Raw genomic sequence first — 54,068 nt, 5'->3', positions numbered from 1 at the left:
CTGGTGGTCGATCCGGTCGCCGATGCGGGCCAGCATCTCCTCGATCCGGCCGAAATCGACGAGGCCGCGCATCGCCTCGTCCCGGGTGATCCGCAGCATGAGGTGGTCGGGGTCGTATTTGCGCAGCGTGTCGTAAAGGATGTCGGTCGAAAACGTCGCCTGCCGTCCCGATTTGCGCTTGCCGCCCGGCATGTTGCGATCGATCAGGCCTGCGATGATGGCCGAGCCCTTGAAGGTCCGTTTCATCACCGCGTTGTCGGAAAGCCAGGTTTCCATCGCCTCGACGAGGTTGTCGCGGGAAAACAGCGGCGCGGCCTCGGCCACGCGATCCAGCCCCCAGATCAGCGTCGCGTAATCGGTGGCGACGAAGCCCATGGGGTTCAGGCCCTGCGCCTCCATCCGTTGGGTCAGCAAAAGGCCGAGGGTCTGCTGCGCGTTGCGGCCTGCGAACCCGTAGGCCACGAGGTGTTCGCGCCCGTCATGGGGGAAGCTTTCGACCAGCAGCCGGTCGCGTTCGGGCAGGCGCGAAACCTGCCGTTGCAGGTGCAGCCAGTCGCGGGTGTGAGGGGGCAGGTCGGGCCAATCCTCCTGCCGGAACATGGTCAGGATGCGGTCGGACAGCTGCGTTGAGGTGGCGAATTTCGTGCCCATGAAGGTGGCGATCTTGGGTTTTTGCGTGGGGGTGCGTGTCACCTCGACCACCATCTCGCGCATGCCCTCGTAGCGCACAATCTCTCCCCCGATCAGGAAGGTGTCGCCCTTGCGCAGAAGCGAGGCGAAGTATTCCTCGACCTCGCCCAGGGGTTTGCCGCCACGGGTCTTGTGCAATCGGACCTGCATCTTGTCGGCATCCACGATGGTGCCGATGTTCATGCGGATGCGCTGTGTCGCGCGGGGGTCGCGCAGTTGCCATTGCCCGTCGGGGCGTTGGAGAAGGCGCTGCCACTGGTCATAGGCCCGAAGGGCATAGCCGCCCGTGGCCACGAAATCGAGGCAGCGGTCGAACAGGTCGCGGGACAGCTCGGCATAGGCGCCCGTGGTGATGACCTCGGCATAGAGGTCGTCGGCGTGGAAGGGGCCTGCGGCGGCGCGGATCAGGATATGTTGACACAACACGTCCAGCGGGCCGGGGCCGCGCGCCTCGCCGTCAAGGTCATGGTCTCGCACGGCGTCGAGGGCGGCCACGCATTCGATCACCTCGAACCGGTTGGCGGGCACGATCAGCGCCTTGGAGGGCGCATTGTAGCGGTGGTTGGCCCGCCCGATCCGCTGCACCAATCGCTTGACGTTCTTCGGTGCGCCGACCTGGATCACGAGGTCCACATCGCCCCAGTCGATGCCCAGATCCAGCGTGCCGGTGCAGACGATGGCCTTCAGCTGGCCGTCTGTCATGGCCTGTTCTACGCGCTCGCGCTGTTCGCGGGCCAGTGCGCCGTGGTGGATGCCGATGGGCAGCTGATCCTCGTTGGCGAGCCACAGGTGGTGAAAGAAGATCTCGGCCTGCGCGCGTGTGTTGTGAAAGATCAGCGTGGTGCGGTGTTTCCTGACCTCCTCCAACACGGCGGGGATGGCATAGCGCCCGCCGCCGCCGGACCAGGGCGGCGGTTCGGTGGTTTGCAGCATCGAGATATCGGGGTTCGGGCCGGGGGCGGCCATCAGGATCTCGCACGGGTCGGGGTGGCGGGCGAGCAGGCGCGCGATGGCCTTCGGGTCTTCGACCGTCGCCGACAGGCCGACGCGGCGCAGGCCGGGCGCGAGGGTGGAGAGGCGCGACAGGGCCAGCATCAACTGGTCCCCGCGCTTGCTTTCGGCCAGGGCGTGGATCTCGTCGACGATGACGCGCTTGAGCCCGGCAAAGGTACGGTGGGCATCCTCGTAAGACGTCATCAGGGCGAGGCTCTCCGGTGTCGTCAGCAGGATATGCGGCGGGTCGGCGCGCTGGCGTTTCTTGCGGCTGGAGGGCGTATCGCCGGTGCGGTCCTCGACCCGGATGGGCAGGCCCATCTCGGTGATCGGGCCGGTCAGGTTGCGGCGGATATCGGCAGCCAGCGCCTTGAGCGGCGAGATGTAGAGCGTGTGAAGGCCGTGATGGTCCCCGTCCGCCAATTCGGCGAGAGTCGGCAGGAACCCCGCCATGGTCTTGCCGCCGCCCGTGGGCGCGATCAGAAGCGTGCAGGGCTGATCTGCGGCCGAAAGCATCGCCTGCTGGTGCGGGTGGATGGACCATCCGCGGGCGTCGAACCAACCGGTGATTGCGGGGGGCAGGGCGGTCATGGCCCCCTAGATAGGCTGGGTGGGCGCGCGCGGCGAGGGGGCAAATCCTTCTCGAAGGATTTGCGGGGCCGAAAACCCTTCGTGAAGGGTTTTCAGGTTTCGCCCAGCTTGGGCAGGGTCGTGCGCAGGGTCTCGATCCGGTCGCGCAGATGCTGCGGGAACCGGTCGCTTTGTTCGGACCAGGTGGTGAACCGGTCGAGCAGCGGCAGGAACGTGGCCACCTCCTCCTCCGTCCAGCCGGACAGGAAATCGCCAAGCGCCGCGAATTTGTAGAGCCGGACGGCGCGGACAACCTCGTGGCCCAGGTCGGTCGGCTCCAGGATCGTGCGCCGCCCGTCCACCTGGCTGACGGCGCGGCGGATCAGGCCAAGGCGGATCAGGTCCGCGGTCAGGCGCGAGGCGCGGGACGGGTCGATGCCCAGCCGGTCGGCGACCGTCGCGACCATGGTTTCCCCGTCGGGTGAGTCGTCAAACTCATTGACCGGCGCCCAAACGGCCATGAGCGCGTCGAGCTGTGCCAGGTCCAAGTCAAGGCCAAGCTCGTTCAGCGCGCGGGTGCCAAGCTCGCGCTTGACGACGCGCCGACGCCATTTCTGAAGGATGGCGTCGACGGCGAAGGCGGCGTCGAGCGTCGGCTCGGCGATGCCGGCCTCGGTCAGTTCGTCACGGATGGTCTCTTCTCGCTTGGGCATTTTTCCCCGGCTCTGCCTTGACGCAAATGCATGCGGAATGCATATAAATGTGAAGCGCACATAAGTGTACCAGACACAGATTTACACCCTTTTACCGCCCCTGTGCCAGCGCATGCAGGGGCATTTCGGAGTTTTATCGCGATGACGTCGGTTCCCGATCTCGCCCCCGATGACAGCGCCGAGGACGTCCCCGTCAGGTTGATCCTCATCGCGGTGGCGGTGACGCTGCTTTTTGCCTCGCTCGGGCAGACCATCGTGTCGCCTGCCTTGCCGATCATCACGGCGGATCTTGGCGGGTTGGAGCACCTCTCCTGGGCGATCACGGTTTACCTGCTGGCTTCGACGGTCGGGGCGCCGATCTCGGGCAAGCTGGGCGACCTTTACGGGCGGCGCATCGTGATGCAGGGCGCCATCGCCGTTTTCGTGGTCGGCGCCGTGATCTGCGGCGTGGCTTGGAATTTCGGGGTGCTGATCGCGGGCCGTGCCATTCAGGGCCTGGGCGGCGGCAGCCTGATCGTTCTGTCCATGGCGGTCGTGGCCGACGTGCTGCCGGCACGAGAACGCGGCAAGGCGCAAGGCGTGCTCGGCGCGGCCTTCGGCGTGTCGACGGCGATCGGGCCCCTCTTGGGCGGTGCCCTGGTCGAGGCGCTGAGCTGGCACTGGATCTTCTTCGTCAACCTGCCGGTCGGGCTGGCGGCCTTGCTGGTCCTGTCCCGCGCCTTGCCCGGTCCGGCCGATAGCGGCAAGCGCCACGTGGACTATGCCGGTGGCGTGCTGCTGGCGGTGCTTCTGTCTTCGGCGGTGATGCTGTCCAACCTGGGCGGTGTTCTGGGCTGGAGCGACCCTGCCACACTCGCCCTGCTGGTGCTTTGCATCGGGGGGCTGGCCGGGTTCATCTGGGTCGAACAACGCGCGGCTGAGCCGATCCTTCCGCTGCAACTCTTCCGCAACAACACGTTCCTGGTGGTCAACGGCGTGGGGTTCATGGTGGGCACGGCGATGTTCGGAACGATCACCTTCCTGCCGCTCTTCCTGCAAGTGGCCAAGGGCGTCAGCCCGACGGTGTCGGGCCTGTTCATCCTGCCGATGATGCTGGGCCTGATCCTCGCCTCGAACGCCGCGGGCGTCGTGATGTCCCGCACCGGGCGTTACAAGCTGATGCCGACGCTCTCCACCGCGCTTCTTGCGCTGGCGATGGTCTATCTCGCCACCGTGACGGGGCAGAGTCCGCTTTGGGCCATTGCAACGGCGCTTCTGTTCGTGGGGCTTGGCCTTGGGCCGGTCTTTTCGGTCGGGGTGGCGGCGATCCAGAACGCGGTGCCTGTCAAGATGCTGGGCGTGGGCACGGCCAGCGCCAACATGTTCCGACTGATTGGCGGCTCCATCGGGACGGCGCTCTTCGGGGCCTTGTTCGCGGCGGGTCTGGCGCGCAACCTGTCCGGCGTGCTGCCTGAGGGGGCCGGGGCGGGCCTCAGTTCCATGTCGCCTGCATTGGTCGCGTCGCTGCCCGAGGCGACCCGCGCGACGGTGATCGCAGGCGTCAGCCAGGCCTTGCACCCGGTATTCATCATCGCGGCCGTCATGGCGGCCGTGGCCTGCCTTCTGTCCACGCGGTTGGAGGAATTGCCCCTGTCGGGCAAGGCGGCGGGTCGCTGAGGGTCACCGAGTTGGAAAACGGCTGAAAGGCAAATCCTTCACGAAGGATTTGCCTGGCTGAAAACCCTTCGTGGAAGGGTTTTCCAACCGTCTGGCCCTTAGTGCACGATGTCTTCCTCGTCGACATAGAGGTTCTGCCACGCCCGATCGATCAGGTCGGGGCGCATCTGGTAGGGGATGCCCTCGAACTCGCAGATCGCGATGATCTGATCGAGCAGGAAATTCGCGTGGTAGTTGGCGAAGACGTTCTGGATCGTCGGGTATTTGACCTTGAGCAGGTGCAGAAGCGATTTCTCGTCCAGCGGCACCTTCTTCTTCTTCGCGACCATGGCGAGGATCTTCAGGAACTGGTCCTGTGTCGGACCGTCGATCTTCACCTTGAAGAAGATCCGGCGCAGCGCGGCCTGGTCGAAGATCTTGTTCGGGTGGAAGTTGGTCGAGAACACGACAAGCGTGTCGAAGGGCACCTCGAACTTCTCGCCCGATTGCAGGGCAAGGATGTCGTAGCCCATCTCCATCGGGACGATCCAGCGGTTGATAAGGGCCTGCGGCGGCTCTTCCTGGCGGCCAAGGTCGTCGACGATGAAGACGCCGCCGGTCGACTTGAGCTGCAGCGAGGCCTGGTAGGTCCGGCTGACCGCGTTGTAGTTGAGGTCGAGCATCGACAGGTTCAACTCGCCCCCCGTCATCACGGTCGGACGCGTGCACAGCAGGTAGCGCGTGTCGTAGCGCGCCGAGGCCTTGCGCAGCGGGCTGCCGGCGGTGTCGTGCTTTTCCTCGACCAGCGTGTGCACGATCGGGTCATAGAGCGTGATGACCTGCCCGGCATAGGTCACGGCCTGCGGGATGTAGATATTGTCGCCCATCGCAGCGCGGATGCCCTCGGCGATGGAGGATTTCCCGTTGCCCGGCGGGCCGTACATCAGGACCGAGCGGCCCGAGCCGACGGCGGGGCCAAGCTGGTCGATCAGCCCGTCGGGCAGGATCAGGTGGCCCATGGAGCCGAGCAGCCGATCGCGCGTCAGTTGCACGTTCTTGACCGACTGGCGCTTGGTCTGCGTCTTGTAAACCTCAAGCGGGACCGGCATCGCGCCGTAATATTCCGACTGCGACAGCGCATCGAGCGCGCGGGCCTTGCCCGTATCGGTCAGCTGAAAGCCCATCTCGTTCGACGATGTGGCGTGCAGCGTGCCGGTGGCCTGCATCAGCCCCATTTCGCGGGCCATGTCGATCAGTTGCTGGGTCAGCGGAAGCGGCAGGCAGATGGCCTGACCGATCTCGGTCGCCGTTTCGACATTCTTGCGGAACACCGTCTTGAGCAGGATGTCCCGCATCATCACGACGGTCAGGCCGGTGTCTTTCAGGCTGCGCAAGGGCGGCGGTGCGAACCCGTCAACGGCCCCGGTCTGCATGTTCATGTGGACAGCTCCCACCTTGGTCCAGGTCTTGCTTGGATCAGGGTGCCGTCCGAATTGGGCGAGAGAATGGCGGCCTTGTGATCAGAGACCGGCACGCAGCCCGAGCGCGAGGTAGATCACCAGCGCCCCGGCCAGCGCGACGCCCATCGGGAACAGCTTGCCCCGGTCCCATGAGGCCCAGTCGGACGTGGCGCGGCGCACGGCCGGCACCCGGCCCGCGCCCCGGTGCGTGGCCCAGGACCCGATCAGCACGAGGCTGAAGAGCATCAGGAAAAACAGGTAGTCCCCCGGCGCGACGAAGGGGGCCATGGCGGCGGCGAACTTGCTGTCGCCCGCCCCGGCAAGCCCGAGCGATGTGATGACGAAGCCTGCCAGCAGAACGATGCCAAGTTGCGCAAGGCGCATCAGGTAGGCGTCCATCGGCAGAACGACCAGCCCCGCGACGAGGAACACGCCGGTCAGCGCCAGAACGGCGACGTTCGGAATGCGCATCTCGCGCAGGTCCGAGATGGCGACCCAGATGCAGATCGGCAGGGCAAGCGGCAGGAACCAAAGGGCCTGCTCGAAGGTCAGGGCAAGTCCGGTCATGGGTCAGATGGCCTCCGCGTCGAGGGCGCGCAGGGCGCGCACGGCTGCATCGAAATGCTGGGGATGGGTGTCGATCGCCTCGGCCAGAAGGGCGCGGCCGGTTTCGGTCTGACCCTGGCGGATGGCGGCCAAGGCAGCGGTGTGCAGCAGCTGTGCGCGCTCGATCTGGGTCATGCGCACCAGCGGCAGGTTGTAGTTGCCTTGCGCCGCCCGCGCCATGACGAGGTTGTTCTTGGCGGTGAAGAGGTCGGGATCGTAAGAGATCGCCTCCATGAACAGTTCCTCGGCGCCGGCGAAATCGCCGCGCGTCATCATCGAGTAGCCCCAGTTGTTCAACACGCTTGCCGGGCGCGTCGTCAGGCCGGCGGCGGTTTCATAGAAAGAGTCCGCGCGCTCCCATTCCTGGTTGCTGTCGGCCACCATCGCCTCGAGTCGGTAGCGCTCGTAGGTTTCCATGGTGGGCGGGATGAGGTCGAGTTGCTCTTCGGCCTCGTCCCAGTCGCCATTGCGGATCAGTGCATCGGCATAGTCGATGCGATCCTGGTCAAGTGCGGCATCGTCTTCGAGCACGGCGCGCCAATGCACCAGCGACTCCGCCGCGCGGTTCGCGCGGACGAGGCTGGAGGCCAGCCCCCGGCGAAAGTCGATGCGGTCGGGGGCGTTTTCCAGCGCGCCGCGGAAATAGGTCACGGCCTCTTCCGGGGCGGCGGCGGTCAGCATGATGTCGGACAGGTTCGTATCGTCGATGACGTTCATCGGATCGAGCGCACGGTCGACATCGGCGTTGGTGGTGCTGTCACAGGCCGCGAGGCCGAGAACGGCGCAAAGGACCGGAATGAACCGGAGATCGGGAACCATGGTCTGCCTCATACTGCTCGTCCGCATCGTTCCTGTCGCCTTGTTTTCCGGGTCTCAGGGGGTTTCGAGAAGTTCGTAAACCCCGGGCCCGCGACGGATCAGGTCGAAACGGTATTCTTCGTTTTCCACACCATATACCGAATTTTCCATTCGCGCGAGGGCAAGTCTCAAGTTGTCTCTGATCGCGTCCGAACGGCCACTATCCAGCGCGTAGGCTTGCTGGAAAATGCGGCTGGCCTCGCCGTATTCGCCCTGTTCCATCAGCACGACGCCAAGATTGTTGAGCGCAGGGACGAATTCGGGATCTTCTTCGATGGCCTGGCGCAGAAGGTCCTCGGCCTGCCCGATGCGGCCGAGCCGCAGATTGGCCGATCCCACCGCCGAAAGCACGTCCACGTTCAGTCCAAGCTCGCCCGCGGCGCGGTAATACGCGCGCAGGGCCAGGTCGTATTCGCCTGATGCCATCAGCCGGTGTCCCACGATCAACCCATCGACCGACTCTTCGGTGGCATCTATGCCCGGCGCTTCGGGGTCTGCCCCGGCCAGCGGTCCCGATGGCGTGCAGGCGGCGGCAAGCGACAGCGCGACGACAGGCGCGATGAGACGATATAAGGGCGGCATCGGGTGACTCTCCCGGTACGGACTGCTCTGGCGGGGCCGGTTGGTCCGGCCCTCGCGCGCGGGGTATTCGCGAGCAGTCTAGCGCGAGACGGCCAAGCTGTCTGCCCTCAGTTGCCCAGCATCTGCGCGATGCCATAAACCGACGGGCCGATCAGGATGATCAGAAGCGGCGGCACGCAGAACATCATCGTCGCCAGCGTCAGCTTTGTGGGCAGCTTGTTGGCCTTTTCCTCGGCGCGCATGACGCGTTTGTCGCGCATTTCGCTGGCATAGACGCGCAGGGCCTCGGCGACCGACGTCCCGAAGGTGGCCGACTGGATCAGCGTGGTCACGAAGCTGTTGATATCCTGGATGTCGACGCGGTCGGACATGTCGCGCAGCACGCGCGTCTTGTCCTTGCCGGCCTTCATCTCGTAGGCGACCATCAGGAATTCCTCGGCCAGCGCGGGGTAGGAGCTTTCGATTTCCTTGGCCACGCGGTTGATCGCTTGGTCGAGCGATTGACCGGCCTCGACGCAGACAAGCATGAGGTCGAGCGCGTCCGGGAAACCGGAAACGATCTGGTCCTGCCGTGTCTGGAGGCGGCGCTGGACCCAGTATTTCGGCGCGTAGTAGCCGATACAGCCGGGCAGCAGGACAGTCAGGATCGAGCTTTGGGCAGAGCCGCCGCCGCCGCCGATCAGCAGGTAGAGCGACCCCAGGATCAGCCCCCCGATGCCCCCGATCAACTGCGCCAGGTGGAACATCTGCACCGCGCTCTTCGAGCGGTAGCCCGCGCGGATCATGGTGAGTTGCGAATTCGAAAGCTCTTCCTGGTCCTGCGGTTGCAGGAATTGCGAGAAGCGTTCGAGGCGCTCATCCTTGCCCCCGCCCGCGCGCAGCCGGGCCGCCGGTGCATCGCCGCCGGCGTCATTGCCGCTGTCGTTCAGGCGCGAAAACGGGTCCTTGCCCTTTTTCAGAACCGCCGGCAGCACGAGAAGGATCAACGCCACGCCAAGCAAGCCGGCCGCGAAAAGGGGGCCAAGCTCACCGAACTGCCCCACGAGCCAGTCGTTCACGTCGTCGAAGAGTTTCTGGATCTGGTTCATTCTTGTTTTGTCCTGCTCGCGTTCCGGTTGGGCGCGCCCCGCGCGCCCAGGATCAGACCTTGATGTTCACCATCATCTTCATGAAGACCATGTTGACCGCCAGCATGACCGCGACGACGGCGCAGGCGGGGATGAAGGCGGGGGTGTCGATCACGTCGGCGTAATAGTCGGGCTTCATCACGTTGATGCCGATCAGCGCGAGGATCGGGAAGAACGACAGGAAGGTGCCCGAGAATTTCGCCTCGGAGGTGATCGCCTTGACCTTGCGGAACAGCTTGAAGCGCGCGCGCATCACGTCGGCGAGGCCCTGAAGGATCTCGGCGAGATTGCCGCCCGATTTTTGCTGGATGCCAACGGCCACGGCAAGGAAGCGAAGGTCCTGGATGTCCAGCCGTTCGGCCATGGCGCGGATCGATTCCGAGATGTCGCGGCCATAGGCGGCCTCGTCCGCGATGACGCCGAGTTCCGAGGCCAGCGGGTCCGACATCTCGCGCGACACGGTGGCGACGGCCGACACGAAGGGGTGGCCCACGCGCAGCGAGCGCACCATCAGTTCAACTGCGTCGGGAAGTTGCTCTTCCAGCGCGGCGATGCGTTTCTTGGCCTTGGAATTCACCCAGTAATAAACGGCGCCGACCCCCATGATGACCGACACGAGGATGCGGATCGAAAAGCCCGCGGTGGTCAGGATGGTCAGGCCGAGAAACGCGGCGACGGTGATCCCGGCCATCACCATCATCAGCTGTTCGGGCGAGAAGGCGATCGAGGCCTTGTTCGCCTTGTCCGCGATCAGCGAGTAGAAGGGGATGCGCACCTTTCCCTTGTGCTGGTTCATCTCCTTGCGAAGCTGTGCCAACACGTCCTCCCGCGAGGAGCCCTGCTCCAGCAGGGACAGGCGGCGATTGACGCGGGCGTTCAGGCTGATCGTCTTGCCGAAAACGGCGAGATAGACACCTTCGACCAGCAGGATGACCGCGACGAAGATGCCGATATAGATAAGCGGTTCGATGGAAAGCTGCATGTCAGATCACTCCGCCGCGACGGGTTCGTAGATGGATGTCGGCAGGTCGTACCCCCACTGGCGGAAGCGGTCGGCATAGTGCGAGCGCACACCGCAAGCGGTGAAATGACCGATGATGGTGCCGTCAGGTTTCAGGCCGGTGCGCTGGTAGCGGAACACCTCCTGCATGGAGATGACCTCGCCCTCCATGCCCGTCACCTCGGTGATCGAAACCATCCGGCGCGAGCCGTCCTGCAGGCGGCTGGCCTGAACGATCAGGTTCACGGCCGAAGAGATCTGGGCGCGCACCGCCTTGATCGGCATCTCGATGCCCGACATGGCGACCATGTTTTCAAGGCGCGAACAGGCGTCGCGGGCACTGTTGGCGTGGATCGTGGTCATCGAGCCGTCATGGCCGGTGTTCATGGCCTGCAGCATGTCGATCACTTCCTCGCCGCGGGTCTCGCCGACGATGATGCGGTCGGGGCGCATCCGCAGGGCGTTGCGAAGACAGTCACGCTGGGTAACGGCGCCCTTGCCCTCGACGTTGGGTGGGCGGCTTTCCATCCGGCCGACATGAACCTGCTGAAGCTGAAGTTCCGCCGTGTCCTCGATCGTCAGGATGCGTTCCTTGTTGTCGATGAAGGATGACAGCGCGTTGAGCGTGGTCGTCTTACCTGAACCCGTGCCGCCCGAGACGATGACGTTGAGGCGCGTGGCGACCGCAGCCTGGAGATAGGCGGCCATCTCTTCCGAGAAGGCGCCGAAATTCACCAGGTCATCGACGCCCAGCTTTTCCTTCTTGAATTTCCGGATCGAGACGAGGCTGCCATCCACGGCAACCGGCGGCACCATCGCGTTGAAGCGCGAGCCGTCCTTGAGGCGGGCGTCGACATAGGGGTTCGACTCGTCGACGCGGCGGCCCACGGCCGACACGATCTTGTCGATGATGCGCAACAGGTGGCGTTCGTCCTTGAAGCGCACATCGGAGAGTTGCAGCTTGCCCGCGCGTTCCACGAACACGCGGTTCGGGCCATTCACCAGGATATCGTTGACGGTGTCGTCCTTCAGCAGCGGCTCAAGCGGGCCGAGGCCTGTTACCTCGTCGAACAGTTCGACATTGAGGGTCTGGCGATCCTCGCGGTTCAACACGACGCCCATCTCGGCCAGCTGTTCGCTGGTGATGGCGGTGATCTCGGCGCGCAGCTCGCTTTCCTTGGCGGTTTCCAGCGCCGACAGGTTCAGGTTGTCGAGCAGCCGGTGATGCATCTCGGTCTTGATCTCATCGAGACGCTGGCGGCGCTTGGCATCCTTTTCGTCGTTGCTCGGTGTCGCGGCGACGGGGATCTCCGAAACCGGCACCTGTTTGCGCGCGACCTTGGGCTTGTCCGTGGCGTCGCCGGAGGTGGCGGCCTCGGGCTGGGGCTGGGACGCGGCGGGCACCTCTGAAAGCTTGGGCGTTCCTGGCTTGCGGTATTTCGAGAACATCGCGGAGCTTACCTTTTCTTGGTGACGGCGGTGTCGCCAACCATCGCCGTGAACAAGCCCTGGGCGAGCTTGGCGATTTCCTTGCGCAGCGGGTTCTTCTTGGCAATTTCGGCAAGCGGCTGGCCATTGTCGCCTGCGGCCATGACCTGCTTGCCGCCCTCGGGCAGGAAGGTGCTGATTTCGACGCCGAGGCTTTCGGCCATCTTCTTGGCGCGGGTCTTGCCCGACAGATCGGTCAAGCCGGGTGCGCGGTTCAGCACATACTGCACCTTCTCAAGCGGCAGATCCTCGGAGCGCAGCGCCTTGATGAAACGCATCGCGTCCTGGGCCGAGCGCAGGTCAAGCTCTAGGGTGGCGAAGAAGATATCGGCGCGGTTCAGGATCGTTTCGGTCCAGACCACGAGGCTGCGCGGCATATCCACGATGACGATGTCGAAACACTCCTGCGCATAGTTCAGCAGGGCGTCCATGTCTTCCGGCCCGACGATATCCAGCGGCAGGATTTCGGGCGGGGCGGTGAAGACGGAGATCTTGTCGCCATAGCCGACCAGGGCCTGCCGGAACGCATCGACATCCATGCTTTGCGCGTCTTGCAGCATCTCCACCACCACGTCGCGACGGGGCAGGTCGAGGTAGGTCGCGATCGATCCGAATTGCAGATCGAAATCCATCAGGCAGACCGAGGGCGACGCTTTCTTGTCGGCTTGGGCCAGTTCCCACGCAAGGTTGGTCGCAAGCGTGCTGGCTCCCGTGCCACCTGCCAGGTTCTGCACGGCGAACAAGGCGCCGCGCCCGCCCAGTTGCGGCTTTGCATTATCGGGCGATGCCACGTCTTTTGCGGGCCTTGCCGGGAGCTGTGCGGCTGACACCGCGGGTGCGTCGGCAGGCTCCTTCAGGCGCTCGATCGCGTCATGCAGGGCACCTTCGGCCAGCGGGTAGGGCAGGAAATCGGACGCACCGAGCTTGAGCAGCTGGTGCAGGGCCGCCGGCGAGACCCCGTTTGCCACGAGGATCACACGGACATCGGCCTGGATTGCGGTTTTGATGATTTCGCCAAGGCTGCCGATATCCGCTTCGTCTTCGGCGTCGATGGCAAGCGCGATGAACCGCAGATCTTCTGCTTCGGGTTGCATGAGAAACGCGCGCGCCTCGTCGAAGCCGAGATCGCCCCAGCCTTCGCCGAGTTCCGTCTCCATGTCTTCAATCAGCAGGTCGAAACTCTGCACATTGCGTGACACGGTACAGGCGACGATGGGCGCCGGTTCGGATCGTAGTGCCAGTCCGCTACTCATTCCTCAATTCCCAGTCTGGTCCGGATTTCCGGATCGTCGTTTTGCCCTGGCACGTGTCTGCTCGGTCGCGCTCAGGGGAAGGGTCGCGCCCCCGGGATGCCGGACGGACTCGGACCTCTTCATGGACAAAGCTGCCCTGCAAAAGGGGCGACAATGGGACGGAATTTGGGGATTCTGTTTGCGATCCGGGAAAAACCGGCCGGCTCAACCGCCTGGCTGGCGGGACGCGGGGCCGCCGGAACCGGCCCCGCGCCAGGTGCGATCAGTCGCTGCTGACGCCCTGATAGGCGCGGTAGATGATGCGCGCATATTCTCCATCCAAGACCAACGGATGAGATTGCACGAAGCCGGTGACCTCGGTGACGGTGCGCCGGTTGCGACGCTCTCGCTCTTCGGTGGCAACGATGGGAGATGTCTCACCAAGCGAGACCAGCGCTTCGAGGCGCGAGCGTTCAACGCCTTGGCTGACAAGGAAATCCACCGCTGCGCGGGCGCGGCGCAAACCGAGCCGCTGGTTGTAGGCGCGGCTGCCCACCAGGTCGGTATGGCCGTAGACCGAGAAACGAACCTCCGGGAAATGGCGGATGAAGCGGGCCTGCTGGCGCAACACGGCGCGTGCCTCTTCGTCCAGCGTGGCGGAGTTGAAGGCGAAGTTGATCGTTGTCGGCACCTCGGCGGCGAAACGCTCGGCAAGGATCTCACCGTATTGCAGTTCGCCGGTGTGGAAGCCTATATTGTTGCGCGTCGCCTCGCCGAAATTGCCATCGAGGTCGATCTCGTAGCCCGCTTCGCGGTTGACGTTCAGCGCGCCCTCACCGCAGGCGGTGAGCGACAAGGCGATGGCGGCCGTGGCCACGCCTGAGAGAAGACGGGTGCCGGTGCGGCGACGGTCGGGACGGGGTGCTGCGCTGGTCATTGTTTCCCTCAATCCATTACATAGCCGTAGGAACCGGTGAAATCCTGCCCCGCTACATCGCCCGCGGCGGTTCCACGCCCTTCGACCCGGCCTTGGAAGAACAGCTCGTTCGTCGTGGGGATCTGGACCATGTCGGTTGGCAGCGCCAAGGCTTCGCCGCGCACGGGGGTGACAAGATGGGCGCTGATGATGATGACGAGCTCGGACTGTTCGCGCTGGTAGCTTGAGGACCGGAACAAGGTGCCGAGGATTGGCAGATCGCTAAGCCAAGGAACTTCTCCCAACGAGCTGCGAAAATCATCCTGCAGAAGCCCCGCGATAGCAAATGCCTCTCCGTCACGCATTTCAACGGTGGTGGTCGCTCGTCGTGTATTCAGAGAGGGAATATCGCCTTGGGTTGTGAAGGTGCCAATGGATGAGATTTCGGCGTTCAACACAAGATTGATGATGTCGCCGTCAACAACCGTTGGAATGAATTCGAGGTTTATGCCGAAAGGCTTAAATTCAACTGACGTGCCACCGTTTTCGTTCGAAATCGGGATTGCGTATTCGCCACCGGCGAGGAAAGTGGCGGTGCTACCGGACAGCGCAGAAAGGTTTGGTTCGGCCAGAGTCCGCACGAGACCGTTTGACTCAAGCGCTTCGAGAAGGATGGACAGCTGCAGCGATCCTGCGCCAAAGCTGACGCCAATGCCGCCCTGACGACCGGCCATTTGCAGTCCCTCTCCGGTAGGGAGGTCGCTGCCTATTCCGAAGCTGTCTGCGCCTGCTTGGAGACCAGTTCCAATTGTCAATCCTGCATCGCCTTCGGTTCCGTTGAGCCCCAGCGACGTGGACAATTCCCGGCTGACACTGCGCTGCATTTCAGCGAAACGGACCTGCAGCATGACCTGCTGGGTGCCGCCGACGAGCATCAGGTTCGACACGCTGCCCGGCGCATAGCGCTCGGCCAGTTGCATGGCGCGTTCTACAGCCTGGGCCGAGCCAACGGTGCCCGACAGCACGATGCCGTCATTGGCGGTGCGCACCTCAATCGGTTCGCCGGGCAGGATCTCGCGCAGGCGTTCGCGCAGTTCGGCCACGTCGGGCACGACCTGGATCTCGACATTGGCGATCAGGCTTCCCTCCGCCGAGAGCAGTGTCATGGTCGTGCGACCGGGCGAGCGGCCCAGAACGTAGATGGAGCGTTCGGACAAGGTCGCGATATCGGCGATGGCGGGGTTGGCGACTGACAGTTCGGCAAAAAGCGTTTCGCTTTCCACCACGACAGCCCTGTTCAGCGGCACGCGCAGGGTGGCCGAGGTGGCGCCTTCCAGCACGCGCAGCCCTTGGGCGTCGGCGGTGCCGGGATGCGAAAATGCCGTGAATAGGCCCATGAGGGCCGCGCTCAGAATGGTCGTCACACGCATGGTGAACCTGCCTTTATGCCTCTGCTGGGCGTTGTCCGGTTGGCCGCCCATTTCGTTCACACTGCATCAAATTGGCTTTTCGCGCAAGAATCACGATGTTGCGGGGCACTGTTTATGTGGTCGAAAGGGCACGCTGTGGATAAAAATCGACGGTGCCGATGTGAAAAAGCGCCCCGGCGTGTCGCTGTTCACGACAGTCAGGGCGCTATGAGACGTCAGATGGTGCGCCGGGATTGACGCGGAAGGGGGCTCAGTTGGTGCAGGGCACCTGGGTCACCATGACCTCGCCGCCGCGGCGGGCACGCACGGTGCAGATCTCGGGGGCCGCGCTGGGGGCGGCTTCGACCGCGCCGAGGAGCTGGCTGGTCGAGACTTCGACCTCCTCGCTTTCAGTCTCGTCGCCGACACCCACCAGTGCAAGCGTCAACGAGCCCGACGCCTGAGCCTGTGTCAGGGCGGCGATATCGCCGGGATGCGCCATGACGGTAATGGTGCGGGCAACGGTCGGGTTGTTGCGATCCTCATCGGCGATCTGGTCGATCGCGATGATCTGGACATTCGACCGGATGAGGCGCGTCAGCCGTTCGCCTTCGCGGCCATTGCCGGTCCAGTAGACATCGACACGGTCGCCGGGACGCAGGAAACCGGACACACCCGTTGTCACGTCCACGCGCAGGGCCAGCGCCCGCATGCCCTCTTCAAGGCGCGACGCGACGCCCGCATCCGCACCGGGCGCGGTCACCTTGCTGCGCAGCAGCGGTTCATCCGTTTCCATTACGCGCAAAACCGTGCGCAGTTCATCGGTGTCGGGGGGGAAGATGTCTTCAAGCGAGGTGAAGGCCCCGAACGGCACGTGATCGGCGGGCCAGCGCACGGCTTCCACATCGTTCGGGCGCAGACGCTCGCCGTAGCGCACCTGGCGGGTCACCACGAAAACCTGCGTGGTGGGCACGATGGCTTCGCGCTGTTCGGCCAGCGCCGTTTGATATTGGTCGAATCGGTCCTTGGCGACCGATACCGCGAATGCGGCGAGGCCGACACCGACCAGAAGGACGAGAATGAAGATCAGGCGCATCGTCGCGTTCCCCTTTGACTGCTCTCAATAATCTTGTCGTTTCTTGGTGTTGGGAGTGGGGGCATATCGGACCACGCACTCCTTTGGTTAACGGACTGTGTTCGATGAATCGGGCGAAAAGATGGTCGCGTCTTGGATGTCCGGTGGCGCTTCAGGGCCTGTCGGAGCCACGCTTGATATCAGAAGGCCGACGGTGGGGCCGATGGCGAGCAACCCTCGCCGCAGGTATGAACGGCGAGGGCTTCGGGCCGAATGGTTCAGCTGCCGTCACCGGCACCCTCACCGGCGCCGTCTCCGAGGGTGGTAGTCAAAGCGCCGTTCGTGAAGCTGTCCTGGAGATCCATGTTGGTCATCCCGTCCGAGATGTTCGAGGAGAGGTCCTCGATCCCGCCCGAGACCACGGCCATGACGGCCAGGCCGAGACCCACGATGGCGGCGGTCAGGACGACCCAGTCGACCGTGACGGCGCCGGACTCGTCGGAAAGAAAGGTTTTGAACTGCGAAAAGGCCATTGTCAGCACTCCTGCTCATCAGATGTCGATGTGATTGGTGAGCGGCCCGCCGGCGCGACAGATGTCGCGATCAGGCGGCCGGGTGCTTTCTGCACCGGCGCTTTGAACGCAGGGGCAGACTGGCGGGAAAGCCGGGGCAGGAATGTGACGGGCGCAGGTCGCGGGACGCGCCTTTCAATAGACTTTGAATAAAAGAGCCTTTTCGCTTGGCAGTAGAACGAAAAGGGCCGCCCGGATGGGCGGCCCTTGATTGCGAATGAGCAGACTGCTCATTAACCGTCGTTGTCAGCAGCAGGTGCCGAGAAATCAAGCCCCGAGCCATCGCCCGAGAATTCCTGGTCGATCACCTGGCCGGTCAGCTGGGTGTCGATGTCCCCGGCGAGGTCTTCGACGCCGCCCGAGACGACGGCCATGACGGCGAGGCCGAGGCCCACGATGGCAGCGGTCAGCACGACCCAGTCAACGGTCACGGCGCCGGATTCGGATTTTGCGAAGTTCTTGATCAGTGCGGTCATTGGTCTTCTCCAGGGTTTGGTAGCGCGAGGCGCCGGGTATGGGGTGGATTGGGACGAATTTTCGGTGCCCTCACCGTTTCGGTAGGTTGAATGTCGCCTCGGATCGGGGCGGGAATTGGGCGGTCATTAGATTTTTATTCGAATTCTACAGGGTCGTTTTAGGGCGTCTGGTCTCGGAACTCGAAAAGCAAAGGGCCGCCCGGTTGGGCGGCCCTTCAATATCGGCTGGTGCCAGGATCAGTCGGCGGCTTGCAGCGCGCCGGTGTCGTCAAAAGTGGTGTCGATGCCCATGCCGGTCAGCTGGCCGTCGATGTCACCGGCGAGGTCTTCGACGCCGCCCGAGACGACGGCCATGACGGCGAGGCCGAGGCCGACGATGGCTGCGGTCAGCACGACCCAGTCAACGGTCACGGCGCCGGATTCGGATTTTGCGAAGTTCTTGATCAGTGCGGTCATTGGTCTTGCTCCTGTATGTAGTGCGCGAGGCTCTTGCTTAGTTGTGGATCGGGACGAGTTCTTGGTGCCCTCACCGTTTCGATGGGGTGAATGTCGTCTCGGATCGCGGCGGGAATTGGGCGGTCATTCGATTTTTATTCGAATTCTCCGGGGTTGTTTTGCGGCCCTGCCACCGGCATGATTCCTCGAAAAGCAGGCGGGGCGCCGCGCCAAGGGTGCGGAATGCCCGGAAAACAAGGGCGTTCGGCCCGTCAGGCATAAGAGAGCAGTCTCATGGGGCATCTCGTTTCGCGGATCGGCAGGGCCGTTCTGGTGCATATCGTGGTGGCATCGGTCGCTTTGCCCGTTGCGGCACAGGAGGGCACCGGCGGCGGGATACGTTTGATTCCGGCCCCCGGCCCTGGCCACACGGGGCCGCGCATCACGGTGCAAATCAGACCCGGCGACAATTTCACGACTCCGGCACCGGGGGCGGCGGTGGAGCCGACAGCGGCCGCAGCCCCGTCCGCACCGCGCGCAGAGGCGCCAGGGGAAGCGTCCGCGGACTGGTTCTGGTCGGCGATCAGTCCCAGCCTGCCCGCCGATCCGGGGCGGTTCTGGGCGGCCCGGGAGCATCTGGCGCAAGCGGGCGAAGCAGCCGATCTGGGCGCGCCGCGGCTGGACGATATGCTTCGATTGGCGGAGGCGCATGGACGCGACTTGCTGATGGCGTCCATCGGGACCGAGATCTCACCGGCCCTTGCGCTGGCCGTGATCGCGGTCGAAAGCGCCGGGCGCGCCGAGGTGACAAGCCACGCGGGCGCTCAAGGCCTGATGCAATTGATGCCGGATACGGCGGCGCGCTTCGGGGTGGAGGATGCGTTCGACCCGCTTCAGAACATCACCGGGGGGATCGCCTATCTCGATTGGCTGATGGGGGAGTTCGACCGCGACCCGCTGCTGGTGCTGGCGGCCTATAATGCAGGTGAGGGCGCGGTGCGGCGCGCAGGCGGCGTGCCCGACTACCCCGAGACGCGCACCTACGTGCCGCGCGTTCTGGCCGCGTGGGACCTCGCGCGCAACCTGTGCCGGACGCCACCCCTTCTGGTGTCGGATGGGTGTGTCTTCCAGCCGATGGCGGTTCAATAACGCCGGATCAGACGCCGGGTTCGGGCGGCAAGGTGCGCGTAACCCCTGATTCCGAGATCGCCACGAAGGTGAAATCGCCCTCGGTGACCATCAGGTGCTCGCCCGTGCGCTGACGGCGGACCCACGCCTCGATATGCATGGTGATTGAGGTGCGCCCGGTTCTCACGATGCTGCTGTAGACCGAGAAGAGATCACCCACGAGGACGGGCGCGTGAAACCGCAATGCCTCGATCGCGACGGTGGCGCAGCGGCCCTGGGCCCGCTGCGCAGCCGTGGTTCCGGCGGCGATGTCCATCTGGCTGACGACCCAGCCCCCGAACACATCGCCGCCCGAGTTGGTGTCGGCGGGCATCGGCACGGTCTGAAGCGTCAGCGTGCCCGATGGCCCCGCCGGGGTGCTCGGGGCGACCTCAGACAATCGTCGCCTCGGTCGCGGCAATCATCTCGTCACGGGTGACGCCGGGGGCCAGTTCGACGATCTGCAATCCCTTGTGGGCCACGTCCAGCACGCCGAGATTGGTGATGATGCGGTCCACCACGCCCTTGCCCGTCAGCGGCAAGGTGCACTCCTTGAGGACCTTGGACTCGCCGTGCTTGTTCTGGTGGTCCATCACGACGATCACGCGGCCGACACCTGCCACGAGGTCCATCGCGCCACCCATGCCCTTGACCAGCTTTCCGGGGATCATCCAGTTGGCGAGGTCGCCCTTCTCGGACACTTCCATCGCGCCGAGGATCGCGGCGGCGATCTTGCCACCCCTGATCATGCCGAAGGATGTGGCGCTGTCGAAATAGGCGGTGCGGGGCAGTTCGGTGATCGTCTGCTTGCCGGCATTGATCAGGTCGGGGTCTTCCTCGCCCTCGAAGGGGAAGGGGCCCATGCCCAGCATGCCGTTCTCGGATTGCAGCGTGATGTCCTTGTCGCCGACATAGTTGGCCACCAGCGTCGGGATGCCGATCCCGAGGTTCACATACATGCCGTCTTCGAGTTCCTCGGCCGCGCGGGCGGCCATCTGGTTCCGGTCCCAGCCTTTTGTTTCAGCAGACATCAGGCTTCCTCCCGCTTGCGCGTCGTGCGCTGTTCGATCCGTTTCTCGTGCTCGCCCTGCACCAGGCGGTGCACGTAGATGCCCGGCAGATGGATGTGGTCGGGGTCGAGGCTGCCCACCGGCACGATTTCCTCGACTTCCATGACGCAGACCTTGCCGCACATGGCGGCCGGCGGATTGAAGTTGCGGGCGGTCTTGCGGAAGATGCAGTTGCCGGTCTCGTCGGCCTTCCACGCCTTCACGATGGAGAGGTCGGCGAAGATGCCCTTCTCCATGATGTAGGTTTCGCCGTCGAACTCCTTGTGCTCCTTGCCCTCGGCGATGACGGTGCCCACGCCGGTCTTGGTGTAGAAGCCGGGGATGCCGCAGCCGCCGGCGCGCATGCGTTCGGCCAGCGTGCCCTGCGGGTTGAATTCCAGCTCCAGCTCGCCCGACAGGTACTGGCGCATGAACTCGGCGTTTTCACCCACGTAGGACGACATCATCTTCTTGACCTGCTTGGTCGCCAAGAGCTTGCCGAGGCCGAAATCATCGACGCCCGCGTTGTTGGACGCCACGGTCAGATCCTTGACGCCGGATTTGACCAGAGCGTCGATCAGAAGCTCGGGAATGCCGCAGAGGCCAAAGCCCCCCGACGCGATCAGCATGCCGTCGTGCAGAAGCCCGTCCAGGGCCTCTTCGGCGGAGCCGTAAACCTTCTTCATGGGTGTCTTTCCCCCTCTCGAAAACCGCGCGCAACGTGGCGCGGGTCGGCGGTGAAGTCAACGCGCGATGCCGCGTTGCGGCGCAGGTTCAGCCCAGGGCATCCTCCATCTCGGCGATGATCTGGGAACAATAGGCATCGAACCGCGGTCCTGGCTGCTGAAAGCCGATGCGATGGGCCAGCGGGTCCTCGGCGGTGATGGCGCTGCCCGACAGCGCCTCGATCACGGCATGTCCGCAGAAAGGGACATGCGCCTCGGAATAGCCGCCCTCGTGGACAAGGACGAGGCGCCCGTCGCAGAGGTCGCTGGCCGCCGTCATGACCATCTCGGTCATCTCGCGGAAGGTGTTGGACCCGGCCAGCATGCGGGAAAGCGGGTCGACGCCAGAGGCGTCGAAACCGCAGGCGACGATGATCGCGTCGGGTTGAAAAGCCTGCAATTGCGGGATGACCAGCCGTTCCATCGCTTCGATGTAACACCTGTGGCCGCCCCCCGGCGGCAGCGGAATGTTGAGGTTGTAGCCCTCGCCCGCCCCCGTGCCGCGATCCTCGAAGGCGCCGCTGTCGGCGGGGTAATTGCGTTCCTGGTGGAGCGAAATGGTCAGCACGTCGTCGCGGTCGTAAAAGATTGCCTCGGTGCCGTTGCCATGGTGCACGTCCCAGTCGATCACCGCGACGCGGTCGACCATGCGCGCGTCGAAGGCCGCCTCCACCGCGATGGCGATATTGGCGAGCAGGCAGAAGCCGTTCGGGAAATCCGGCAGGCAGTGGTGCCCGGGCGGTCGCGAGAGGGCATAAGCGTTGTTCAGGTCGCCCTGAAGCACCGCGAAGAGGGCGGATTTGGCAAGGCCCGCCGAGAGCGACGCGGTATCGAACCCGTCGGGGCCGAACGGGGTGCGCAAGCCCAACTCGCCACCGCCCGATGCCGCCGCCTCGCGGAAGGCGTCCACATATTCGGGCGGATGCACGCGGAGCAGGTCAGCCTCCGTCACCGGATCGGCCGAGCGGGCATCGAGCTCTGCCAGCAGGCCGGTCACGTCGAGCAGGTTCTTCAAGCGCCGCTTGGTCTCGGGGTTCTCCGGCAGCCCCCCGGCCGCGGCAGGCTGGACCAGGCCGCCAACCGGAAGCAGGAAGGCGTAGTTGCCGCCCGAGTGCCAGAAACAGCGTTCGTCCCAGAAAAATCCCGTGCGCATATGGCCCTCCTGCGGTGTTTCGCGGACTATGCCGCCGGGTCGGGGGCGCTGCAATGGGCGATCCGGGCCTGTGGATGGATCGGGAGAAACCGCAGGATATGGCAAGAGATCTGCCGGATTTGAGCCATCTGGCGGTGGAGGGGCGCGAGATTTCGCTGCGCGTCACGCCAAAGGCCGCGCGCGACCGGATCGAGATGGGCGAGGGCGGCACGGTCCGCGTCCATGTCACGGCGATTCCCGACAAGGGCGCGGCGAACGCCGCCGTCCTGAAGCTGCTGGCCAAGGCCATGGGCGTGCCCAAGTCGCGGCTGGAGATCGTGCGCGGCGCGACCTCGCGCGACAAGGTGGTGCGGGTCGGGTGACGGGTTGCGGGACGGTGCGAAAGCTGCTGCTCTGCCACGATGAGTGATCCGACAGACCAAGACCTCGCCGCGCGCTACCGCCCTCGTCTGGAAGCGGAAAGGGCGACCCTGCTGGCTTCGTCCGACGAAACGCGCGACGCCCGAAAACCGGTGGAACTGGATCAGCAATCCGTCGGGCGGCTCAGCCGGATGGACGCCTTGCAAGGGCAGGCCATGGCCAAGGGGCTGGAAGCGCGCCGCGCCGGTCGCCTTCGCGCCATCGACGCGGCGCTGGGGCGGATCGATGAGGGCGAGTTTGGCTGGTGCGAGGATTGCGGCGAGTTCATCGGTACGCGGCGGCTGGATGTCGATCCTTGCATGACGCGCTGCGTGTCCTGTGCCTCATGAGCGGTCACTCGTCGCTTTCCATCCTTAACCGGTAGACGCCTTCGGGCAGGTCGAGGGCCGCGGCCAGTTCCTGCAATTGCGCCATGGAAAACGTGACCTTCTGCACCCGGTCGGTCCGCGGGTCGAGTTGTTCGACTGTCACGCATTCCTCGAAGGCGGTGATGGTGACGTCCTCTTGCAAAGGCGTTTCGCCTTCATCGACGAGGGTGACGACCGTGGCGTCGAAATCGTGCTCGATGGTGAACATGGGGCCAGCCTAGGGGCGGGCGCGGCGTTCGTCCAGCGCCTCGCGGCGGAGATGACGCCGGTAGAGCCAGGGCGCCGCGATCCGGTTATAGGCCAGCTCGGCCAAAGGCCGGATCACGGGAAGGTTCACCGCGCGGGCCATCCAGCCCATGCCGGGAAGGGTGCCCCAGATCCGGGCGAAGGCCGGAACGCCCGAGATGATGCGCCCGTCGGGCAGGCGGGCATGCACGCGGCGCTTGGCCTGGTCCGGGGTCAGGTGCCATGCGGCAAGGTCGGTCTGGTTCAGGTCGTCGAACACCAAGGGGGCCTGCGCGGCTTCGGCCTTGGCGCGGTAATGCGCGATCTCGGCGCGGCAGATCGGGCAGCGATCATTGTAGAGAATGCGAACCGGTTCCATGCCATGCGAGGTAGGTGATCGTTCGTGCTTGGACAGGTCCGGCTGACCACAAGCGCGTGAGCATGCTGGACGGCGTGGTGTCGTCGCCCAATCTTGTCGCCCATGACGATGGGACTTCGAGCCATGCACCGGGCGGCAGCGGCCCTGCTGATCGTGGGGATTGCGGCCTGCGTGCCTGTCGCGCCGCCGATGCATGCGCCAGAGCCCGCTGTTGCCCCGGCGCCCATCCTCTCGCCGCAGGACGTGGTTGCGGTCACCCGCCGGGTAGAGCCCGTGGCCGAGGCCGTCTGCCGCGCCGAGACGCCGGATCAGCCCTGCGATTTCCGCATTCTGCTGGATGGTGATCCTCGCAACGGGGCCAACGCTTTCCAGACCTCGGATCGGGCCGGGTTGCCCGTGATCCTGATCACGGTGGGCCTGTTGGCCGATATGCGAAACGCCGATGAGCTTGCCTTCGTGATCGGTCATGAGGCGGGGCATCATATCGCGCGGCACCGGGATCGCCGCGCCCAATCGGCGGCCGAGGGGGCGCGCATTCTCGGAGGGCTTGCAGCGGCGCGCGGTGCGGACCGGCAAACGGTGATCGAGGCGGCGGAACTGGGTGCGTTCGTCGGTGCGCGGCGCTACTCCCAAACGGCAGAGCTTGAGGCGGACGCCATCGGCACCCTCATCGCCTACGAGGCCGGGTTCGACCCGGTCCAGGGGGCCCGGGTCTTTACCCGCCTGCCCGACCCCGGCGATCAGCTTCTGGCGACCCATCCCCCCAATGCCAACCGGATCGAGATCGTGCGCCGCACCCTGGCGCAATTGCGTGCGGGATAGGCGCCGGACCGGGCCTTGATCTGCGTCAAGGCGATTTGACGACAGTTTTCTAGGGTGCCCCGGACCGGCGGGAAGCGCGTGCGGTCTCCTATTGCCGACAGAACGGGAGGGTTCGCCCCATGCCTGGCAAGAAGACGTTTCAGGAACACGATGCATTGATGTCGAGCATGGCATCGACCCTCGGGGCCGATCTCGACGAGGCGGAACTGCGCGGGGATCTTCCCCCGGACGAGCGTTTGGACATGCTGTTCGCCTGTACCGGATGCACCGATCCGGAGGGCTGCAAGGACTGGTTGCAGAGAACCGGCAGCGCCGAGAATGCACCGACCTATTGCCGCAACGGTGATCGCCTGAAGGACTTGGCGACGCGCTGAGCCCCCCGAATTCGCGATCTCGCCATCGCTGCCCGTCGGAGAGGATATTTCCCCATGGTCGAAGAACAGATCCACAAGCTGGGCGATGAAAAGCGCCACTACTGGCTGGCGCTTGGCATGGCGAATGCCTCGGGCGCCGACCTGCAACGGGCGCTGGAAGAGGGGCGGATCAGCCATGCCGACTGGGCCGGCGTGGTTCAGCGTTGCCGCAGTTGCGCCTGGACCGAAGGCTGCGATTGCTGGCTCAAGGCGCAGGAACCTGGTGCAACGGATGTGCCGCGCGCCTGTCCCAATGTCACGTTCTTCGACCGGGTGCTGGGCGGTCAGTCCGGGGATTGAGCCCCGCCGGTTTCGGCATAGCACCAGCGGCGGGCGTCCGGCGTCGTGCCGACCTCTTCCCAGGAAATGACCGGCAGGTCGTAGGGATGGCTGCGCTGGATCGCGGCCACCAGATCTGCGCGGCGTTCCGGCGTGGTCTTGGCGACAAGCGTCACCTCCGTGTCCTCTTCGATCTGCCCTTGCCAGTGAAACAGGCTGACCACACCCGGTGTGATGTTCACACAGGCGGCTAGGCGCGCGGTCAGAACCTCGCGTGCGATCTCACGGGCCTGATTGAGATTGGCGCAGGTGGTCGTGACATGGATCATGGGCGGCCTCCCCCGGGGTGAACGACAAAGCAACGGACCCGTGCAGAGTTGCATCGCTGACGCGCAATGCAAGCCCCAGAAACTTGTCGCTGAAAGGATGCCGGCCTTAGCCGAGGCGTTTGCCCCACAGGTCGTATTCGCTGGCCTCGTCCACCTCGACCTCGACGAAATCGCCGGGCGACAGGCCTTCGACCCCTTCGTCGATGAAAAGGTTGCCGTCGATCTCGGGCGCGTCGGCCATGGTGCGGCAGGTGGCGCCATCCTCGTCGATCTCGTCCACCAGAACGGTCATACGCTGGCCGACCTTGGCCGCAAGCTTGGCCTCGGAAATGGCCTGCGCCTTTTCCATGAAACGGTGCCAGCGCTCTTCCTTGACCTCTTCGGGCACGTGATCGGGCAGCGCGTTGGAGCGCGCGCCCTCGACGTTCTCGTATTGGAAGCAGCCGACGCGATCGAGTTGCGCCTCGTCCATCCAGTCGAGCAGCGTCTGGAATTCTTCCTCGGTCTCGCCGGGATAGCCGACGATGAAGGTGGAGCGCAGCGTGATGTCCGGGCAGTCACGGCGCCACGCGGCGATCTCGTCCAGCGTGCGCGAGGCGGCGGCGGGCCGCGCCATGCGCTTCAGCGTGTCGGGATGGGCGTGCTGGAACGGGATGTCGAGATAGGGCAGCAGCCCGTTCGACGGGTCGGCCATCAGCGGGATCAGGTCGCGCACATGGGGATAAGGGTAGACATAATGCAGGCGTACCCAGGCCCCTAATTTGGATAACTCTGTGGAAAGGTCGAGGATCGGAAACTTGCTCTCGCGCCCTTTCCAATCCGTGCCATAGGCCGAGGTGTCCTGGCTGATGACCAGCAGTTCCTTCACCCCCGCGGCGACCAGTTTCTCGGCCTCGCGCTTCACGGCCGCGACCGGGCGCGAGGCAAGGCGGCCGCGCATGTCGGGGATGATGCAGAACTTGCACTTGTGATCGCAGCCCTCGGAGATCTTGAGGTAGCTGTAATGACGTGGTGTCAGCGACACGCCCGTGGCCGGCAGCAGGTCCACGAACGGGTCGGGGTCGGGCGGCACGGCGGCATGCACCGCGTCCAGCACCTGCTCGTACTGGTGCGGCCCGGTGACGGCCAGAACCTTGGGATGCGCGCCGGTGATGTAGTCGGGTTCCGCGCCCAGGCAGCCGGTGACGATGACGCGGCCATTCTGGGTCAGCGCCTCGCCGATGGCGTCGAGGCTTTCGGCCTTGGCGCTGTCCAGGAACCCGCAGGTGTTCACGATCACCGCGTCGGCCCCGGCATAGTCGGGGCTGATCGCATACCCCTCGGCGCGCAGCCGGGTCAGGATGCGTTCGCTGTCCACCAGCGCCTTGGGACAGCCAAGCGAGACCATGCCGATGGTCGGCTGGCCGGGGCGGGGGGGCTCGGTGATGCGGGCGCGGGGCGCGAGATCGGGGCGCAGGTCGGGTGGGTTCGTGCTCATGCGCTGCCCATACTGGCTTCGAAGCGCTGCGGAAAGGGGTTTGGCGGTCGGCGGCGGGCCGCCGCCGGTCGAAATTTCGCGCGTGTCAGGGATGCAAGGGCCCGCAGTTTGTGGCTAACTGGCGAAAACGGAAGGGCGAGCAGGGCAGATGCGCTGGATCATCAGGTCAATCGTGGGCGTCATGATTTTGGCGCTGGTCGGGGTGTCGACGCTTTTCGTGGTGCCGACGGAACGGATCGCCGCGCTGGCCACCGACCGCATTGCCGAGGCCACGGGCCGCGAGGTGGTGGTCACGGGCGATGTGCGTCCGACGCTCTGGCCACATCTGGGGATCCGGGCCGAGGGGCTGCGCGTGGGCAACCCCGATTGGGTCGAGGCCGGGCCACTGATCGCCGCCGAGCGCCTGGATGTCGGCGTCAACTGGAGCGCGCTGTTTTCCGGCCAGATCCAGTTGGAGCGCGCGGAGCTGATCGGCCCGGAGATCGTCTTGCAGCGGGGCGCGGATGGTCGCGTCAGTTGGGATTTCAGCGCCGGAGAGATCGAGGACGCCGCCGAGGCGCAGGTCGCCGCGGATGGGGCCGCCGGTGAAGGCGGGCTGCCCGCCATCGGGTTCGAACGCGCCATCATCTCGGATGGTCGCCTGCGCTGGATCGACGAGGGTGCGGGGCAGGACATCACGATTGCCGGTCTGGATGCGGAACTTTCGGTGCCGGGGGGCGAGGCGCGCGCAACCCTGTCCGGGTCGGCGAATGTGAACGGCGCGGACCTGTCGATCGAAGTCGCCGTCGACGGATTGGCCGGGTTGATCGCAGGTGAGGTACGGGGCGCGGTGCTGGCGCTGGATTGGGACGGGGGCGAAGCGGGCTTTGACGGGCGCATCTCGACCGCGCCGGCCCTGGCTGGCGACGTCACGCTGGACGCGCGCGAGCTTGGGCCGATCTTGGCGCTGGCCGGCACCGCAGTGCCCGATCTGCCGCAGGGCCTTGGCCGCGACCGCATCCGGGCCACAGGTCGCGTGACCCTGACGAACGAGGGCACGGCGCATCTGCGCAGCGGGCAAATCACGCTGGATGACAATACGCTCTATGCGGAACTTGATATCACGCAGGGGGACGACCGCCCCATGGTGCGTGGCGCAATCTCCGGCGGGCGGTTGAGCCTGCCCGGAATGGGGGGCGCTGACGCAGCGGGCGGTGGTGGCGGGGATGCTGCCGCGGGCTGGCCCACCGACAGGATCGACGTCAGCGGCCTTTTCGCGACGGATGCCGAGTTGTCGCTGGCGTTGGGCGCGCTTGACCTCGGGGGCGCGGTTCTGGAACCGGTCGAGAGCAACATCACCCTGACCCGTGGCCGGCTGGTGTTCGATATCGCGCGGATCGGCACCTATGGCGGACGGCTCGCCGGGCAGTTCGTCATCAACGGGCGGGGCGGGTTGTCGGTGGGCGGTGACCTTTTGCTGGCCGATGTGCAGTTGAACCCGCTTCTGACAGATTTCGCCGATTGGGATCGGCTTGAAGGGTCGGGCAGTGCCAGCCTCGAATTCCTGGGGGTGGGCAATGACCTCGCCACGATCATGGACGGGTTGGAGGGGCGCGGCGACCTTGCCTTTGGTGCAGGCGCGATCCGTGGCTTCGACCTTGCGGGCATGATCCGCAACCTCGACACCTCCTACCAGGGCGAGGGGCAGCGCACGGTCTACGACCGGGTCACGGCAGAGTTCACGATCGCCGACGGCATCCTCGAGAACGAGGACCTGTTCCTCGATGCCCCTTGGGGCGAGGTGCGCGGCGCGGGGTCGGTCGACCTTGGGGCGCAGACGCTGGACTACCGCGTCATTCCCGGCGTGATGCGCGACGCGGAGGGCGTCGCTGGTGTGCAGGTGCCCGTGCTGATCTCGGGTCCGTGGAGCAGCCCGCGCATCCGCCCTGACCTTGAATACCTCGCCCAGCAGGAGTTGGAGGAACAGCGCGAAAGGCTGGAGGCCGAGGCCCGCGCCCGTCTCGAAGAAGAAGCGGACCGGCTGGAGGAAGAGGCGCGTACCCGCGCGAACGAGGCGCTTGGCCTTGATATCCAGGACGGCGATGGGCGCGAAGAGATCGAGGCACAGGTGCAGGAACGGGTCAACGAAGAGATCGAGAACCAGTTGCTGCGGATCTTCGGCGGATCTCCTGAAGAAGAGCAGGTGGAAGAGGTGGTCGAGTGATGATGACGGCAACACGCGCCGGGGCCTTGGCCCTGACATTGGTCTTGGCCGGATGTGGCGGCGGGCTTTTCGGGGACGACGGGCCAGAGACGACGCAGGCGCGGATGACGTCGGAGCTCTACCCCGGGGAGACGCCCGAAATGCGGCGGCTGGTCCGGCAGTATGCCGAGGTGCATGACATCCCCGAGGCGCTGCTGCATCGGGTGATCCAGCGCGAAAGCGACTATCGCGCCCATGCGCGCAACGGCCCGTACTGGGGTTTGATGCAGATCCTGCCGCAAACGGCGCGGACGATGGGGCATAGCGGCCCGCCCGAGGACTTGCTCGACCCGGAAGTGAACCTGCAATACGCGGGCCGCTACCTGCGCGGCGCGTGGCTGGTCTCGGACGGGAATATCGACGAAGCGGTGATGTGGTATGCGCGCGGCTATTACTACGAGGCGCGCAACCGGTGCATGCTGGTCGAAACCGGCCTGAACGACCGCGAAATCGCCCGCCACTGCCGCTGAGACGTCAGGCCAGCCGGGTCCATACGGGCGTGGGGAGGTCTTCGCGGAAGGCGAAGCGTTCGAGGTGGGACCAGATGACGGTTTGGCAGCGGTCGAGGCCCTCGGCGTCGTCGGCGGTGATCGAGATATCCAGCGCCCCGCCCTCGGCGGCCAGGTCGGCGCGCGCCATGGGGAAGGTCACGACACCGCGCGCGGCGTCGAAGCTGACCTCGCATTTATGGGCGAAATGCTTGCAGAGCTGTTGCAGGTAGCCACTGGCTTTTTCCGTTTGAATACGGGTGGTTGAGTGCATGGTCGGTCCTTAATCTGAGTAATTCACTCAAGATAAGGGACTGCCCCCCGAAAGCGCAAGGAAAAGCCCCGCCGCAATTCCGCACACGGGCCTGTTCGTTTCTTTGCGCCCGCGCGCCGGGGGGGCCGCCAGCCTGTCGAGATGCGCCTGAATGGGTAGGTCACACCCCGTACACACCCTGTACACAGCCCGTACATACGCCGGGGTGCCGAAACCTTCCCGATAGGAAAACTCAGATCGCCCCGATGAGCCGCGCAAAGGCGGCGAACTCGGCGATGATCTGGTCGAGCAGCCACCCCTGATCGAGGCGGATCAACAGCGCGACCAACACCACCACAACCCAGATCGAGGCGGTGACCAGACCGCAGAACAGAACGCTGCCAAGCCAGCCGGAGGTATCGCTGTGTTCGCCCTCGGCCAATAGACACGCGATCGGCTCTCGAACCCAGGATGGATAAGACAGGCCAAGGGTGAACAGGCCAATCATCAGGTGCAGGAGGGTTGGCAGAAGCGTAGTGAGCAACATGACGCCGAGCCAGCCATAGCTGCCGGTGCCGTTTTCCATGTCAGCGAAGAACCCGGGCAGGTCGAACAGGGCGCTGCCATCGGGGAAGCGCACAAACTGCACCCATGTGATCATCGCCATGCCAAGCGCGGCGAAGATCAAGGCCCCACCAAGGCCGTCCCAAAGCGCGCGAGCCGGGGCCCATGTCTCGATACCACGCCTCAGGAGATGACGGGTGAGGCCGATGGAGGCAAAATCGGCCAACAGGTTCAGGAGGGGGAACGTGCCGAACAGGAGTATGATATAGGCGTTTGATGCGAAATCTGTGTCGGTTTCCGGTTCGCCGAACACCACAGCTATGGTGAGGGCACAGAGCAAAAGCAGGGAAAAGACAATCCGATAGATCGGTGTCGGTCCACGTGTTTCTTCGAGCCAATAAACTGCGCCTGCGACGGCACCTGCGACTGCGCCTGCGGCAGCGGCTGCTACGGCGACAGCGGCTGCGCCCGCAACTGCGGCTGCTCCGGCGACTGCGCCTGCGACTGCGGCTGCGATTGTGAATGCGAATGCTATTGCAATTGATGCTGCGATTGCGATTGAGGCTGCGATTGCGATTGAGGCTGCGATTGCGAATGCGGCTGCGGCTGCGACTGCGATTACGCCGGCGAATGCAATTGCGGCTGCAACGCTTGGTGGTAGGTCAAAGACAGGCCCAAAAACGGGCAGCAAAAAAATGGTGATTGCGGCACCAAACGAAAGCCAGCGCAACCGTGTTTTTGTCCAGACACCATGACACAGGCAGGCCGCACCGCCGAGGGCAATACCGGCCAAGACGATGCGTTCGCGCAGGTCACCTGGTGCGATAACCTCGATGTCGCCAAAGGAAATTGCGCCGCCCACGTCCCATTGAAAAAGCAGGGCGGTCGATGGGTAAGCCAGCGCCAGGCCCGAGGTGAGGGTCAGGAGATTCTGGCTCCAGGCGATGCGCCATGGCGGCAGGCCGGTCGCCTTTTCAGGCGCGGACAGTTTTTCGTCGATCCTATCGAGAAGCCGCCGCATGACCCGCGCGTAGCGCATCTTGCCGCGATCTTGCGCAAGGAGGCCGACGATGCGTTTTCGGTCGGCCGTATTTTTCCAGATTCGACCAAAGGGTGTGGCAAAGACCAGCACCAGCCAAAGCAGGATGGCGCCGGAGATCATCCAGTTCCATCCACCGAACAGGAAACTGAAAAACTCGATACCGATCAAATCAAGAAGCCCCGCCAATCAAGGCGAGGCTAGGGGGTAAGCCGTTGCAGTGCAACGAAAAGCGATGGTCTCGGGTGGCTCAGCGCTTGCGGTCGCGGCGGCTGCTCATCGGTTGGAAGGCGACGCCGACATGGGCCTCGCAATAGGGTTTGCCCTGCTGCACGGGCAGGCCGCAGAAGTAGAAATCATCCGTGGCCGGGTCGCCGATGGGCCATTTGCAGGTCCGCTCGGTCAGTTCCATCAGGGTCAGGCGCTTGGCGTGGCGTTCGACCTCGGATTGCTTGGCCAGCGCCTCGGGGCTGATCTCGTTGGCCGAGGGCTGCGGCGGCAGGGGTTGGCCGGCGGGCACGATCGTCTTGCGGATGGGCGTGACGTTCGAGGGGCGCGGCGCGGGGTCTGCGACAGGCTCGGGCTTGGCGGCGGGTTCGGCCGCGGCGGGCGCGGGCTCCGGCTTGGGCTCGGGCTTCTTCGCGGGTTTCGGCGCGGCCTGCTTGGGCTCGGCCTCTTTCGCGGCGGGTTTCACGGTCGTGCCGCCGCCGCCCGAGCGGTTGGACAGGCCAAGGCGATGGACCTTGCCGATCACGGCATTGCGCGTGACGCCGCCCAATTCCTTGGCGATCTGGCTTGCCGATTGGCCTTCGCCCCACATCTTCTTCAGAAGCTCGACCCGTTCCTCGGTCCAGGACATGCGTGTTCCTCGCTCTTGCGCGCTTTTCCGGCTCGGGGCCTCATATGGGCCGTGCGCCGCGATATTGAAAGCCCCATTCTAAGCTGCCATGTCCCGAGGGCAAGGCACCTGAGGGGCCGGACGACGAAGAAGAGGACGGCAATCACATGGCAGAGACGGGACTGACCCATGCGCGGGACATGGGGGTGCGCCGGTTTGGGCGTTTCAACTGGCTGGGGCTCTGGACGCTGATCCGGCGCGAGACGCTGCGCTTCCTGGTGGTGTGGACGCAGACCCTGTTGGCGCCGCTGGTGACGGCGGGCCTGTTCATGATGATCTTCTCCATCGCCATCGGGCCGCAGAGGGGCGACGTGATGGGGGTCAGCTTCCTGCATTTCATCGCGCCGGGCATCCTGACGATGACGGTGATCCAGAACGCCTTTGCCAACACGTCCTCCTCCATCGTGGTGTCGAAGGTGCAGGGCAATATCGTCGATACGCTGATGCCGCCCTTGTCCGCGGGGGAGTTGGTGACCGGCTATGTCGTGGGGGGCGTGGTGCGCGGGCTGCTCGTGGCGCTTGCGATTGCGGCGGTGCTGTTCCCGATCGTCGGGGTCGGGGTGGCCCATCCGCTCTGGGCGCTGGTCTTCGTCGTGCTGGGCGCGGCGTTTCTGGGCGCGTTGGGGCTGGTGGCCGGGATCGTTGCGCAGAAATTCGACCAGATCGCCGCGATCACCAATTTCATCGTGATGCCGCTCAGCTTCCTGTCCGGCACGTTCTATTCGATCGAGGCCTTGCCGCCGGTCATCAACACGCTCAGCCATTGGAACCCGGTCTTCTACATCATCGACGGGGTGCGTTTCGGGGTGCTGGGGGTGTCCGATAGCGCGCCGGAAAAGGGGCTTGTCGTGACCCTTGCCGCGACGGCAGCGGTCGGTGGGCTGGCGTGGTACTGGTTCCGCACGGGGTGGCGGCTGAAAAGCTGAGCTTGCGCAGGCGGGCGCGTCGTCCCACCTTGCGGCCATGCGCGTTCCCGTTTTGCTTTCGGCCCTGTTCACCCGGCTCTCGACGCTTCCTGCGCGGGCCGACCTGTCCGATATCGCCCAAGCCCTGGCGGCACACCCTGCCATTCCCGGGGCCGCGGTCGGCATGGTGTCACCCGTGGGGCAGGATATTGCTGTGGCTGGCCTGCGCCGGATCGACGGAGGAACGCCGGTTGAGCCCGACGACCTGTGGCATCTCGGGTCGCTGACCAAATCGATGACCGCCACGCTGGCCGCCCGCATGGTCGAGGCGGGAGATATCGAGTGGCATACGACCATCGGCGCGGCGTTGGGCGATCTGGTGCCTGGCATGCGCGACGCATGGCGCGACGTGACGCTGGAGGAGCTTTTGCGCCATGCGTCAGGCATGCGGGCGAACCTCGGGATAATCGCGGCCAGCCGGCTGGGCGATGGACCCCGCTCCGCCTATGTCGAACAAGTTCTCGGGCTGGCGCCACGCCATGCACGCGGCGGGTTCCATTACTCCAATGCCGGGTATGTCGTGGCTGGCGCCATGCTGGAGGCAGCGGGTGGCGCGCCATGGGAGAACCTGATTGCCACGCGCGTTTTTCGGCCGCTGCACATGGACAGTGCCGGGTTTGGGCCACCGCTTGGCGATCAACCCCTTGGGCACCGCGCACCGCTGATCGGCGGGCTAAGGGCGGTTCCACCCGGCCCGCGCGCGGACAATATCTCGGCCCTGGGACCGGCAGGGCGCGTGCATCTTTCGACCGCCGACATGCTGCGCTACCTCGCGGCGCATGTGCAGCGCGACCCAATGTTCCTGTCGGCTGAAAGCTGGGACAAGCTGCACCGGGCCGCGGGCCCGGGCGACTACGCATTGGGTTGGGCGGAGGTAGACGGGATCCTCCGCCATTCCGGGTCGAACACCATGTGGTTTGCCAATGCGCGGTTTGATCCCGCCCGCGGCTGCGCAAGCTTCGTCGCCGTGAACTCCGCCGCGATGGGGCTGGTCGATGGTGTCGTCACTCAGGCCGGCGACGCGGTATTCAGGCTGGCTTGCGGCGATTGACCTGCTCGCGCCATGCCAGAAGCGCTGCGCCGGCGATGATGATGCCCGCGCCCGTCACGCTGACGGGGGTTGGAATCACACCGAATATCACCGCGTCATAGAGCGCGGCGAACACCAGCGTGAGGTAGGAAAACGGCGTCACGAAGCTCGCATCCGCCCGCGCCATCGCGTTGACGAAACACGCCTGCGCACAGGCCATCGCGAATCCCAGGCCAGCCAGGGCGGCCCATTGTGCCGGGCTGGGCATTTGCCATACGGCCAGAACCGCGAGGCTTGCGATGATCAGCCCCAGCGAGTTGTTGATGAACAGGATCTGAAGCGGCCCTTCGCGGCCGGACAGACGCTTGATGAAGATCAGCTCGAACCCAAGGCACAGCGCAGCGCCAAGGGCCAGCAGCGCCCCGGGTTGCATCGCCTCGGTTCCGGGGCGGATCAGGATCATCGCCCCGGCAAAGGCGATCGCGGCGGCCAACCACCGCCATTTGCCGACCGTTTCCCCGAGAAATGGAATGGCGAGGATCATTCCGAAAACCGGGTTCAGGAAACTGATCGCCGTTGCATCGGACAGCGGGATCATCGCGGCTGCGGCGAACATCAGCGAGACACCGCCCCAGCCGCAGAGCGTGCGCCCGACATGGCGCGCCCAATCGGGCCGGATGAGCCGTGGCCGCACCACCGCGAGGGTCGTGGAAATGGCGATCCAGGCGAACAGAAAGCGCCCGTGACTGACCTGGAGCGGGTGAAGGGGCGCCCCAAGGGCCTCGGTGCCGAGCGCCTTGGCCAGCAGGGTCGTCGCCGCGATGAAGGCGGTTGCGCAAACCATCAACAGAATGGCCAGCGCGGGGTTCGGCGCGGTCCGAGGCGCGAGGGCGGCGGCCGGGATGGCGGCTTGCGGCGCGTTCTGATCAGTCATGGGCGGTCACGATGAAATCGGTGATCGCTGGCACCAGATCGCCATGCAGGGGCAGGGTCGGGTCAATGTAGGTGCGCATATTGTCCGCGACATAGGCGGCGATGTCCTCGGAATCGGCAAGCGGGGTCGTGGTTTTCAGCATATGGCTGAGACCGCCGAGCAAAAGCACCGTCGCGTCCGGCCGTGCCGCGGCCAGCGGAGCGGCCTCGGACGGCGGCACCTGCAAGTCGGCGTCACCGTGGATCATCAAGGTGGGCTGCTCGGTCGCGGCTAGTTCCACTGCCGGATCGAACAGGGCCAGTTCGCGGAAATAGCCGCGCACCTCGGTCGCGAAAAGCGGCGCGAGGCCAGGATGCAGGGTGGCCGGGTCCGGGCCATCCCCGGACAGAAGCGCCTCGAGCGCCTCGTCATATTGCGGCAGGAGCGGGGCCGAGACGGGCGAGGCCGCCAACTGGTCGCGCACCAGTGCGCCGATCGGCCGCCCCGGCGGTGTCAGCAGCACCAGCCCGCAGATATCGGGCAGATGCGCCGCGTCGATGGCCAAAAGCGCGCCTTCGGAATGGCCGATCAGCCAGATGCAGTCTGCCCCGGTCACGTCCAGCAGGGTTGCAACCCAAGCCTCGGTATCGGCGCGATAGGCGGCGAGGCTGACGTCGTTTCCGTCGCCCTCGCTGTCGCCGATGCCCCGCTTGTCGATCCGCGCAGTGGCGATCCCGTTCTCGGCCAGCGCCTCGGCCAGCATCAGGTAGCTGTTGGCGAAGCTTCCCAGGGGGTTGTTGCCGTCGCGATCCGTGGGGCCGGAACCGGGCAGGATGAGGGCCGCTGCCAGCATCTGGCCCTCGGGGCGCTCCAGCGTGCCGGCTAACCGGCCGGCTGGCCCGGTCGCTGTGATCTCAAGCGGGTCTGCAGCAACCGGGGCGGTCGCTAGCATCACCAGCAGTACAAGAACGCGAAGCATGAAAACCTCCCGGACGCGCCGTAGACAGAACGTGAGGGCTGGCCGGGGGCAGGTGACCCGAGCGGGCGTGTTTGGTCCGGCCCGAATGGAATTCCGGGCCGGGCGCAAGCCCTCTCAGACGCCGAGGCACCAGCGCATGACGGCCTTTTGCGCATGAAGGCGGTTCTCGGCCTCGTCGAAGATGACCGATTGCGGGCCGTCCATCACCTCGTTCGTCACCTCCTCGCCGCGATGGGCGGGCAGGCAATGCATGAACAGGGCGTCGGGCTTCGCATGGGACATGAGCTCGGCATTCACCTGGTAGGGGCGCAGCTGGTTGTGACGCCGTTCCTTGGCCGATTGGCTGTCATGCATGCTGACCCAGGTGTCGGTCACGACAAGGTCGGCGCCCTCCACCGCGCGGGCCGGGTCGCGCATGATCTCGACCTTCGCGCCCTTGGCGCGGGCCTCCTCGACGAAGATCATCTCGGGGTCCAGCGTTTCCGGACCGGTAAAGGTCAGGTCGAACCCGAACTGTCCGGCGGCATGGGCAAAGCTGGCAAAGACGTTGTTGCCATCCCCGCACCACGTCACCTTCTTGCCCGCGATGGGGCCGCGATGTTCCTCGAACGTCAGGATATCGGCCATGATCTGGCAGGGGTGGCTGCGGTTGGTCAGCCCGTTGATCACCGGAACCGAGGCATGCTCGGCCATCTCCAGAAGGACGTCATCCTCGAAGGTGCGGATCATGATCAGGTCCACGTAGCGGCTGAGCACGCGGGCGGTGTCGGCGATCGTCTCGCCATGGCCCAGCTGCATCTCGCTGCCCGACAGAACCATCGTCTGCCCGCCCATCTGCCGCGTGCCCACGTCGAAGCTGACGCGCGTGCGGGTCGAGGGTTTTTCGAAGATCAGCGCGACCATGCGGTTCTTGAGCGGCTGCTCGTCATCGGGCGCGCCCTTGGGGCGGCCCGCGCGCGCCTGTTTCATGGCGGCGGCCTGGTCGATCATGCCCCGCAGTTCTGTGGGGTCTGTCTTGTCGATATCGAGGAAATGGGTCATCGGATCAGTCTTTTCGAATTCGGGAATGGGGAAGGATCACGCGCTCGCGCCCTGGGCTTCGAGTGCGGTCGCGGCCGCATCGAGGCGCGCGACCCCTTCGGCGATCTCGTCGTCGGATATGGTCAGCGCGGGCAGCACGCGGATCACGTTATCGCCGCCCGGAACGGTCAGCACCTCGGCGTCATAGCCGGCCTTGACCACATCGGTATTGGTGACCTTGCATTTCACGCCGATCATGAAGCCCGACCCGCGGACGCCCTCGAAAATCTCGGGATGCGCCGCGACAAGGCCTTCGAGCTTCTGACGCAACAGGCCCGCCTTGCGGTTCACGTCATCGAGGAACCCGTCGCGCGTCACCTCGTCCATCACGGCGGCGCCCACGGCACAGCCGAGCGGGTTGCCGCCATAGGTGGAGCCATGCGTGCCCGCCGTCATGCCCTTGGCGGCATTCTCGGTGGCCAGCAGCGCCCCCAACGGATAGCCGCCGCCGATGCCCTTGGCGACCAGCATGATGTCCGGCGTGATCCCGGCCCATTCATGCGCGAACAGGCGCCCGGTGCGGCCCATGCCGCACTGGATCTCGTCGAGGATCAATAAGAGCCCATGTTCGTCACACAGGTCGCGCAGGCCCTTCAGGCATTGATCGGGCAGGGGGCGAATGCCGCTTTCCCCCTGCACGGGCTCGATCATGATCGCGCCGACATGGGGCTGCGCCGCCGCCGCGCGCAGCGCGTCGTGATCGCCGAAGGGCAGGTGCTCGAACCCTTCCAGCAGGGGGCCGAACCCCTTGGTCAGCTTCTCCGACCCGGCAGCCGAGATCGCGGCCATGGACCGGCCGTGAAACGCGCCTTCGAAGGTCAGGATCGTGGTGCGCTCGGGCTGGCCACTCTCGTACCAGTATTTGCGGGCCATCTTGATGGCGAGTTCCGCCGCCTCGGTCCCCGAATTGCAGAAGAACACGGTGTCGGCAAAGGTATGCTCGACCAGCCGCTCGGCCAGCGCCTCCTGCTCGGGCACGGTGTAGAGGTTCGAGGTATGCCACAGCGTCTCGGCCTGCGCCTTGAGCGCGCCCACGAGCGCCGGGTGACCATGGCCAAGCGCCATCACCGCGATACCGGACCCGAAATCCAGGAAACGTCGCCCGTCGGCCTCGATCATCCAAGATCCTTCGCCCTTGACGAAGGAAAGCGGTGCACGCGCATAGCTTGGCAGGACCGGCGAGATCATCTTCTGTCTCCTGGGGGTTGACCACGTGAAGGCCCCGGCTTGCCCGAGGCCTGTCGCGAAGTCAATTCAGAGACGGTGATGGGGTCAAGTGCCGCGCCTGATGAAAGCTGCCCGATCTCCCCCCCTTCATCTTGGCCAGAAAACTCCGGGGGTGCGGGGGCAGAGCCCCCCCGCGGGTCGACGCGCGGAACGCGCGGCGAAATCCCTCGGAAAAGGGCGATGGATCAGGCGACTTCGGACAGGTCCACCCGGGGCGTCACGCCAATCGCTGCGCAGACATCGCGCGTCAGGTCCGGCGTGTTCAGCGTGTAGAAATGCAGGTCCTCGACCCCGCCCGCCATCAACTCGGTGCAAAGCTCGGCACACATCGCGGTCGACAGCAGCGCCTCGCGGCCATCGCGGATCGCCTTGTCATAGGCCTCGTCCACCCAGGCCGGGATGACCGCGCCCGTGGCTTCGGCGAAGCGACGCACGCGGGTCCAGTTGTTCACCGGCAGGATGCCCGGGATGATCCTGGCCGTGATGCCGGCATCGGCGCAGGCATCGCGGAAGCGGAAATAGGTGTCGGCCTCGAAGAAGAACTGGGTGATCGCCTCGTCCGCCCCGGCGTCGATCTTGCGCTTGAGATACGCCACGCAGGCCTGCAGGTTCTCGGCCTCGGGATGCGGGTCGGGGTAGGCGCCCACGCGCAAGGTGAACTTGCCGGTCTTGGCCAGCGCCTCGACCAGCTCGATGGAACTGGCAAAGCCCTCGGGATGGGCGGTGAAGCTGCCTTCGCCCTTCGGCGGATCGCCCCGCAGGGCCACGATCTGCGTGACGCCCGCCTCGGCATAGCTTTCGGCGATCTCCAGCGTTTCGCTGCGGGTCGCGTCCACGCAGGTCAGGTGCGCGGCCACCGGAACCCCGTAATGCTTGTGGATCGTCTTGACCGCGTCATGCGTCAGGGCGCGGGTCGTGCCACCGGCCCCATAGGTCACCGAGACGAATTCCGGCGCCAGCGGGGCCAGCACACCCAGGGTTTCCCAAAGCTTGAAGGAGGCTTCGAGGGATTTGGGCGGGAAGAACTCGAAAGAGACGCGCGGCGTGGTCATGGCGATTCTGATCCTTGCAATGTCGGCCACCTAGATCGCATATAGGGCTGGTTGCGCCAAATTCATAAAACTCATCATCTATATGAGCCAGATATGCATCTTGAGTTCCGCCATCTTCGCACCATCAAGGCCATCCATGAAGAAGGCGGATTGGCGCGGGCCGCCGAGCGGCTGCACATCACGCAATCTGCGCTGAGCCACCAGATCAAGGGACTGGAGGATCAGGCGGGCATGGAGTTGTTCGTGCGCCGCTCCAAGCCCATGCGCCTGTCGCCGGCGGGCCAAAAACTGCTGCGGCTGGCCGAGGATATCCTGCCGCGCATCGCCGCCGTCGAGGAAGAGTTCGAGGGGTTGCGATCCGGCAAGACGGGGCGGCTACATATCGCCATCGAATGCCATGCCTGTTTCGACTGGCTGCTTCCGGTGCTCGAGGCCTTCCGCGGGACGTGGGCCGATGTGGATGTCGATATCCGCCCCGGCCTGCAATTCGAGGCGCTGCCCGCGCTCCTGCGCGAAGAGGTCGATCTCGTGATCTCGTCCGACCCCGAGGATTTGCCCGGCGTCGATTTCACCCCGCTTTTCGATTACGAGCCGGTTTTTGTCTGCTCCAGGGACCATCCCCTCGCGCAGAAGGACTTCATCACCGCTGAGGATTTCGAAGATCAGACGCTGATCACCTACCCGATGGAGCGCGCCCGCCTCGATGTGTTCAGCGAATTGCTGTTTCCGGCGGGAATCGAGCCGCGCAGCATCCGGCAGGTGGAACTGTCGGCGGTGATGATGCTGCTCGTTGCCTCGGGGCGCGGGGTGGCGGTGCTGCCCGACTGGGTGGTGCGGGACCCGCGCACGCCACAATCCGTCGTGACGCGTCCGCTGACCCGGGATGGCCTGACCCGCCGCATGTATGGGGCCACCCGCGCCGATGACACGGCCAAGCCCTACATGGCGCATGTCCTGCGGCTGTGCCGGACCGAACCGCCCAAGCTGCAGAGGGCCTGAGCGATGGCGCGGCATCCCTTCCTCGACCATCCGACCCCCACGGCGGTCGCCCATCGCGGCGGCTCGCTGGAGGCGGAGGAGAACACGATGGAGGCCTTCGCGCGCGCGGTCGGCCTCGGGTTCACCCATATCGAGACCGATGTGCACGCAACGCGTGACGGTGTGGCCGTGGTCCATCACGATGCGACCCTCACGCGGATGACCGGCGAGACGGCGCGCATCGCCGATCTGGACTGGGCCGATATCGCCCGCATGCGCACCCATGGCGGTGCGGCCATCCCGCGGGCAGACGAGGTGCTGGCGTCCTTTCCGGGGCTCAATGTCACGTTCGAGCTGAAATGCGACCTCGTCGCCGCCCCTTTGGCCGAGGTGATCCGCCGCGCCGACGCGTTGGCGCGGGTCTGCATCGGGTCCTTCTCGGTCAAGCGCACCGCGGCGATCCGGGCCCTGCTGGGGCCCGGCTTGTGCTGGTCGCCGGGGCAGGCCGGGGTGTTGGCGCTCTGGCTGGCGGGGCAGGGGGTTCCGATCCGTCGACCCGGTTTTGCCGTCGCGCAGGTGCCCCCGGTCTTCCGGGGCGTCCCGGTGGTGACGCGGGGCGTCATGCGGGCCGCGGCCGCGCGGGGGATCGACATTCAGGTCTGGACGGTCGACGAGCCGTCCGAGATGGAGCGGCTGCTGGATCTGGGCGTGCACGCCATCATGACCGACCGTCCCACCGTTTTGCGCGGTGTTTTGAAACGGCGGGGGCAATGGCCGGGCGAGGCCGGCGCGCGCTGAGCGTCGTGGCGGCGCGTTTGCCTGTCCTGGCCCGCTCGGGCGACCGGGTCCGCGCGTGTCGAACATGGCGGACCCTTGGCAAGTCGCGCGCGCTCCGTTATGGCGCGCGGGCAGTTTCCGAAGGATCGAGACCATGCAAGGCTCCGCCAACCTCAACGTGATGATCAAGGCCGCGCGCAAGGCCGCGCGCAGCCTCGTCAAGGATTTCCGCGAGGTCGAGAACCTCCAGGTCTCGTCCAAGGGGCCGGGCGACTTCGTCAGCCGCGCCGACCGCGCCGCCGAGGAGATCATCCGCACCGAGTTGATGGAGGCCCGTCCGAATTACGGGTTCCTCGGCGAAGAAGGCACCGAGATCGAGGGCAAGGACCCGACCCGGCGCTGGATCGTGGACCCGCTCGACGGCACCACGAATTTCCTGCACGGGATGCCGCATTGGGCCATCTCCATCGCCTTGGAGCACAAGGGCGAGATCGTGGCCGGTGTCGTCTACGACCCCGCCAAGGACGAGATGTTCTACGCCGAGAAGGGCGCCGGGGCCTGGCTGAACGACAGCCAGCGCCTGCGCGTCTCGGGCCGCAACCGGATGATCGAGTGCATCTTCGCAACCGGGGTGCCCTTTGGAGGGGCGAAATACCTGCCCGCGACCTTGCAGGATCTGGCGCGCCTGATGCCCGCTTGCGCGGGGGTGCGCCGCTGGGGATCGGCCGCGCTTGACCTCGCCTATGTCGCGGCGGGCCGCTATGACGGCTACTGGGAGCGCGGCTTGAACGCTTGGGACGTTGCGGCGGGGATCCTGCTGGTGAAAGAGGCCGGTGGCCTCGTGCAGCCCATCCGCGACGGGCAGGAGATCCTCACGGACGGCCAAGTGATCGCTGCGTCCGAGCCGATTTTCGATGGGTTCTCGGGGATCATCCGCGATCGCGGCGCCTGATCGGCGCCATCGTCAAAGAATCGAACGATTTGGGGTCTAGGCCGGCCCCATGACCCGTTTGCCTGACTTGTCGCGTTCCTTTGTGCACTCCGAAGCCGGTTCAGCCGCCGTGGATTGGGTGGTGATGACCGCCGCTACCGTTGCCCTTGGCCTTGCGGTGATGTCCGAGGTCTCGGATGCCGTCGAGGGGATGGCCTCCCGCGTGGCCACGCGGCTTGGAGACATGCCGATCCGAACCAGTTTCGAGGATTGGGCCGCCCTGCGCGCGGATCTTTCCGCCGAGGCCGAGGCAGAGGCAGAGGCAGAGGGCGGCGCGGATACCGACGGCTAGTCGCGCGTCGGGATCACCTGTTGCAGGATGCCCGCCGACAGAAGGTAAACCGACGTGATCGCCACGGTCACGGTGAGCGCCGGGTTCTCGGCAAAGCCCGTCCAGGCTGCCCATGCGATGCCCCCGGTCCAGATCAACGCGATGGGGAGCGACAGCCACCGCCAGCGCACGGTGCGCACGGGGTGGATGAATTTCAGCGGCAGGAACATCGCCACGGTCAGGATCACGACCAGGGCCGCCGTGATCCACCATGGCGGCGTGACCACCAGCAGCGCCAGCACCGCCATGTTCCAGCAGCCGGGAAACCCGGCAAAGCTGTTGTCGGCCGTCTTCATCCTTGTGTCCGAGAAATAGACGACGCTGGCGAAGGGGATCAGCAGGACAGCCACCCATCCGGTCCAGCCGGGCAGAAGCCCCGAGGCATAAAGCGCATAGGCCGGGATCACGACATAGGTGAGAAAATCGATGATCAGGTCCATCAGGACGCCGTCGATCTCGGGGAAATTGCGCTTTACGTCCACGCTGCGCGCCAGCGGCCCGTCGATCCCGTCCACGACGAAGGCAACCGCCAGCCAGATCGCCATCATCTCCCAGTTGCGCTCGAACGCCTCGTGCAGCGCCAGCATGGCGAGCGAGGCTCCGATGGCGGTGAAGAGATGAACGGAGAGGGCTTGGAGGCGTGGGCTCATGGGCTGCGGTGATGCCTGCTTGCCCCGGCACATGCAACCGTTCCGTGACGGATCAGGCGCGCTTGCGGGCGGATGGATGCGCTGATCGATAGACGTCGAGCAGGCGCGCGGTGTCGACGGCGGTATAGGCCTGGGTGGTGGACAGCGACGCATGCCCCAACAATTCCTGGATCGCGCGCAGGTCGCCACCGGCATTCAGCAGATGCGTGGCAAAGCTGTGCCGCATCGCATGCGGTGTCGCCGAAGAGGGCAGGCCAAGCTGCATCCGGGTCTTTTCCATGACCTTGGCTACGGCGCGGGGCCCGAGCGCGCCACCCCGAATGCCGCGAAACATCGGCGTTCCGGGGGGCAGGTCATGCGGGCAGAGCGCCGCGTAACGATCCACGGCGGCGCGGGCGGCGGGAAGGACAGGCAATTCGCGTTCCTTGCCGCCCTTGCCCCGAATGCGCAGTACCTCGGGCAGGGGGATCAGGCGGGCGTCGAGGCCCAGGGCTTCGGATATCCGCAGGCCGCAGCCGTAGAGCAGGGTGATCACCGCGATATCGCGGGCCGCGACCCAGTCGCGCGCGTCCTGCTCGCCGACCCCGTCTATCATGTTGCGTGCGCCACCCTCGGTCAGGGGGCGGGGCAGGCGGCGTTGATGCTTGGGCGCGCGCAGGGACAGGATGGCGGTCGCGTCGAACCCGTCACGTTCGGCCCACCAGCTGTAGAAGCCTTTGACGGCAGATAGCCGCCGCGCCAGCGAACGTGCGCCGACACCGCGCCCGCGCTGATCGGCCATCCACGCCCGCAATTCGCGCGGGCCAAGGCCGCGCAGGGCCGCAGGGCCGGGTGCGCCGCCAAGATACTCGGCCTGAAACGCAAGAAAGCCCGTCACATCCGCGCCATAGGCCCTCAGCGTCGCCTCGGACGCGCCCTTGATCGCGCGTTCATGGGTTAGCCAGCTGTCCAGTAGGTCGCGGATCGCCGGGGTCAGCGCAAGGCTCATCGCCTCAGCCCAGCCAGCCCCGCATCAGCCGTTCGAAGACACCGGCGAAGAAGGTCAGAAGGTCGGTGCCCTGGCTGGGGCGGAACTGGTGCGGGTCCTCGGCGCCCATGACCAGAAGGCCGGGCAGGCGTCCGGGGCCGAAATCGAGGACCATCAACGCTTCGGACTTGATCCAGGTCGCGGCCTCGTCCCCGAAGATCCGGTCGCAGCCCATGCCAACCTGGCGCAGGGTCACCTGCTTGTGCGGGATGTCGCGCCCGCCGGTGATGTAGTCTTCGACGAACCCCGGGGCGACAACGGTCAGCACATCCTCGAGCTTCTGAACGCGCGGCGCCTCGGTCTCGGTCGCTTCGGGCGACTCGAGGACAAGGCGGATACGATCGACGCGCAGGATGCCCGCAACATCCGTGCCCAGAACCTTCAGAAAGTCGGTGAATTCCGACTCGTCGAGCAGTTTCAGGATCGCGCGATGCACCTGGTTGGTGCCGGCGAGGTTTTCATAGGCCGCCGCGATGACCGAGCGATGCGTGTCCTCCAGCCGGTCGAGCCGGTTCTGCAACCGCTCCATCGCGATGCCGCGCATGTCCACGATATTGCCGCCCATCTGGCGGTCATTGGCCGAGATCAGCGCGCGCATCAGGTCGCGGTCCTCGAGGATCAACTCGGGGTCCGAGATCACACGTTCACGCCAATCGTCGAAATATCCGGGACGCGCCCCGGCCGGTTCGCTGCTCACTGTGCTGCCTCGTGCTTTTATTCGGTTTTTCACCTTGTTGGTACGGCTCATAACATGAGCCAAGCGGTTCGGGCCAGTTTTTTTGCCATCGGCTGAGGGAGTTGCGGGCCGTTGTTGCAGTAAGGTCCCCGACGGGACGGCAATTCGCATCGCCGAGGCGCAGAAAGGTCCAAACGGTTGGGGTATGCGAACATGTGGTCCGATGCGGCCTTGTTTCGCGGAGAAACCGGAACGCTCGTTCGCCCGGCCGTTGCCAGAAAGGCTGATCGCCCTTCGCCCGCCGCTTGCATGGCTGCCGATATCGTCTAGATGCCCGCCGACTGGCCCATGGCCACAGCACTTTCCCGGAGGTGGATATGTACGAAACGCTCGCCCTCGATCTCTCGCCCCGTGCGGCATCTCTCTGGCTGGGCCTCGCGCTGGGCCTTGCCTTCGGGGCCTTGGCGCAACTGACACGCTTCTGCCTGCGGCGCGCCGTCGCCGGCCCGGTAGAAGAGCGCGCATCGGCGCGCGGTGTCTGGGCCATGGCGCTGGCGGTTTCGATCCTCGGAACGCAGGCCGCCGTCGCGCTGGGCTGGGTCTCGTTCGATGCGCACAGGTTCCACGTCTCGGCGCTGCCGGTCGTGGGGATCACCGTGGGCGGGCTGCTGTTCGGCGTGGGCGCCGTGCTGGCGCGGGGCTGCATCTCGCGTCTGACGGTGCTGAGCGGTGCAGGCAATTTGCGGGCCCTGACGGCGCTGTTCGTCTTCGCCGTGTTCGCCCATGCAACTCTGCAAGGCGCGTTGTCGCCGGTGCGCACGGGCCTGTCCGCCGCCACCGTTGATCTGGGCGCGGCAGTCAGCCTTGCGGCCCTGCCCGGCGGTGCCGCGATCTGGGCGGCGCTGCTGGCCGTGGCGGCACTTGGCGTGGCGTGGCGCTCCGGCGCGGGCCTGTGGATGCTGTCGGGGGCCGCGTTGCTGGGGGCCTTGGTGCCGCTCGGCTGGGTCGGAACCGGCTTTGTTCTTTACGACGAGTTCGATCCGATTGCGCTGGAAAGCCTGTCCTTCACGAAGCCCTGGGCCGATTCCCTGTTCTGGGGCGTGGCGGCCAGCCTGGTCGAGCCGGGTTTTGGCGTGGGCCTGATCGGCGGCGTCCTGGCGGGGGCCATCGTCGCGGCCATCGCCGCGCGCCGCTTCGCGTGGGAGGCGTTCACCAGCCCCGTGCAGATGGGCCGAACCCTGTCGGGGGCCGCGTTGATGGGCGTCGGCGGCGTTCTGGCTGGCGGCTGCACGGTCGGTGCCGGTCTGGCCGGTGTTCCGACCCTGTCGGTCGCCGCGATCCTTGCCCTGGTGTCGATCGTCGCGGGGATGTGGGGCGCCGGGCTGTTCGAGGCGCGGATTGGCGGCGAGCAGCGCGCGGGGCGCAGCGCCGTTCCCGCCGAATGAACAGCGATGACCGGATGCAAAAAAGGGCGGCCAGTTGGCCGCCCTTTCGCGTTCTGCAATCGAGGGATCAGAGGATCTTCTGACCGGTCTTTTCCCAATCCTTGAGGAAGGCATCGAGGCCCTTGTCGGTCATCACGTGGCTGGCCATCGACTTGATGACGCCCGGGGGGGCCGTCGCCACATCCGCGCCGATCAGAGCGGCTTGTTTCATGTGGTTCACACTGCGGATCGAGGCGGCGAGGATCTCGGTCTCGAACCCGTAATTGTCGTAGATCTGGCGAATCTCGGCGATCAGATCCATCCCGTCGAGGTTCAGGTCGTCGAGGCGACCGATGAAGGGCGAGATGAAGGTCGCGCCGGCCTTGGCGGCCAGAAGCGCCTGGTTGGCCGAGAAACACAGCGTCACGTTGACCATGCGGCCTTCGCCGGTCAGCGTCTTGCAGGCCTTAAGGCCTTCCCAGGTCAGCGGCACCTTGATCGCGATGTTATCGGCGATCTTGGCCAGTTCGCGGCCCTCGGCCACCATGCCTTCGGCATCGAGTGCGATGGTTTCGGCGCTGACGGGGCCGTCGACCAGGTCGCAGATCTCCTTGGTGACTTCCTTGATATCGCGGCCGGATTTCATGATCAGCGAGGGGTTTGTCGTCACCCCATCCACGATCCCCAGCTCGGACAGGTCGCGGATTGCGTCGATGTCGGCGGTATCCACAAAGAATTTCATCGCTCGGCTTCCTTTCGCGGGCAGGCCATGGTCATCTAGCGGCCTTCTAGCGCAAGGGTCGGGCAGCGAAAAGGCATGAGCCGGGAGTATTTCGAAGAAGGCGCGCGCGTCGGTATCCTGACGCCCGAGCCGCTGGACCGCGTTCTGGACTACCGCGCGCCCGAGGGCGGCTGCTGGCTGGGCGCCTTCGTCGAGGTGCCGCTGGGGCCGCGCAAGGTGCTGGGCGTTGTCTGGGGCGAGGGCGCGGGCGATTTCGACGCGGGCAAGCTGCGCGCGGTCAATCGCGTGCTGGAGGCCGCCCCGATGCGTGGCGAATTGCGCAGCTTCCTTGAAAAGGCCGGGGCCTACACGCTGACCCCGCTCAGCCAGATGTTGCGGCTGGCCACCCGCGTGCCGGGCCTGAGCGATCCGCCCTCCATGCGCAAGATCTACCGGCTGGGGCAGGGGGAGCCTGACCGCATGACCGATGCGCGGCAGCGCGTGATCGACACGCTGGTGGAATACGGTGGCTTGGGCTTCACGCTTTCCGAGTTGTCCAGCCTTGCGGGCGTGTCGACCTCGGTCATCAAGGGGTTGGCGAAGCAGGGCGTGGTCGAGGAGGCCGACACGCCCCGCGATGCGCCCTACCTGCCACTGGATCCCGACCTGCCCAGCAAGGAGTTGACCGAGGATCAGGCCAGCGCCGCCGAGGCGTTGCGCACCGGCATGGCCGCGCGGCGCTACGGCACGACCCTGCTGAAAGGCGTCACCGGGTCCGGCAAGACCGAGGTCTATCTGGAGGCCGTCGCCGAATGCCTGCGGCAGGGGCGGCAGGCGCTGGTTCTTCTGCCCGAGATCGCCCTGACCAGCGAATTTCTGACGCGGGTCGAGGCGCGGTTCGGCGCGAAACCCGCCGAATGGCATTCGGGCGTGACCATGACCGAACGCCGCCGCGCGTGGAAGATGGTCGGCCAAGGTGCCGCGCAACTGGTCGTCGGCGCACGATCGGCGCTGTTCCTGCCGTATCGCGACCTTGGCCTGATCGTGGTCGATGAGGAACACGACAGTTCCTACAAGCAGGAGGAAGGCGCGCTTTACAACGCCCGCGACATGGCTGTGCTGCGCGCCAGCCTGAACGATGCGCAGGTGGTGCTGGCCTCGGCCACGCCATCGCTTGAAAGCTGGGCCAATGCCGAGGCGGGGAAATACGCGCGGCTGGACCTGACCGCGCGCTTCGGCGAGGCGGTCTTGCCCGAGATGGCCGCCATCGACATGCGCACGCAGGATCTGCCCGCGCAAAGCTGGTTGTCGCCGCGCCTGACGGGCGAGGTCGCCAAGCGCATCCAGAACGGGGAACAGGCGCTCTTGTTCCTGAACCGTCGCGGCTATGCTCCGGTGACGCTCTGCCGGGCCTGCGGGGCGCAGGTGGGGTGCGATCATTGCGATGCGCGCATGGTCGAGCACCGGTTCCAGAAACGCCTTGTCTGCCACCAATGCGGCGAGACGAAACCCTTGCCCGAGGTCTGCCCCTCCTGCGGGGTGGAAGGGAAGATGGCCGCCGTTGGCCCGGGTGTCGAGCGTGTCGCCGAAGAGGCCGCGCGCGCCTTTCCCGATGCAAAACTGGCGATCCTGTCCTCGGACCTGTTCGGAAGCGCCCGCGCGCTGAAGGCCCAGATCGAAGAGATCGCGCAGGGTGACACTGATATCATCATCGGCACGCAACTGGTGGCCAAGGGGCACAATTTCCCGCGCCTGACGCTGGTGGGCGTGGTCGATGCGGACCTTGGCCTTCAGGGCGGCGACCTGCGTGCGGCGGAGCGGACCTTCCAACTGATGCGGCAGGTGGCGGGCCGCGCCGGGCGGGCGGAGAAACGGGGCGTGGCCCTGCTGCAAACCTTCCAGCCCGATCACCCGGTGATCCGCGCCATCCTGTCGGGCGACGAGGAAGGCTTCTGGCGGGCCGAGGCGGCGGAGCGCGAACAGGCGGGCATGCCGCCCTATGGCAGGCTGGCCGGCATCATCATCAGCGCGCCCGACGCGGCCTCGGCCTTTGATCTGGGCAATCATCTTGCGCGCCATGACGACGCGCTGCGGGCTGTGGGTGCGGTGGTCTACGGTCCTGCGCCTGCGCCCATCGCGCGGGTGCGCGGGCGTCATCGCGTGCGCCTTTTGGTCAAGGCCCCCAAGGGCGTCGCGCTGCAAGGGGCGATCCGGCGCTGGACCGACGGCGTGAAGCTGCCGACCAACCTGCGTCTCTCCGTCGATATCGACCCGCAAAGCTTCTATTGATAGCGGTTCCCATGGGGGCAAACTCCCGCTAGAACCCCGCGAAATCCTTGCGTCTTGAGACTTGTGACATGGCCACGCAGATCCGCCCGCAGCCCAGCATCCTCGACATCGCCCTTTACCAGGGCGGGCAGTCCGAGATCGAGGGCCAAGCCGAACCGCTGAAGCTCAGCTCGAACGAAAACCCGTTCGGACCCTCGCCCGCCGCCGTTGCAGCAATGCAGGGTGTGTTGGGTCAGGCGCATCGCTACCCCTCGACCGATCATGCCGCCCTGCGCGCCGCCATTGCCGAGGTGCATGGGCTGGACGCCGACCGTGTCATCTGCGGCGTGGGGTCGGATGAGATCATCCATTTCCTTTGCCAGGCCTATGCCGGGCCGGGGGACGAGGTGCTGTATACCACGCATGGCTTCGGCATGTATCGCATCAGCGCGCTGGCTGCCGGGGCAACTCCCATCGTGGCGCCCGAGCGTGACCGGATGGTGGATGTCGACGCCCTGCTGGAAATGGCCACTGACAAGACCCGTCTGGTCTTCATCGCCAACCCGGCCAACCCCACGGCGACCATGATCCCGATGGCCGATCTGGCGCGGCTGGCCGATGGGTTGCCGGAGACCTGCCTGCTGATCCTCGACGGGGCCTATGCCGAGTTTGCCGAGGGCTATGACGGTGGAAAATCGCTGGTGGAGACGCGCGAGACTGTCGTGATGACCCGGACCTTCTCCAAGGCCTATGGCTTGGGCGGGTTGCGTGTCGGCTATGGCTACGCGCCGCAGGCGATCATCGACGTGCTCAACCGCATCCGCGGGCCGTTCAACCTGTCGGGGATCGCGCTGGCCGGGGCCGAGGCGGCGGTGCGCGATACCGAGTGGGTCGCCGAGTGTGTCCGCGTGAACGCCGAGGAACGCGCGCGCCTGACCGGCGGGTTGCGCCAGATGGGCATCGCCTGCGACGACAGCCATGCGAATTTCGTGCTGGCTCGATTTGCCGGCGAGGCCGAGGCCGTCGCCGCCGATGAACACCTCAAGACCCAAGGCATCATCGTGCGGCATCCGCGAAGCTATGGCCTGCCGGAATGCCTGCGCATCACCGTTGGTCGCCCCGAGGACAACACCCGCGTGCTGGACGCCTTGGGCAGCTTCAAGGGGGCGGCATGAGCGTGATCTACAATCGCGTTGCCCTGATCGGCCTGGGCCTGATCGCCGGGTCCATGGCCCATGCCATGCGCCGCGCGGGGCTGGCGGGCGAGATCGTGGGCACCGCCCGGTCCGCCGAGACGCGCAAGGTGGCCGCCGAGATCGGCCTTTGCGACCGGATCGTTGAAACAGCGGCCGAGGCTGTCGAGGGCGCCGATCTGGTCGTTCTTGCCGTGCCCGTCGGCGCGATGGAGGCCGTCACCAAGGAGATCGCCCCCCATCTCGCCCCCGGCGCCACGATCACCGATGTCGGCTCGGTCAAGCGCGACGTGATCGCCGCCGTCGCCCCGCATCTGCCCGAGGGGGTGCATTTCGTCCCCGGCCACCCGCTGGCCGGGACCGAGCATTCCGGCCCGCGGTCCGGCTTTGCCGAGCTTTTCGACAACCGCTACGTCTTGCTGACTCCGGATCCCGGCACGGATACCGAGGCCGTCGCGAAATTGCGCGCCTTCTGGGAAGGCTGTGGCGCCAATGTCGAGGAAATGGATGCCGATCACCACGATCTCGTCCTCGCCGTGACCAGCCACACGCCGCACCTGATTGCCTACACTATGGTGGGTGTGGCCGATGACCTGCGCCGCGTGACCGATAGCGAGGTCATCAAGTATTCCGCCGCCGGTTTCCGCGACTTCACGCGTATCGCCGCCTCGGATCCCACCATGTGGCGCGACGTGTTCCTGTCGAACAAGGATGCCACGCTGGAAATCCTCGGGCGCTTCACCGAGGAGCTTTTCGCCCTGCAACGCGCGATCCGCACCGGGGACGGCGACCACCTGTTCGACTATTTCACCCGGACCCGCGCGATCCGTCGCGGCATCATCGAGGCGGGGCAGGATACCGACGCCCCGGATTTCGGCCGCACCCACGCCAAGCCGCGCAAGGCGGAAGAGGCGGAGGGGTGAAGCTGCGGGCGGCGATCCTGGGCGGGGCGCTTGCCCTTGCCGCGGTCCATGCCGCCGCCGAAGCGCCAGACCGATCCCCGCGCCCGATCATGCGAGGCGAGGCCGCGGCCCCGGCCGTGACGCGGGTTGTCGTCGCCGCGACCGCGCGGGCGCCGTCGCAATCCCTGCGCCCCGTCACGCGGCCCGGTGCCGCGCCCATCGCCCCAACCGCCGAGCCCGACGCAGGCACCGCTCCCGCCGCGACTCCGGCCATCGTGACCGAGAGCCGCCGCCCCGGTCTGTTTTCGGCCCTGCTGCCGCCGCGCCGGATCACCGTGGTTCCCGGCGCGACCGCGCTGGCCGTGGCCGAGTCCCTGCGACCGGTGCTGCGTCCGGCAGGCCTGGAGACCCGCGTGCGGGCCGCCGCGACCCGGCAGACACCCGGGCGTGTCACGCAGCCGGGCCGTCGCGGGCAGCTTTGCGGACGAGCCGGGCTGGAAGGGGACCGGTTGGAGACGATCACGGGCCGGATCACGGGCTGTGGGATCGCCGAGCCTGTGCGCCTACGGGCGGTTGACGGGATCCCCTTGACCACACCGGCGACGATCAATTGCGATACCGCCACGGCCTTGCAGGACTGGGTGCAGCAGAGCGTCGTGCCCACGGTCGGACGTCGCGGTGGCGGCGTCGCCAATATCCGGGTCATCGCCTCCTACTCCTGCCGGACGCGGAACTCGCAACCCGGGGCGCGGCTCAGCGAACATGCGCTTGGCAATGCGGTCGACATTGCCGGGATCGGGCTGGCGAACGGCTCTGAACTGACGGTTCTGGGTGGCTGGCGCGACCGGAGCTCCGGGCCGCTTTTGCAAGCGATGCACCAAGGCGCCTGCGGCCCGTTTGGCACGGTCCTTGGGCCGAACTCGGACCGCTTTCACCAAGACCATTTCCACCTCGACGTGGCGTCTTACCGGAGCGGGTCCTACTGCCGCTAGGCTGTGGGTGAAACCATGGCCTACGCCGGTTTTTGGTGGATAAGCTTGTGAATAAAGCCGTGACTGCGACGGGTTTTGAAAAGGCTCAGCGCAGGACAAGACGCGGTGCGGGGCCGAGGGGAATGGGCCCAAGGAACACGCGGCCGTCGCGAAAGGCGAGCGTCGCGTCGATATTGTCCGGGCTGCCCGACAAGCCCGCGACAACGCCCAAAACCCCCTCGACACTGCTCTGCAACTGCTCGGGTAGGGCGCCTGCGTTCACCGCCAGGTCCACCATGGCGCGCCAGTTCTCGGCGCGTACGGAAATCTCGCCATCGGGCTGGCCCTGGGCGTCGACGTCCAAGGCCCCCGTCGCGCGGAACAGCATCGCCCCCCAACTGGCTGCCGCCTCGTCGAGGTCCAGCCGGGTGATCTGTGGCCGCCGATCCTCGATCGCGCCTAGATCCCAGGGGCGGTCGAAGGCCATGCGGGCGGTGTAGATCACCTCGCCGATGGCCTCGGGCAACACGCCTGCCGGGTCGAGAACTGCTGCCATCGGCGCCGGGGGCACCAGCCCGCTCGCGCGGAAGGCCACGTCGTAGGTGTCATCCTCGCCCTCGACCCGCTGGCCGGTCAGCCGCCCCTCGGGCAGGCGCATCGACCAGCCTTCGGTCGAGCTGATTTCGACCCCGCGCAACTCCGTATCCGAGGCATCCAGCGCAAACCGTGCCGCGGGCTGAACATCGAGGTCCGAGCGTATGGCCTCGGACCGGATGGTCAGCCGTTCCCGAGGGGAGGCGAGGGCCTGTTCGGACGGCCCGATGGCGCGCAGGTGGTCGGGGCGGAATACGCGTTGTTCGAGCGTGATGATGGGGGCCGTCCAGACCCAGCCCGTGTCCGGGTCGGCCAGCTCCAGCCCCTCGACCCGCGTGGTGAATTGCGCCGGGAAACCACCCACCGACACGTCGCTGTAATTCGCGAGCCAGCCTTCCTCGGCCCGGTCCGCGAACCAGGCCGCGACGACATTCCCGGTGCTCCACGCGTAGAACGCCCACCAGCCGGAGGCCAACGCCGCCAGCACCACCAGACCGGAAATCAGCCGTCGCATCGCATTCGCCTCTTCACCCTGCCCCGTGGCACCGGATATAGCCGGGCCGAACGAAAAGGGCCACGGGCGATGACCACGGAAATGGACGGCGATTTGTGGGTGTTCGGCTACGGGTCGCTTCTGTGGAACCCGGGGTTCCCGGTGGCCGAGGCGCAGGTGGCGCGCCTGCATCACTGGCACCGGTCGTTCTGCATGTCCTCGATCCACCATCGGGGCACGGTCGAAAACCCCGGCCTGGTGCTTGCACTCGACGCCGCCGAGGGCGCGCATTGCGATGGTTTGGCCTTTCGGGTCGAGGCGCGCTACGCCGCGCAGACCATCGACTATCTGCGCGAACGGGAATTGATCTCCTCGGCCTACGTGGAAACCCGGCAGGAGGTGGAGTTGCATGGCGACCGAACGCGTCTGGCGGATGTTCTGACCTACGTGATCGACGCCGAGCACGACCAGTATCGCGGCAGCCTGTCGCTGGAAGACCAGGCGCAGATCATCGCGGGCGCGACCGGTGGGCGGGGGCCGAACGACGAATACCTGTTCAACACGGCGGCCCATTTGCGGGAGCTGGGCCTCGCCGATGCCGATCTCGACTGGCTGGTGGAGCGTGTCCAGGCCCTGAAAACCGCGTAAGCCCGCGCTCTGCCATTGGCATGAGACGCAACTGGTAGTAGTGTTTGCACA

Annotated in this window: 59 protein-coding genes (1 of these 59 only partly in view); 22 read left to right on the top strand and 37 right to left on the bottom strand. The window is 65.8% G+C overall.

The window, feature by feature from the left end; genetic code table 11:
• Both KUV65_RS07875 and KUV65_RS07870 read right to left on the bottom strand, forming a co-directional pair.
• On the bottom strand, positions 1 to 2,274 hold the 5' portion of the coding sequence (locus tag KUV65_RS07875; RefSeq protein WP_222189148.1) for a ligase-associated DNA damage response DEXH box helicase. 147 nt of this gene lie to the left of the window's left edge; the window shows 2,274 of its 2,421 coding nt (coding positions 1-2,274); its start codon is at positions 2,272 to 2,274; the stop codon falls past the left edge of the window.
• 92 nt (positions 2,275 to 2,366) lie between these two features.
• Positions 2,367 to 2,966: a MarR family winged helix-turn-helix transcriptional regulator gene (locus KUV65_RS07870; RefSeq protein ID WP_222189146.1), complete on the bottom strand. Its 600-nt coding sequence runs from the start codon at positions 2,964 to 2,966 to the stop codon at positions 2,367 to 2,369.
• A 141-nt stretch (positions 2,967 to 3,107) separates the two neighbouring features.
• On the opposite strand from KUV65_RS07870, the gene KUV65_RS07865 reads away from it, so the two are divergent.
• Positions 3,108 to 4,622 (top strand): MDR family MFS transporter, encoded by a 1,515-nt coding sequence (locus tag KUV65_RS07865; protein WP_222189144.1) that lies wholly within the window; start codon positions 3,108 to 3,110, stop codon positions 4,620 to 4,622.
• A 98-nt stretch (positions 4,623 to 4,720) separates the two neighbouring features.
• Here KUV65_RS07865 and KUV65_RS07860 read toward each other — a convergent pair whose 3' ends face one another.
• The 10 genes from KUV65_RS07860 to KUV65_RS07815 all read right to left on the bottom strand — a co-directional run bounded on the left by KUV65_RS07860 (position 4,721) and on the right by KUV65_RS07815 (position 15,300).
• Positions 4,721 to 6,040 (bottom strand): hypothetical protein, encoded by a 1,320-nt coding sequence (locus KUV65_RS07860; protein WP_222189142.1) that lies wholly within the window; start codon positions 6,038 to 6,040, stop codon positions 4,721 to 4,723.
• 81 nt (positions 6,041 to 6,121) lie between these two features.
• Positions 6,122 to 6,628: a prepilin peptidase gene (locus KUV65_RS07855; protein ID WP_222189140.1), complete on the bottom strand. Its 507-nt coding sequence runs from the start codon at positions 6,626 to 6,628 to the stop codon at positions 6,122 to 6,124.
• A 3-nt stretch (positions 6,629 to 6,631) separates the two neighbouring features.
• The gene (locus KUV65_RS07850) at positions 6,632 to 7,486 is read right to left on the bottom strand and encodes a tetratricopeptide repeat protein (protein WP_222189138.1); all 855 of its coding nucleotides are present in this window, start codon (positions 7,484 to 7,486) and stop codon (positions 6,632 to 6,634) included.
• Between the two features lie 54 nt (positions 7,487 to 7,540).
• Positions 7,541 to 8,107 carry a tetratricopeptide repeat protein gene (locus KUV65_RS07845; RefSeq protein WP_222189137.1) on the bottom strand — a complete coding sequence of 189 codons (567 nt, stop codon included), beginning with the start codon at positions 8,105 to 8,107 and terminating at the stop codon, positions 7,541 to 7,543.
• Between the two features lie 107 nt (positions 8,108 to 8,214).
• On the bottom strand, positions 8,215 to 9,195 hold the full coding sequence (locus KUV65_RS07840; RefSeq protein ID WP_222189135.1) for a type II secretion system F family protein: 981 nt from the start codon (positions 9,193 to 9,195) through the stop codon (positions 8,215 to 8,217).
• Positions 9,196 to 9,247: 52 nt separating this feature from the next.
• Positions 9,248 to 10,216 carry a type II secretion system F family protein gene (locus tag KUV65_RS07835; protein WP_222189133.1) on the bottom strand — a complete coding sequence of 323 codons (969 nt, stop codon included), beginning with the start codon at positions 10,214 to 10,216 and terminating at the stop codon, positions 9,248 to 9,250.
• Between the two features lie 6 nt (positions 10,217 to 10,222).
• A complete protein-coding gene (locus tag KUV65_RS07830; RefSeq protein ID WP_222189131.1) occupies positions 10,223 to 11,683 on the bottom strand; it encodes a CpaF family protein in 1,461 nt (486 codons plus the stop codon).
• 8 nt (positions 11,684 to 11,691) lie between these two features.
• On the bottom strand, positions 11,692 to 12,975 hold the full coding sequence (locus KUV65_RS07825; RefSeq protein ID WP_222189129.1) for an AAA family ATPase: 1,284 nt from the start codon (positions 12,973 to 12,975) through the stop codon (positions 11,692 to 11,694).
• A 262-nt stretch (positions 12,976 to 13,237) separates the two neighbouring features.
• Positions 13,238 to 13,891: an OmpA family protein gene (locus tag KUV65_RS07820; RefSeq protein WP_222189127.1), complete on the bottom strand. Its 654-nt coding sequence runs from the start codon at positions 13,889 to 13,891 to the stop codon at positions 13,238 to 13,240.
• An 8-nt stretch (positions 13,892 to 13,899) separates the two neighbouring features.
• Entirely contained in the window at positions 13,900 to 15,300 is a 1,401-nt protein-coding gene (locus tag KUV65_RS07815) for a type II and III secretion system protein family protein (protein ID WP_222189125.1), read from the bottom strand.
• Between KUV65_RS07815 and KUV65_RS07810 the strand changes: the two genes are divergently transcribed.
• A complete protein-coding gene (locus tag KUV65_RS07810) occupies positions 15,284 to 15,511 on the top strand; it encodes a hypothetical protein (protein ID WP_222189123.1) in 228 nt (75 codons plus the stop codon). The two genes, KUV65_RS07815 and KUV65_RS07810, sit on opposite strands and share 17 nt — an antisense overlap.
• A 39-nt stretch (positions 15,512 to 15,550) precedes the next feature.
• Here the strand turns inward: KUV65_RS07810 and cpaB are convergent, their stop codons facing one another.
• The 4 genes from cpaB to KUV65_RS07790 form a co-directional block, all read right to left on the bottom strand.
• Positions 15,551 to 16,375 (bottom strand): Flp pilus assembly protein CpaB, encoded by an 825-nt coding sequence (gene cpaB, locus KUV65_RS07805; RefSeq protein ID WP_222189121.1) that lies wholly within the window; start codon positions 16,373 to 16,375, stop codon positions 15,551 to 15,553.
• Between the two features lie 257 nt (positions 16,376 to 16,632).
• Entirely contained in the window at positions 16,633 to 16,887 is a 255-nt protein-coding gene (locus KUV65_RS07800; RefSeq protein WP_222189119.1) for a hypothetical protein, read from the bottom strand.
• A 272-nt stretch (positions 16,888 to 17,159) separates the two neighbouring features.
• Positions 17,160 to 17,402 (bottom strand): hypothetical protein, encoded by a 243-nt coding sequence (locus KUV65_RS07795; RefSeq protein ID WP_222189117.1) that lies wholly within the window; start codon positions 17,400 to 17,402, stop codon positions 17,160 to 17,162.
• 237 nt (positions 17,403 to 17,639) lie between these two features.
• A complete protein-coding gene (locus tag KUV65_RS07790; RefSeq protein ID WP_222189115.1) occupies positions 17,640 to 17,858 on the bottom strand; it encodes a hypothetical protein in 219 nt (72 codons plus the stop codon).
• A 273-nt stretch (positions 17,859 to 18,131) separates the two neighbouring features.
• On the opposite strand from KUV65_RS07790, the gene KUV65_RS07785 reads away from it, so the two are divergent.
• On the top strand, positions 18,132 to 18,986 hold the full coding sequence (locus tag KUV65_RS07785) for a lytic transglycosylase domain-containing protein (RefSeq protein ID WP_222189114.1): 855 nt from the start codon (positions 18,132 to 18,134) through the stop codon (positions 18,984 to 18,986).
• A gap of 7 nt (positions 18,987 to 18,993) precedes the next feature.
• Here the strand turns inward: KUV65_RS07785 and KUV65_RS07780 are convergent, their stop codons facing one another.
• The 4 genes from KUV65_RS07780 to KUV65_RS07765 all read right to left on the bottom strand — a co-directional run bounded on the left by KUV65_RS07780 (position 18,994) and on the right by KUV65_RS07765 (position 21,931).
• Positions 18,994 to 19,404, bottom strand: coding sequence for an acyl-CoA thioesterase (locus KUV65_RS07780; protein WP_261331615.1), 411 nt, complete (start codon positions 19,402 to 19,404; stop codon positions 18,994 to 18,996).
• Positions 19,397 to 20,035, bottom strand: a complete 639-nt coding sequence (locus KUV65_RS07775) for a 3-oxoacid CoA-transferase subunit B (protein ID WP_261331614.1) — start codon at positions 20,033 to 20,035, stop codon at positions 19,397 to 19,399. Before KUV65_RS07775 ends, KUV65_RS07780 begins: the two co-directional genes overlap by 8 nt.
• Positions 20,035 to 20,739 carry a CoA transferase subunit A gene (locus tag KUV65_RS07770; protein WP_222189108.1) on the bottom strand — a complete coding sequence of 235 codons (705 nt, stop codon included), beginning with the start codon at positions 20,737 to 20,739 and terminating at the stop codon, positions 20,035 to 20,037. Before KUV65_RS07770 ends, KUV65_RS07775 begins: the two co-directional genes overlap by 1 nt.
• A gap of 88 nt (positions 20,740 to 20,827) precedes the next feature.
• Positions 20,828 to 21,931 (bottom strand): class II histone deacetylase, encoded by a 1,104-nt coding sequence (locus KUV65_RS07765; RefSeq protein WP_222189106.1) that lies wholly within the window; start codon positions 21,929 to 21,931, stop codon positions 20,828 to 20,830.
• A 98-nt stretch (positions 21,932 to 22,029) separates the two neighbouring features.
• Here KUV65_RS07765 and KUV65_RS07760 point away from each other — a divergent pair, with 98 nt between their 5' ends.
• Both KUV65_RS07760 and KUV65_RS07755 read left to right on the top strand, forming a co-directional pair.
• Entirely contained in the window at positions 22,030 to 22,293 is a 264-nt protein-coding gene (locus tag KUV65_RS07760) for a DUF167 domain-containing protein (protein ID WP_222189104.1), read from the top strand.
• Between the two features lie 39 nt (positions 22,294 to 22,332).
• A complete protein-coding gene (locus tag KUV65_RS07755; RefSeq protein ID WP_222189102.1) occupies positions 22,333 to 22,680 on the top strand; it encodes a TraR/DksA family transcriptional regulator in 348 nt (115 codons plus the stop codon).
• Between the two features lie 4 nt (positions 22,681 to 22,684).
• On the opposite strand, the gene KUV65_RS07750 is transcribed toward KUV65_RS07755, so the two are convergent.
• Both KUV65_RS07750 and KUV65_RS07745 read right to left on the bottom strand, forming a co-directional pair.
• The gene (locus KUV65_RS07750; RefSeq protein WP_222189101.1) at positions 22,685 to 22,927 is read right to left on the bottom strand and encodes a hypothetical protein; all 243 of its coding nucleotides are present in this window, start codon (positions 22,925 to 22,927) and stop codon (positions 22,685 to 22,687) included.
• Between the two features lie 9 nt (positions 22,928 to 22,936).
• Complete coding sequence (locus tag KUV65_RS07745) at positions 22,937 to 23,323, bottom strand: thiol-disulfide oxidoreductase DCC family protein (RefSeq protein WP_222189100.1); 387 nt, start codon at positions 23,321 to 23,323, stop codon at positions 22,937 to 22,939.
• Positions 23,324 to 23,425: 102 nt separating this feature from the next.
• On the opposite strand from KUV65_RS07745, the gene KUV65_RS07740 reads away from it, so the two are divergent.
• From KUV65_RS07740 to KUV65_RS07730, 3 genes are all read left to right on the top strand, one after another.
• Positions 23,426 to 24,145 (top strand): M48 family metallopeptidase, encoded by a 720-nt coding sequence (locus KUV65_RS07740; RefSeq protein ID WP_222189099.1) that lies wholly within the window; start codon positions 23,426 to 23,428, stop codon positions 24,143 to 24,145.
• 119 nt (positions 24,146 to 24,264) lie between these two features.
• Positions 24,265 to 24,519, top strand: coding sequence for a DUF6455 family protein (locus KUV65_RS07735; RefSeq protein ID WP_222189098.1), 255 nt, complete (start codon positions 24,265 to 24,267; stop codon positions 24,517 to 24,519).
• 54 nt (positions 24,520 to 24,573) lie between these two features.
• Entirely contained in the window at positions 24,574 to 24,858 is a 285-nt protein-coding gene (locus KUV65_RS07730; RefSeq protein WP_222189097.1) for a DUF6455 family protein, read from the top strand.
• Here KUV65_RS07730 and cutA read toward each other — a convergent pair.
• On the bottom strand, positions 24,843 to 25,166 hold the full coding sequence (cutA, locus tag KUV65_RS07725; protein WP_222189096.1) for a divalent-cation tolerance protein CutA: 324 nt from the start codon (positions 25,164 to 25,166) through the stop codon (positions 24,843 to 24,845). The genes KUV65_RS07730 and cutA overlap by 16 nt on opposite strands.
• Positions 25,167 to 25,272: 106 nt before the next feature.
• Entirely contained in the window at positions 25,273 to 26,553 is a 1,281-nt protein-coding gene (gene rimO / locus KUV65_RS07720) for a 30S ribosomal protein S12 methylthiotransferase RimO (RefSeq protein ID WP_222189670.1), read from the bottom strand.
• Between the two features lie 238 nt (positions 26,554 to 26,791).
• Here rimO and KUV65_RS07715 point away from each other — a divergent pair, with 238 nt between their 5' ends.
• The gene (locus KUV65_RS07715) at positions 26,792 to 28,846 is read left to right on the top strand and encodes an AsmA family protein (protein ID WP_222189095.1); all 2,055 of its coding nucleotides are present in this window, start codon (positions 26,792 to 26,794) and stop codon (positions 28,844 to 28,846) included.
• A complete protein-coding gene (locus KUV65_RS07710; protein ID WP_261331613.1) occupies positions 28,846 to 29,355 on the top strand; it encodes a lytic transglycosylase domain-containing protein in 510 nt (169 codons plus the stop codon). Before KUV65_RS07715 ends, KUV65_RS07710 begins: the two co-directional genes overlap by 1 nt.
• A gap of 4 nt (positions 29,356 to 29,359) precedes the next feature.
• Here the strand turns inward: KUV65_RS07710 and KUV65_RS07705 are convergent, their stop codons facing one another.
• The 3 genes from KUV65_RS07705 to KUV65_RS07695 all read right to left on the bottom strand — a co-directional run bounded on the left by KUV65_RS07705 (position 29,360) and on the right by KUV65_RS07695 (position 32,088).
• On the bottom strand, positions 29,360 to 29,647 hold the full coding sequence (locus KUV65_RS07705; RefSeq protein ID WP_222189094.1) for a DUF2218 domain-containing protein: 288 nt from the start codon (positions 29,645 to 29,647) through the stop codon (positions 29,360 to 29,362).
• A gap of 232 nt (positions 29,648 to 29,879) precedes the next feature.
• Positions 29,880 to 31,418 carry a hypothetical protein gene (locus tag KUV65_RS07700; protein ID WP_222189093.1) on the bottom strand — a complete coding sequence of 513 codons (1,539 nt, stop codon included), beginning with the start codon at positions 31,416 to 31,418 and terminating at the stop codon, positions 29,880 to 29,882.
• A gap of 61 nt (positions 31,419 to 31,479) precedes the next feature.
• The gene (locus KUV65_RS07695; RefSeq protein ID WP_222189091.1) at positions 31,480 to 32,088 is read right to left on the bottom strand and encodes a GcrA family cell cycle regulator; all 609 of its coding nucleotides are present in this window, start codon (positions 32,086 to 32,088) and stop codon (positions 31,480 to 31,482) included.
• 146 nt (positions 32,089 to 32,234) lie between these two features.
• Here KUV65_RS07695 and KUV65_RS07690 point away from each other — a divergent pair, with 146 nt between their 5' ends.
• Complete coding sequence (locus KUV65_RS07690) at positions 32,235 to 33,053, top strand: ABC transporter permease (RefSeq protein ID WP_222189089.1); 819 nt, start codon at positions 32,235 to 32,237, stop codon at positions 33,051 to 33,053.
• 37 nt (positions 33,054 to 33,090) lie between these two features.
• Positions 33,091 to 34,143, top strand: a complete 1,053-nt coding sequence (locus KUV65_RS07685; protein WP_222189087.1) for a serine hydrolase domain-containing protein — start codon at positions 33,091 to 33,093, stop codon at positions 34,141 to 34,143.
• On the opposite strand, the gene KUV65_RS07680 is transcribed toward KUV65_RS07685, so the two are convergent.
• The 5 genes from KUV65_RS07680 to metF form a co-directional block, all read right to left on the bottom strand.
• On the bottom strand, positions 34,121 to 35,056 hold the full coding sequence (locus KUV65_RS07680) for a DMT family transporter (protein ID WP_222189085.1): 936 nt from the start codon (positions 35,054 to 35,056) through the stop codon (positions 34,121 to 34,123). The genes KUV65_RS07685 and KUV65_RS07680 overlap by 23 nt on opposite strands.
• Positions 35,049 to 36,014 (bottom strand): alpha/beta hydrolase, encoded by a 966-nt coding sequence (locus tag KUV65_RS07675; protein ID WP_222189083.1) that lies wholly within the window; start codon positions 36,012 to 36,014, stop codon positions 35,049 to 35,051. The genes KUV65_RS07680 and KUV65_RS07675 overlap by 8 nt, the downstream gene beginning before the upstream one ends.
• A 114-nt stretch (positions 36,015 to 36,128) precedes the next feature.
• Positions 36,129 to 37,055: an ornithine carbamoyltransferase gene (gene argF, locus KUV65_RS07670; RefSeq protein ID WP_222189081.1), complete on the bottom strand. Its 927-nt coding sequence runs from the start codon at positions 37,053 to 37,055 to the stop codon at positions 36,129 to 36,131.
• Positions 37,056 to 37,091: 36 nt separating this feature from the next.
• Positions 37,092 to 38,282, bottom strand: a complete 1,191-nt coding sequence (locus tag KUV65_RS07665; protein ID WP_222189079.1) for an aspartate aminotransferase family protein — start codon at positions 38,280 to 38,282, stop codon at positions 37,092 to 37,094.
• A gap of 224 nt (positions 38,283 to 38,506) precedes the next feature.
• A complete protein-coding gene (metF, locus tag KUV65_RS07660) occupies positions 38,507 to 39,373 on the bottom strand; it encodes a methylenetetrahydrofolate reductase [NAD(P)H] (RefSeq protein ID WP_222189077.1) in 867 nt (288 codons plus the stop codon).
• Positions 39,374 to 39,466: 93 nt separating this feature from the next.
• On the opposite strand from metF, the gene KUV65_RS07655 reads away from it, so the two are divergent.
• From KUV65_RS07655 to KUV65_RS07640, 4 genes are all read left to right on the top strand, one after another.
• Complete coding sequence (locus KUV65_RS07655; RefSeq protein WP_222189075.1) at positions 39,467 to 40,372, top strand: LysR family transcriptional regulator; 906 nt, start codon at positions 39,467 to 39,469, stop codon at positions 40,370 to 40,372.
• A 3-nt stretch (positions 40,373 to 40,375) separates the two neighbouring features.
• Entirely contained in the window at positions 40,376 to 41,149 is a 774-nt protein-coding gene (locus tag KUV65_RS07650; protein ID WP_222189073.1) for a glycerophosphodiester phosphodiesterase family protein, read from the top strand.
• Positions 41,150 to 41,282: 133 nt separating this feature from the next.
• Entirely contained in the window at positions 41,283 to 42,080 is a 798-nt protein-coding gene (locus tag KUV65_RS07645) for an inositol monophosphatase family protein (RefSeq protein ID WP_222189071.1), read from the top strand.
• Between the two features lie 67 nt (positions 42,081 to 42,147).
• Positions 42,148 to 42,411, top strand: coding sequence for a hypothetical protein (locus KUV65_RS07640; protein WP_222189070.1), 264 nt, complete (start codon positions 42,148 to 42,150; stop codon positions 42,409 to 42,411).
• On the opposite strand, the gene KUV65_RS07635 is transcribed toward KUV65_RS07640, so the two are convergent.
• From KUV65_RS07635 to KUV65_RS07625, 3 genes are read right to left on the bottom strand one after another with little or no spacing between them, the layout of a single operon-like run.
• On the bottom strand, positions 42,408 to 43,100 hold the full coding sequence (locus tag KUV65_RS07635) for a CDP-alcohol phosphatidyltransferase family protein (protein WP_222189068.1): 693 nt from the start codon (positions 43,098 to 43,100) through the stop codon (positions 42,408 to 42,410). The two genes, KUV65_RS07640 and KUV65_RS07635, sit on opposite strands and share 4 nt — an antisense overlap.
• 52 nt (positions 43,101 to 43,152) lie before the next feature.
• Positions 43,153 to 44,088 (bottom strand): tyrosine recombinase XerC, encoded by a 936-nt coding sequence (locus KUV65_RS07630; RefSeq protein WP_222189066.1) that lies wholly within the window; start codon positions 44,086 to 44,088, stop codon positions 43,153 to 43,155.
• Positions 44,089 to 44,092: 4 nt separating this feature from the next.
• Positions 44,093 to 44,824: a DUF484 family protein gene (locus tag KUV65_RS07625; RefSeq protein WP_222189064.1), complete on the bottom strand. Its 732-nt coding sequence runs from the start codon at positions 44,822 to 44,824 to the stop codon at positions 44,093 to 44,095.
• Positions 44,825 to 45,180: 356 nt separating this feature from the next.
• On the opposite strand from KUV65_RS07625, the gene KUV65_RS07620 reads away from it, so the two are divergent.
• Complete coding sequence (locus KUV65_RS07620; protein WP_222189062.1) at positions 45,181 to 46,248, top strand: YeeE/YedE family protein; 1,068 nt, start codon at positions 45,181 to 45,183, stop codon at positions 46,246 to 46,248.
• A 67-nt stretch (positions 46,249 to 46,315) separates the two neighbouring features.
• On the opposite strand, the gene fsa is transcribed toward KUV65_RS07620, so the two are convergent.
• Positions 46,316 to 46,969, bottom strand: a complete 654-nt coding sequence (fsa, locus tag KUV65_RS07615; RefSeq protein ID WP_222189060.1) for a fructose-6-phosphate aldolase — start codon at positions 46,967 to 46,969, stop codon at positions 46,316 to 46,318.
• Between the two features lie 75 nt (positions 46,970 to 47,044).
• Here fsa and KUV65_RS07610 point away from each other — a divergent pair, with 75 nt between their 5' ends.
• From KUV65_RS07610 to KUV65_RS07595, 4 genes are all read left to right on the top strand, one after another.
• Positions 47,045 to 49,237 (top strand): primosomal protein N', encoded by a 2,193-nt coding sequence (locus tag KUV65_RS07610; RefSeq protein ID WP_222189058.1) that lies wholly within the window; start codon positions 47,045 to 47,047, stop codon positions 49,235 to 49,237.
• A gap of 68 nt (positions 49,238 to 49,305) precedes the next feature.
• On the top strand, positions 49,306 to 50,391 hold the full coding sequence (gene hisC / locus KUV65_RS07605) for a histidinol-phosphate transaminase (protein ID WP_222189057.1): 1,086 nt from the start codon (positions 49,306 to 49,308) through the stop codon (positions 50,389 to 50,391).
• Positions 50,388 to 51,332, top strand: a complete 945-nt coding sequence (locus tag KUV65_RS07600; RefSeq protein WP_222189055.1) for a prephenate/arogenate dehydrogenase family protein — start codon at positions 50,388 to 50,390, stop codon at positions 51,330 to 51,332. The genes hisC and KUV65_RS07600 overlap by 4 nt, the downstream gene beginning before the upstream one ends.
• Positions 51,329 to 52,303 carry an extensin-like domain-containing protein gene (locus KUV65_RS07595; RefSeq protein ID WP_222189053.1) on the top strand — a complete coding sequence of 325 codons (975 nt, stop codon included), beginning with the start codon at positions 51,329 to 51,331 and terminating at the stop codon, positions 52,301 to 52,303. The genes KUV65_RS07600 and KUV65_RS07595 overlap by 4 nt, the downstream gene beginning before the upstream one ends.
• A gap of 85 nt (positions 52,304 to 52,388) precedes the next feature.
• Here the strand turns inward: KUV65_RS07595 and KUV65_RS07590 are convergent, their stop codons facing one another.
• A complete protein-coding gene (locus KUV65_RS07590) occupies positions 52,389 to 53,390 on the bottom strand; it encodes a DUF2125 domain-containing protein (RefSeq protein ID WP_222189051.1) in 1,002 nt (333 codons plus the stop codon).
• 69 nt (positions 53,391 to 53,459) lie between these two features.
• Here KUV65_RS07590 and KUV65_RS07585 point away from each other — a divergent pair, with 69 nt between their 5' ends.
• Positions 53,460 to 54,017, top strand: coding sequence for a gamma-glutamylcyclotransferase (locus KUV65_RS07585; RefSeq protein ID WP_261331611.1), 558 nt, complete (start codon positions 53,460 to 53,462; stop codon positions 54,015 to 54,017).
• The last annotated feature ends 51 nt before the right edge of the window (positions 54,018 to 54,068 follow it).

It is taken from the genome of Maritalea mobilis (assembly GCF_019800885.1).
GTDB classification, from domain to species: domain Bacteria; phylum Pseudomonadota; class Alphaproteobacteria; order Rhodobacterales; family Rhodobacteraceae; genus Roseibacterium; species Roseibacterium beibuensis.
This window is presented reverse-complemented; position numbering and strand designations above follow the sequence as displayed.

Bases quoted from the DNA above. Each gene is read 5' to 3' on its own strand.
- KUV65_RS07635 (WP_222189068.1), bottom strand. From the start codon at position 43,100: ATGAGCCCACGCCTCCAAGCCCTCTCCGTTCATCTCTTCACCGCCATC.
- KUV65_RS07695 (WP_222189091.1), bottom strand. From the start codon at position 32,088: ATGTCCTGGACCGAGGAACGGGTCGAGCTTCTGAAGAAGATGTGGGGC.
- KUV65_RS07845 (WP_222189137.1), bottom strand. From the start codon at position 8,107: ATGCCGCCCTTATATCGTCTCATCGCGCCTGTCGTCGCGCTGTCGCTT.
- cutA (WP_222189096.1), bottom strand. From the start codon at position 25,166: ATGATCCATGTCACGACCACCTGCGCCAATCTCAATCAGGCCCGTGAG.
- KUV65_RS07740 (WP_222189099.1), top strand. From the start codon at position 23,426: ATGACGATGGGACTTCGAGCCATGCACCGGGCGGCAGCGGCCCTGCTG.
- KUV65_RS07750 (WP_222189101.1), bottom strand. From the start codon at position 22,927: ATGTTCACCATCGAGCACGATTTCGACGCCACGGTCGTCACCCTCGTC.
- KUV65_RS07850 (WP_222189138.1), bottom strand. From the start codon at position 7,486: ATGGTTCCCGATCTCCGGTTCATTCCGGTCCTTTGCGCCGTTCTCGGC.
- KUV65_RS07810 (WP_222189123.1), top strand. From the start codon at position 15,284: ATGGTCGTCACACGCATGGTGAACCTGCCTTTATGCCTCTGCTGGGCG.
- KUV65_RS07675 (WP_222189083.1), bottom strand. From the start codon at position 36,014: ATGCTTCGCGTTCTTGTACTGCTGGTGATGCTAGCGACCGCCCCGGTT.
- KUV65_RS07590 (WP_222189051.1), bottom strand. From the start codon at position 53,390: ATGCGACGGCTGATTTCCGGTCTGGTGGTGCTGGCGGCGTTGGCCTCC.
- KUV65_RS07800 (WP_222189119.1), bottom strand. From the start codon at position 16,887: ATGGCCTTTTCGCAGTTCAAAACCTTTCTTTCCGACGAGTCCGGCGCC.
- KUV65_RS07710 (WP_261331613.1), top strand. From the start codon at position 28,846: ATGATGACGGCAACACGCGCCGGGGCCTTGGCCCTGACATTGGTCTTG.
- KUV65_RS07680 (WP_222189085.1), bottom strand. From the start codon at position 35,056: ATGACTGATCAGAACGCGCCGCAAGCCGCCATCCCGGCCGCCGCCCTC.
- hisC (WP_222189057.1), top strand. From the start codon at position 49,306: ATGGCCACGCAGATCCGCCCGCAGCCCAGCATCCTCGACATCGCCCTT.
- fsa (WP_222189060.1), bottom strand. From the start codon at position 46,969: ATGAAATTCTTTGTGGATACCGCCGACATCGACGCAATCCGCGACCTG.
- KUV65_RS07825 (WP_222189129.1), bottom strand. From the start codon at position 12,975: ATGAGTAGCGGACTGGCACTACGATCCGAACCGGCGCCCATCGTCGCC.
- KUV65_RS07715 (WP_222189095.1), top strand. From the start codon at position 26,792: ATGCGCTGGATCATCAGGTCAATCGTGGGCGTCATGATTTTGGCGCTG.
- KUV65_RS07765 (WP_222189106.1), bottom strand. From the start codon at position 21,931: ATGCGCACGGGATTTTTCTGGGACGAACGCTGTTTCTGGCACTCGGGC.
- KUV65_RS07755 (WP_222189102.1), top strand. From the start codon at position 22,333: ATGAGTGATCCGACAGACCAAGACCTCGCCGCGCGCTACCGCCCTCGT.
- KUV65_RS07770 (WP_222189108.1), bottom strand. From the start codon at position 20,739: ATGAAGAAGGTTTACGGCTCCGCCGAAGAGGCCCTGGACGGGCTTCTG.
- KUV65_RS07665 (WP_222189079.1), bottom strand. From the start codon at position 38,282: ATGATCTCGCCGGTCCTGCCAAGCTATGCGCGTGCACCGCTTTCCTTC.
- KUV65_RS07730 (WP_222189097.1), top strand. From the start codon at position 24,574: ATGGTCGAAGAACAGATCCACAAGCTGGGCGATGAAAAGCGCCACTAC.
- rimO (WP_222189670.1), bottom strand. From the start codon at position 26,553: ATGGTCTCGCTTGGCTGTCCCAAGGCGCTGGTGGACAGCGAACGCATC.
- argF (WP_222189081.1), bottom strand. From the start codon at position 37,055: ATGACCCATTTCCTCGATATCGACAAGACAGACCCCACAGAACTGCGG.
- KUV65_RS07650 (WP_222189073.1), top strand. From the start codon at position 40,376: ATGGCGCGGCATCCCTTCCTCGACCATCCGACCCCCACGGCGGTCGCC.
- KUV65_RS07760 (WP_222189104.1), top strand. From the start codon at position 22,030: ATGGCAAGAGATCTGCCGGATTTGAGCCATCTGGCGGTGGAGGGGCGC.
- KUV65_RS07655 (WP_222189075.1), top strand. From the start codon at position 39,467: ATGCATCTTGAGTTCCGCCATCTTCGCACCATCAAGGCCATCCATGAA.
- KUV65_RS07690 (WP_222189089.1), top strand. From the start codon at position 32,235: ATGGCAGAGACGGGACTGACCCATGCGCGGGACATGGGGGTGCGCCGG.
- KUV65_RS07830 (WP_222189131.1), bottom strand. From the start codon at position 11,683: ATGTTCTCGAAATACCGCAAGCCAGGAACGCCCAAGCTTTCAGAGGTG.
- KUV65_RS07775 (WP_261331614.1), bottom strand. From the start codon at position 20,035: ATGTCTGCTGAAACAAAAGGCTGGGACCGGAACCAGATGGCCGCCCGC.
- KUV65_RS07630 (WP_222189066.1), bottom strand. From the start codon at position 44,088: ATGAGCCTTGCGCTGACCCCGGCGATCCGCGACCTACTGGACAGCTGG.
- KUV65_RS07855 (WP_222189140.1), bottom strand. From the start codon at position 6,628: ATGACCGGACTTGCCCTGACCTTCGAGCAGGCCCTTTGGTTCCTGCCG.
- KUV65_RS07745 (WP_222189100.1), bottom strand. From the start codon at position 23,323: ATGGAACCGGTTCGCATTCTCTACAATGATCGCTGCCCGATCTGCCGC.
- KUV65_RS07610 (WP_222189058.1), top strand. From the start codon at position 47,045: ATGAGCCGGGAGTATTTCGAAGAAGGCGCGCGCGTCGGTATCCTGACG.
- KUV65_RS07815 (WP_222189125.1), bottom strand. From the start codon at position 15,300: ATGCGTGTGACGACCATTCTGAGCGCGGCCCTCATGGGCCTATTCACG.
- KUV65_RS07620 (WP_222189062.1), top strand. From the start codon at position 45,181: ATGTACGAAACGCTCGCCCTCGATCTCTCGCCCCGTGCGGCATCTCTC.
- KUV65_RS07820 (WP_222189127.1), bottom strand. From the start codon at position 13,891: ATGACCAGCGCAGCACCCCGTCCCGACCGTCGCCGCACCGGCACCCGT.
- KUV65_RS07585 (WP_261331611.1), top strand. From the start codon at position 53,460: ATGACCACGGAAATGGACGGCGATTTGTGGGTGTTCGGCTACGGGTCG.
- KUV65_RS07840 (WP_222189135.1), bottom strand. From the start codon at position 9,195: ATGAACCAGATCCAGAAACTCTTCGACGACGTGAACGACTGGCTCGTG.
- KUV65_RS07705 (WP_222189094.1), bottom strand. From the start codon at position 29,647: ATGCACTCAACCACCCGTATTCAAACGGAAAAAGCCAGTGGCTACCTG.
- KUV65_RS07870 (WP_222189146.1), bottom strand. From the start codon at position 2,966: ATGCCCAAGCGAGAAGAGACCATCCGTGACGAACTGACCGAGGCCGGC.
- KUV65_RS07785 (WP_222189114.1), top strand. From the start codon at position 18,132: ATGGGGCATCTCGTTTCGCGGATCGGCAGGGCCGTTCTGGTGCATATC.
- KUV65_RS07735 (WP_222189098.1), top strand. From the start codon at position 24,265: ATGCCTGGCAAGAAGACGTTTCAGGAACACGATGCATTGATGTCGAGC.
- metF (WP_222189077.1), bottom strand. From the start codon at position 39,373: ATGACCACGCCGCGCGTCTCTTTCGAGTTCTTCCCGCCCAAATCCCTC.
- cpaB (WP_222189121.1), bottom strand. From the start codon at position 16,375: ATGCGCCTGATCTTCATTCTCGTCCTTCTGGTCGGTGTCGGCCTCGCC.
- KUV65_RS07865 (WP_222189144.1), top strand. From the start codon at position 3,108: ATGACGTCGGTTCCCGATCTCGCCCCCGATGACAGCGCCGAGGACGTC.
- KUV65_RS07790 (WP_222189115.1), bottom strand. From the start codon at position 17,858: ATGACCGCACTGATCAAGAACTTCGCAAAATCCGAATCCGGCGCCGTG.
- KUV65_RS07645 (WP_222189071.1), top strand. From the start codon at position 41,283: ATGCAAGGCTCCGCCAACCTCAACGTGATGATCAAGGCCGCGCGCAAG.
- KUV65_RS07835 (WP_222189133.1), bottom strand. From the start codon at position 10,216: ATGCAGCTTTCCATCGAACCGCTTATCTATATCGGCATCTTCGTCGCG.
- KUV65_RS07685 (WP_222189087.1), top strand. From the start codon at position 33,091: ATGCGCGTTCCCGTTTTGCTTTCGGCCCTGTTCACCCGGCTCTCGACG.
- KUV65_RS07860 (WP_222189142.1), bottom strand. From the start codon at position 6,040: ATGAACATGCAGACCGGGGCCGTTGACGGGTTCGCACCGCCGCCCTTG.
- KUV65_RS07795 (WP_222189117.1), bottom strand. From the start codon at position 17,402: ATGACCGCACTGATCAAGAACTTCGCAAAATCCGAATCCGGCGCCGTG.
- KUV65_RS07600 (WP_222189055.1), top strand. From the start codon at position 50,388: ATGAGCGTGATCTACAATCGCGTTGCCCTGATCGGCCTGGGCCTGATC.